Origin of the sequence: Serratia proteamaculans, assembly GCF_004684015.1 — a bacterium.
In the GTDB taxonomy this organism is placed as follows: Bacteria; Pseudomonadota; Gammaproteobacteria; order Enterobacterales; family Enterobacteriaceae; genus Serratia; species Serratia proteamaculans_F.
On sequence record NZ_SRIA01000011.1, the window covers coordinates 1 to 56,847 of the forward strand.

Annotated in this window: 55 protein-coding genes and 1 tRNA gene (1 of these 56 only partly in view); 12 read left to right on the top strand and 44 right to left on the bottom strand. The window is 54.9% G+C overall.

What is annotated here, in order from left to right:
- Nucleotides 1-11 precede the first annotated feature (11 nt).
- The 4 genes from fabF to E5C26_RS08940 form a co-directional block, all read right to left on the bottom strand.
- Nucleotides 12-1,286 (bottom strand): beta-ketoacyl-ACP synthase II, encoded by a 1,275-nt coding sequence (gene fabF / locus E5C26_RS08925; protein ID WP_135315979.1) that lies wholly within the window; start codon nt 1,284-1,286, stop codon nt 12-14.
- The gene (locus E5C26_RS08930) at nt 1,283-1,810 is read right to left on the bottom strand and encodes a winged helix-turn-helix transcriptional regulator (RefSeq protein ID WP_135315980.1); all 528 of its coding nucleotides are present in this window, start codon (nt 1,808-1,810) and stop codon (nt 1,283-1,285) included. Before E5C26_RS08930 ends, fabF begins: the two co-directional genes overlap by 4 nt.
- Before the next feature lie 116 nt (nt 1,811-1,926).
- Nucleotides 1,927-2,445 carry a bifunctional 3-hydroxydecanoyl-ACP dehydratase/trans-2-decenoyl-ACP isomerase gene (gene fabA, locus E5C26_RS08935; protein WP_037419266.1) on the bottom strand — a complete coding sequence of 173 codons (519 nt, stop codon included), beginning with the start codon at nt 2,443-2,445 and terminating at the stop codon, nt 1,927-1,929.
- Between the two features lie 68 nt (nt 2,446-2,513).
- On the bottom strand, nt 2,514-4,265 hold the full coding sequence (locus tag E5C26_RS08940; protein ID WP_206194252.1) for an AAA family ATPase: 1,752 nt from the start codon (nt 4,263-4,265) through the stop codon (nt 2,514-2,516).
- Nucleotides 4,266-4,474: 209 nt separating this feature from the next.
- Here E5C26_RS08940 and matP point away from each other — a divergent pair, with 209 nt between their 5' ends.
- Nucleotides 4,475-4,933 (top strand): macrodomain Ter protein MatP, encoded by a 459-nt coding sequence (matP, locus tag E5C26_RS08945; protein ID WP_135316038.1) that lies wholly within the window; start codon nt 4,475-4,477, stop codon nt 4,931-4,933.
- Between the two features lie 111 nt (nt 4,934-5,044).
- Here the strand turns inward: matP and ompA are convergent, their stop codons facing one another.
- The gene (ompA, locus tag E5C26_RS08950; protein ID WP_135315982.1) at nt 5,045-6,121 is read right to left on the bottom strand and encodes a porin OmpA; all 1,077 of its coding nucleotides are present in this window, start codon (nt 6,119-6,121) and stop codon (nt 5,045-5,047) included.
- Between the two features lie 358 nt (nt 6,122-6,479).
- Nucleotides 6,480-6,986, bottom strand: a complete 507-nt coding sequence (gene sulA / locus E5C26_RS08955; RefSeq protein WP_135315983.1) for an SOS-induced cell division inhibitor SulA — start codon at nt 6,984-6,986, stop codon at nt 6,480-6,482.
- Between the two features lie 232 nt (nt 6,987-7,218).
- Here sulA and E5C26_RS08960 point away from each other — a divergent pair, with 232 nt between their 5' ends.
- On the top strand, nt 7,219-7,878 hold the full coding sequence (locus tag E5C26_RS08960) for a TfoX/Sxy family DNA transformation protein (RefSeq protein WP_135315984.1): 660 nt from the start codon (nt 7,219-7,221) through the stop codon (nt 7,876-7,878).
- Here the strand turns inward: E5C26_RS08960 and yccS are convergent, their stop codons facing one another.
- A complete protein-coding gene (gene yccS / locus E5C26_RS08965; protein ID WP_135315985.1) occupies nt 7,879-10,014 on the bottom strand; it encodes a YccS family putative transporter in 2,136 nt (711 codons plus the stop codon).
- 26 nt (nt 10,015-10,040) lie between these two features.
- On the bottom strand, nt 10,041-10,493 hold the full coding sequence (locus tag E5C26_RS08970; protein ID WP_135315986.1) for a YccF domain-containing protein: 453 nt from the start codon (nt 10,491-10,493) through the stop codon (nt 10,041-10,043).
- Nucleotides 10,494-10,658: 165 nt separating this feature from the next.
- On the opposite strand from E5C26_RS08970, the gene helD reads away from it, so the two are divergent.
- Complete coding sequence (gene helD, locus E5C26_RS08975; RefSeq protein WP_135315987.1) at nt 10,659-12,713, top strand: DNA helicase IV; 2,055 nt, start codon at nt 10,659-10,661, stop codon at nt 12,711-12,713.
- A gap of 32 nt (nt 12,714-12,745) precedes the next feature.
- Here the strand turns inward: helD and E5C26_RS08980 are convergent, their stop codons facing one another.
- Together E5C26_RS08980 and E5C26_RS08985 are read right to left on the bottom strand one after the other, a co-directional pair.
- The gene (locus E5C26_RS08980; protein ID WP_135315988.1) at nt 12,746-13,204 is read right to left on the bottom strand and encodes a methylglyoxal synthase; all 459 of its coding nucleotides are present in this window, start codon (nt 13,202-13,204) and stop codon (nt 12,746-12,748) included.
- Between the two features lie 125 nt (nt 13,205-13,329).
- Nucleotides 13,330-14,001 carry a DUF2057 family protein gene (locus tag E5C26_RS08985; RefSeq protein ID WP_135315989.1) on the bottom strand — a complete coding sequence of 224 codons (672 nt, stop codon included), beginning with the start codon at nt 13,999-14,001 and terminating at the stop codon, nt 13,330-13,332.
- Nucleotides 14,002-14,260: 259 nt separating this feature from the next.
- Here E5C26_RS08985 and E5C26_RS08990 point away from each other — a divergent pair, with 259 nt between their 5' ends.
- Complete coding sequence (locus E5C26_RS08990; RefSeq protein ID WP_135315990.1) at nt 14,261-14,674, top strand: CoA-binding protein; 414 nt, start codon at nt 14,261-14,263, stop codon at nt 14,672-14,674.
- A 59-nt stretch (nt 14,675-14,733) separates the two neighbouring features.
- Here E5C26_RS08990 and hspQ read toward each other — a convergent pair whose 3' ends face one another.
- Entirely contained in the window at nt 14,734-15,051 is a 318-nt protein-coding gene (gene hspQ / locus E5C26_RS08995; protein WP_012006190.1) for a heat shock protein HspQ, read from the bottom strand.
- Nucleotides 15,052-15,112: 61 nt separating this feature from the next.
- On the bottom strand, nt 15,113-16,303 hold the full coding sequence (gene rlmI / locus E5C26_RS09000; RefSeq protein ID WP_135315991.1) for a 23S rRNA (cytosine(1962)-C(5))-methyltransferase RlmI: 1,191 nt from the start codon (nt 16,301-16,303) through the stop codon (nt 15,113-15,115).
- Between the two features lie 92 nt (nt 16,304-16,395).
- On the opposite strand from rlmI, the gene yccX reads away from it, so the two are divergent.
- Nucleotides 16,396-16,674 (top strand): acylphosphatase, encoded by a 279-nt coding sequence (gene yccX / locus E5C26_RS09005; RefSeq protein ID WP_135315992.1) that lies wholly within the window; start codon nt 16,396-16,398, stop codon nt 16,672-16,674.
- A 4-nt stretch (nt 16,675-16,678) separates the two neighbouring features.
- On the opposite strand, the gene tusE is transcribed toward yccX, so the two are convergent.
- Complete coding sequence (gene tusE, locus E5C26_RS09010) at nt 16,679-17,008, bottom strand: sulfurtransferase TusE (protein WP_012006193.1); 330 nt, start codon at nt 17,006-17,008, stop codon at nt 16,679-16,681.
- Between the two features lie 110 nt (nt 17,009-17,118).
- On the bottom strand, nt 17,119-17,778 hold the full coding sequence (gene yccA, locus E5C26_RS09015; protein WP_004942825.1) for an FtsH protease modulator YccA: 660 nt from the start codon (nt 17,776-17,778) through the stop codon (nt 17,119-17,121).
- Between the two features lie 229 nt (nt 17,779-18,007).
- Between yccA and E5C26_RS09020 the strand changes: the two genes are divergently transcribed.
- Nucleotides 18,008-18,095 (top strand) — tRNA-Ser (locus E5C26_RS09020).
- Nucleotides 18,096-18,209: 114 nt separating this feature from the next.
- On the opposite strand, the gene betT is transcribed toward E5C26_RS09020, so the two are convergent.
- Nucleotides 18,210-20,204, bottom strand: a complete 1,995-nt coding sequence (gene betT, locus E5C26_RS09025) for a choline BCCT transporter BetT (RefSeq protein WP_135315993.1) — start codon at nt 20,202-20,204, stop codon at nt 18,210-18,212.
- Nucleotides 20,205-20,660: 456 nt separating this feature from the next.
- Here betT and E5C26_RS09030 point away from each other — a divergent pair, with 456 nt between their 5' ends.
- Entirely contained in the window at nt 20,661-20,876 is a 216-nt protein-coding gene (locus tag E5C26_RS09030; protein WP_085116150.1) for a hypothetical protein, read from the top strand.
- A 105-nt stretch (nt 20,877-20,981) separates the two neighbouring features.
- Here E5C26_RS09030 and E5C26_RS09035 read toward each other — a convergent pair whose 3' ends face one another.
- The 8 genes from E5C26_RS09035 to E5C26_RS09070 form a co-directional block, all read right to left on the bottom strand.
- Nucleotides 20,982-22,391 carry a cytochrome c gene (locus E5C26_RS09035; RefSeq protein ID WP_135315994.1) on the bottom strand — a complete coding sequence of 470 codons (1,410 nt, stop codon included), beginning with the start codon at nt 22,389-22,391 and terminating at the stop codon, nt 20,982-20,984.
- Nucleotides 22,388-24,043, bottom strand: a complete 1,656-nt coding sequence (locus E5C26_RS09040) for a GMC family oxidoreductase (protein ID WP_135315995.1) — start codon at nt 24,041-24,043, stop codon at nt 22,388-22,390. Before E5C26_RS09040 ends, E5C26_RS09035 begins: the two co-directional genes overlap by 4 nt.
- A 15-nt stretch (nt 24,044-24,058) precedes the next feature.
- Nucleotides 24,059-24,619, bottom strand: coding sequence for a sugar dehydrogenase complex small subunit (locus E5C26_RS09045; RefSeq protein WP_135315996.1), 561 nt, complete (start codon nt 24,617-24,619; stop codon nt 24,059-24,061).
- A gap of 227 nt (nt 24,620-24,846) precedes the next feature.
- Nucleotides 24,847-25,644, bottom strand: coding sequence for a DNA/RNA non-specific endonuclease (locus E5C26_RS09050; RefSeq protein ID WP_135315997.1), 798 nt, complete (start codon nt 25,642-25,644; stop codon nt 24,847-24,849).
- Between the two features lie 169 nt (nt 25,645-25,813).
- Nucleotides 25,814-27,274 (bottom strand): TrkH family potassium uptake protein, encoded by a 1,461-nt coding sequence (locus tag E5C26_RS09055; RefSeq protein ID WP_135315998.1) that lies wholly within the window; start codon nt 27,272-27,274, stop codon nt 25,814-25,816.
- 137 nt (nt 27,275-27,411) lie between these two features.
- Nucleotides 27,412-27,723 carry a hypothetical protein gene (locus E5C26_RS09060; RefSeq protein WP_085116193.1) on the bottom strand — a complete coding sequence of 104 codons (312 nt, stop codon included), beginning with the start codon at nt 27,721-27,723 and terminating at the stop codon, nt 27,412-27,414.
- Between the two features lie 239 nt (nt 27,724-27,962).
- Complete coding sequence (wrbA, locus tag E5C26_RS09065) at nt 27,963-28,562, bottom strand: NAD(P)H:quinone oxidoreductase (RefSeq protein ID WP_135315999.1); 600 nt, start codon at nt 28,560-28,562, stop codon at nt 27,963-27,965.
- 76 nt (nt 28,563-28,638) lie between these two features.
- On the bottom strand, nt 28,639-29,256 hold the full coding sequence (locus tag E5C26_RS09070; protein ID WP_135316000.1) for a LysE family transporter: 618 nt from the start codon (nt 29,254-29,256) through the stop codon (nt 28,639-28,641).
- Nucleotides 29,257-29,324: 68 nt separating this feature from the next.
- On the opposite strand from E5C26_RS09070, the gene E5C26_RS09075 reads away from it, so the two are divergent.
- Nucleotides 29,325-30,248 carry a LysR family transcriptional regulator gene (locus E5C26_RS09075; protein WP_135316001.1) on the top strand — a complete coding sequence of 308 codons (924 nt, stop codon included), beginning with the start codon at nt 29,325-29,327 and terminating at the stop codon, nt 30,246-30,248.
- Here the strand turns inward: E5C26_RS09075 and E5C26_RS09080 are convergent.
- Nucleotides 30,232-30,705 carry a helix-turn-helix domain-containing protein gene (locus E5C26_RS09080; RefSeq protein ID WP_135316002.1) on the bottom strand — a complete coding sequence of 158 codons (474 nt, stop codon included), beginning with the start codon at nt 30,703-30,705 and terminating at the stop codon, nt 30,232-30,234. The two genes, E5C26_RS09075 and E5C26_RS09080, sit on opposite strands and share 17 nt — an antisense overlap.
- 130 nt (nt 30,706-30,835) lie before the next feature.
- Nucleotides 30,836-31,411 (bottom strand): helix-turn-helix domain-containing protein, encoded by a 576-nt coding sequence (locus tag E5C26_RS09085; protein WP_135316003.1) that lies wholly within the window; start codon nt 31,409-31,411, stop codon nt 30,836-30,838.
- 67 nt (nt 31,412-31,478) lie between these two features.
- Here E5C26_RS09085 and E5C26_RS09090 point away from each other — a divergent pair, with 67 nt between their 5' ends.
- A complete protein-coding gene (locus tag E5C26_RS09090) occupies nt 31,479-32,396 on the top strand; it encodes a DMT family transporter (protein ID WP_135316004.1) in 918 nt (305 codons plus the stop codon).
- A gap of 26 nt (nt 32,397-32,422) precedes the next feature.
- Here the strand turns inward: E5C26_RS09090 and rutG are convergent, their stop codons facing one another.
- Genes rutG through rutA form a run of 6 tightly spaced genes read right to left on the bottom strand, consistent with a single transcriptional unit; the run spans nt 32,423 to nt 37,451 of the window.
- Nucleotides 32,423-33,742 carry a pyrimidine utilization transport protein G gene (rutG, locus tag E5C26_RS09095; RefSeq protein ID WP_135316005.1) on the bottom strand — a complete coding sequence of 440 codons (1,320 nt, stop codon included), beginning with the start codon at nt 33,740-33,742 and terminating at the stop codon, nt 32,423-32,425.
- 56 nt (nt 33,743-33,798) lie between these two features.
- Complete coding sequence (gene rutF, locus E5C26_RS09100) at nt 33,799-34,326, bottom strand: NADH-dependent FMN reductase RutF (RefSeq protein ID WP_135316006.1); 528 nt, start codon at nt 34,324-34,326, stop codon at nt 33,799-33,801.
- Between the two features lie 15 nt (nt 34,327-34,341).
- A complete protein-coding gene (gene rutD / locus E5C26_RS09105) occupies nt 34,342-35,145 on the bottom strand; it encodes a pyrimidine utilization protein D (protein WP_135316007.1) in 804 nt (267 codons plus the stop codon).
- Between the two features lie 24 nt (nt 35,146-35,169).
- Nucleotides 35,170-35,556: a pyrimidine utilization protein C gene (gene rutC / locus E5C26_RS09110; RefSeq protein ID WP_135316008.1), complete on the bottom strand. Its 387-nt coding sequence runs from the start codon at nt 35,554-35,556 to the stop codon at nt 35,170-35,172.
- 48 nt (nt 35,557-35,604) lie between these two features.
- The gene (rutB, locus tag E5C26_RS09115; RefSeq protein WP_135316009.1) at nt 35,605-36,351 is read right to left on the bottom strand and encodes a pyrimidine utilization protein B; all 747 of its coding nucleotides are present in this window, start codon (nt 36,349-36,351) and stop codon (nt 35,605-35,607) included.
- Nucleotides 36,351-37,451, bottom strand: coding sequence for a pyrimidine utilization protein A (gene rutA / locus E5C26_RS09120; protein WP_135316010.1), 1,101 nt, complete (start codon nt 37,449-37,451; stop codon nt 36,351-36,353). Before rutA ends, rutB begins: the two co-directional genes overlap by 1 nt.
- A gap of 285 nt (nt 37,452-37,736) precedes the next feature.
- Between rutA and rutR the strand changes: the two genes are divergently transcribed.
- Nucleotides 37,737-38,411, top strand: a complete 675-nt coding sequence (gene rutR, locus E5C26_RS09125; protein ID WP_135316011.1) for an HTH-type transcriptional regulator RutR — start codon at nt 37,737-37,739, stop codon at nt 38,409-38,411.
- Between the two features lie 43 nt (nt 38,412-38,454).
- Here the strand turns inward: rutR and cycA are convergent, their stop codons facing one another.
- The 8 genes from cycA to E5C26_RS09165 all read right to left on the bottom strand — a co-directional run bounded on the left by cycA (nt 38,455) and on the right by E5C26_RS09165 (nt 48,757).
- Nucleotides 38,455-39,855 carry a D-serine/D-alanine/glycine transporter gene (gene cycA / locus E5C26_RS09130; RefSeq protein WP_135316012.1) on the bottom strand — a complete coding sequence of 467 codons (1,401 nt, stop codon included), beginning with the start codon at nt 39,853-39,855 and terminating at the stop codon, nt 38,455-38,457.
- A 661-nt stretch (nt 39,856-40,516) separates the two neighbouring features.
- A complete protein-coding gene (locus E5C26_RS09135) occupies nt 40,517-41,011 on the bottom strand; it encodes a DedA family protein (protein ID WP_135316013.1) in 495 nt (164 codons plus the stop codon).
- Nucleotides 41,012-41,106: 95 nt separating this feature from the next.
- Nucleotides 41,107-42,345: an MFS transporter gene (locus E5C26_RS09140; RefSeq protein WP_409513903.1), complete on the bottom strand. Its 1,239-nt coding sequence runs from the start codon at nt 42,343-42,345 to the stop codon at nt 41,107-41,109.
- A gap of 550 nt (nt 42,346-42,895) precedes the next feature.
- On the bottom strand, nt 42,896-43,618 hold the full coding sequence (locus E5C26_RS09145; RefSeq protein WP_135316015.1) for an enoyl-CoA hydratase-related protein: 723 nt from the start codon (nt 43,616-43,618) through the stop codon (nt 42,896-42,898).
- Nucleotides 43,611-44,783, bottom strand: coding sequence for an MFS transporter (locus E5C26_RS09150; protein ID WP_135316016.1), 1,173 nt, complete (start codon nt 44,781-44,783; stop codon nt 43,611-43,613). The genes E5C26_RS09145 and E5C26_RS09150 overlap by 8 nt, the downstream gene beginning before the upstream one ends.
- Nucleotides 44,780-45,991 (bottom strand): 5-aminolevulinate synthase, encoded by a 1,212-nt coding sequence (hemA, locus tag E5C26_RS09155; RefSeq protein ID WP_135316017.1) that lies wholly within the window; start codon nt 45,989-45,991, stop codon nt 44,780-44,782. Before hemA ends, E5C26_RS09150 begins: the two co-directional genes overlap by 4 nt.
- A gap of 15 nt (nt 45,992-46,006) precedes the next feature.
- Entirely contained in the window at nt 46,007-47,218 is a 1,212-nt protein-coding gene (locus E5C26_RS09160; protein WP_135316018.1) for an acetyl-CoA C-acyltransferase, read from the bottom strand.
- Nucleotides 47,219-47,227: 9 nt separating this feature from the next.
- Nucleotides 47,228-48,757, bottom strand: a complete 1,530-nt coding sequence (locus E5C26_RS09165; RefSeq protein ID WP_135316019.1) for a 3-hydroxyacyl-CoA dehydrogenase NAD-binding domain-containing protein — start codon at nt 48,755-48,757, stop codon at nt 47,228-47,230.
- A gap of 348 nt (nt 48,758-49,105) precedes the next feature.
- Between E5C26_RS09165 and E5C26_RS09170 the strand changes: the two genes are divergently transcribed.
- Together E5C26_RS09170 and E5C26_RS09175 are read left to right on the top strand one after the other, a co-directional pair.
- Nucleotides 49,106-49,822 (top strand): autoinducer binding domain-containing protein, encoded by a 717-nt coding sequence (locus tag E5C26_RS09170; protein WP_135316020.1) that lies wholly within the window; start codon nt 49,106-49,108, stop codon nt 49,820-49,822.
- A 177-nt stretch (nt 49,823-49,999) separates the two neighbouring features.
- Complete coding sequence (locus E5C26_RS09175; RefSeq protein ID WP_135316021.1) at nt 50,000-50,428, top strand: universal stress protein; 429 nt, start codon at nt 50,000-50,002, stop codon at nt 50,426-50,428.
- Between the two features lie 179 nt (nt 50,429-50,607).
- Here E5C26_RS09175 and E5C26_RS09180 read toward each other — a convergent pair whose 3' ends face one another.
- From E5C26_RS09180 to E5C26_RS09200, 5 genes are all read right to left on the bottom strand, one after another.
- Entirely contained in the window at nt 50,608-51,618 is a 1,011-nt protein-coding gene (locus E5C26_RS09180) for an Ldh family oxidoreductase (RefSeq protein WP_135316022.1), read from the bottom strand.
- An 11-nt stretch (nt 51,619-51,629) separates the two neighbouring features.
- Nucleotides 51,630-53,195: an APC family permease gene (locus E5C26_RS09185; RefSeq protein ID WP_135316023.1), complete on the bottom strand. Its 1,566-nt coding sequence runs from the start codon at nt 53,193-53,195 to the stop codon at nt 51,630-51,632.
- A 44-nt stretch (nt 53,196-53,239) separates the two neighbouring features.
- Complete coding sequence (locus E5C26_RS09190) at nt 53,240-54,850, bottom strand: aldehyde dehydrogenase (NADP(+)) (RefSeq protein ID WP_135316024.1); 1,611 nt, start codon at nt 54,848-54,850, stop codon at nt 53,240-53,242.
- Between the two features lie 57 nt (nt 54,851-54,907).
- On the bottom strand, nt 54,908-55,828 hold the full coding sequence (locus tag E5C26_RS09195) for a dihydrodipicolinate synthase family protein (protein ID WP_135316025.1): 921 nt from the start codon (nt 55,826-55,828) through the stop codon (nt 54,908-54,910).
- A 208-nt stretch (nt 55,829-56,036) separates the two neighbouring features.
- Nucleotides 56,037-56,847, bottom strand: the 3' portion of a protein-coding gene (locus E5C26_RS09200; RefSeq protein WP_167796633.1) for an AraC family transcriptional regulator. The gene runs 35 nt beyond the window's last position; 811 of the gene's 846 nt are visible here — the last part of the coding sequence; its start codon lies off the right edge, out of view; it ends in the stop codon at nt 56,037-56,039.

Genomic DNA, 56,847 nt, shown 5'->3' on the forward strand with positions numbered 1-56,847 from the left:
TCAAGGCAATATTACCCCTGCCAGCGTTTCAGCAAAATACTCGCATTGACACCGCCAAAACCAAAGCCGTTAGACAGCGCATAGTTGATAGCCATTGGCTCCGCTTGGTTCGCGACCAGATGCAGCTCCTCCGCTGCCGGATCCGGATTTTCCAAATTCAGCGTGGCCGGCGCAATCTGATCGCGTAACGCCAGTGCAGTAAAGATGGTTTCCAGCCCGCCAGCGGCACCGAGCAAATGGCCGGTCGCTGATTTGGTTGAGGTGACCGCTACGCTGCCGTTAGTACCGAACAGATGTTTGATGGCGTTAATCTCGCCTAAATCACCCACCGGTGTGGATGTCGCATGCGCGTTCAGGTGTTGAATCTGTTCTGGTGTAACGCCCGCCTGTTTGAGGGCAATCTTCATTGCGCGATAGGCACCGTCGCCATCTTCGGCGCCAGAGGTCATATGGTAGGCGTCTGCGCTGGTACCATAACCGACAATTTCTGCCAGTGGCGTTGCCCCACGGGCCAGTGCATGTTCCAGAGTTTCAATCACCAACATGCCGGCACCTTCCCCCATAACAAAACCGTTACGTGCGCTGTCAAAAGGCCGTGAAGCCGTTGCCGCCGCTTCTGCCGGCGTCGTGGACATGGCGCGGGCAGCCGCAAAGCCGCCAAGACTAACGGTATCGATTGCCGCTTCTGTACCGCCACACAGCGCGATATCGGCCTCATCGTTACGAATCATGCGTACGGCGTCGCCAATGGCTTGTACGCCTGCGGCGCAAGCCGTCACAGGGGCGCCAATCGGGCCCTTGAACTGGTGTTTAATCGATACATGACCCGCGGCCAGATTCACCAGGAAAGAGGGGATGGTGAAAGGCGACAGGCGTTTGGCGCCACGGCTGTCGGTAGTACGCACCGCTTGGGCGATTGCCGGGAAACCGCCAATGCCGGAAGCGACCACGGTTGCGGTGCGTTCCTGCTTGTCTTCAGTGTCTGCCACCCAACTTGCCTGACGGATAGCCTCATCGGCCGCCGCCATGGCGAGCAGGATAAAACGGTCCATTTTCTTCTGGTCTTTTGGCGCAACCGAAAGGTCGGGATCGAAGCCCGCCTCGGGATCTTGTTCCAAAGTAGGTACCTGACCACCGATTTTTACCTGCAGGTCGGCGACGATCTCTTCTGGCAGCGGACGAATGCCGGACTGGCCGTTCAGCAGACGCTGCCAGATAGCCTCTACGCCGCATCCCAGTGGCGAAACGGCGCCCATGCCGGTAATGACTATACGACGAGTGTTCATAGTGACTCCTTGGATGATTCAGGGGGGAATGCAGAAAGATTCTGCAGCATCAGGGCAGCGCGCTGACGCATGCTGTCGGTCGCCGCCGGCCCTGGCGCTAAAGTAATATTATGCAGCGCAATGGGCTGCTGAGTAATGCTGTCGATCAGTTGCACACGTATGGGTTGCCCGGTACGACGATCGACCAGTTCGGCGCTAATGCCGTCATCGGCCAAATGGGTATTGCCCCAGTGAAACAGGGCTGCAAGCACCGGGAAAAAATCTTTACCGCGCTCGGTCAGCAAATATTCATAGCGTACCGGCCGGGTTTGATAGCGTTGTTTATGCAGAATGCCGCTTTCCACCAGATACTTCAGGCGACGGGTCAATATGGTGGGGGAAAGCCCGAGGCTTTGCTGGAATTCATCAAACCGGGACAGGCCATGAAACGCATCGCGAAGTATCAGGATGCTCCACCATTCTCCGACGCGGTCCAGTGAGCGAGCTACCGGGCATGGCATGTTATCAAAACGAGTTTTTTGCATGGCATACCTCCTGGTTACTACAATTATTGTAGTTACTGTTTAGCCGCTATGGACGCAACGATTAAAAGATAACTAAAGGAAATAAACGGCGACCAGGAAGGCCGCCGTGATTGCGGTTAGAACGCCGCAGTGTCCTTGAACAGGCCCACTTTCAGATCGCTGGCGGTGTAAATGACCTGACCATCGACCAGGACTTCACCATCAGCCACACCCATAATCAGTTTACGGATGATCACACGCTTGAAGTTAATGCGGTAGGTGACTTTCTTCGCGGTTGGCAGAACCTGGCCGGTGAATTTAACTTCACCCACGCCCAGTGCACGACCTTTACCTTCGCCACCCAGCCAGCCGAGGTAGAAACCTACCAACTGCCACATGGCATCCAGACCCAGGCAGCCTGGCATCACCGGATCGCCGATAAAGTGGCAACCAAAGAACCATAGGTCCGGATTAATATCCAGTTCCGCTTCCACATAACCCTTGTTGTAGGTACCACCGTCTTCGGTCATTTTGACCACGCGGTCCATCATCAACATGTTACCTGCCGGCAATGGCGGGCCACCAGCGCCAAACAGTTCGCCACGGCCGGATGCTTCGAGGTCTTCTTTCGTATAGGAGTCGCGTTTTTCTACCATGTTCTCAGTAAACCTTATTTTATTGAAGGGCGCAGATTAGCTTACACGTGTACGCTGAACAAGTCCGATCAGCCGTGGTTGAACCAGTTGAGCCAACGAAGTGGCCATGGCCAGCGCCGGCGTTCCTGTGGATTCACCTGTGCTATCCGTTCCTGAATGGCCGCTAACAAGTTCGGTTGCTGTTCATCAGAGTAGGGGTAACCAGTGAGTAATGGCAAGGCTTCCGCAGCGCTGTTGACGGCCCACAGGTGGAATTGCCCCTCGCGCACTGCATCGACCACGTCCTGATGCAGACACAGATGGCGCACATTGGTGGCGGGCAGGATAATCCCCTGTTTGCCGGTCAAACCACGACGTTGGCAAACTTCGAAAAAGCCTTCGATCTTCTCGTTAACGCCGCCAATCGGCTGCACATTACCGAATTGGTCGACAGAACCGGTTACCGCAATCTGCTGGGTAATAGGTTGCAGTGACAGCGCACTGATCAATGCGCACAACTCAGCCAATGAGGCGCTGTCACCATCCACTTCGCCATAAGACTGCTCAAACACGATCGAAGCGGAGAAGGGCAGCGGTTGATCCAGTTCCAGTTCGGAAATCAGGAATGCCTGCATAATCATCATGCCCTTGGCATGCAGATTACCGCCAAGCTCGGCCTTGCGCTCAACGTCGGTGAATTCACCATCGCCAAGATGCACGACACAGCTGATACGGGAGGGCTCACCGAAACTGCGCGGATGGCCAGGGTATTCCAACACCGACAGGCCGTTGATCTGGCCGACGACCTCGCCTTCGGTTTCAATCAGGATTTGGCCCAGCTCAATTTCATCCTGCATCCGTTCGGCAAGATAGCTTTCACGCCACTCGCGCGCATTCAGCGCGGCTTCAAACGCTTTGGCAGTGATGCATTCTTCTTCGACGTACAGCGCGGCTTCGGAAAGTTGCTGGCCGAGCCACAGTGGGGACAGCGGCAGATTGCCCTGATCACCACTGTGACGAACTGCCTGTATCATCAATGGATACCAGGCATCGGCTGCCAGTGGCGGCAGTTGCTGTTCTTCGATGAGGCTATTGACGTAACCGCACCATTGCACCATGTCATCGATTTCGGTGAGTTGCAGATCTTCTTCATATTCACCGTAAACTGACTGCTCACTCAGCTCCGGTTCAATATCATGGAAATCGGCAAGGCCGTGACGATCACCTACCACAATCAACCGCAATTCCAGAGGCATGGCTGGAATGGTGATCGGCAATGGGCGTGTTTCATCTGGGGAAACCCAGTGGAACTGACGTTGGGTAATCATCTGCTTCAAACGCAGCCACAGTAGCGGCTGAGCCAGCAGAGAACGCGCAGACAGGATCAGTACGCCACCATTGGCCTGATGCACCAGGCCGGGCTGCAGGTTGATTTCATCATTGTGGATCCGGACGCAGCCAAACAGCTGCTCAGGTTCAACCCACTCTTGAAACACGCAGGCACCACCGGCGGCAAAGGGTTCATCACCCTGGCTGGCGGGTTCTACGCTGACCTTGCTGCCCTGGATCACATAGTGACTGCCCTTGAATGCGGTATTCTGCGGCTGCAGTTGTTCAACTGCCTGGGCGATCAGCGCCAGATACTCACGCGTTTCCTGCGCTTTCAACAACATGAAACGCGGTGGTGACTGTGGATGGCAAAACAGCGTCAGTGCGTTTTCCAGCCGAGGCTGAATAGCGGCAAAGGACACGGGGGCCAACTGCGCGGCGGTATCAAATATCGCTTGATAAGGCGTAACGTCCGGCAACAGTGATTGCCATTCAAGTCGGTTATTGGTCAAAGTGTTAGATGCAATCGTCAAAAAGGGAAAGGGCGATTATACAAGAATAACGGCAGCTTGATAGATGCAGAGTTACAGTTGATGTCAGGGAGTTTGACATCGAGCGATGACTGTGCAAAAAACAGTCTAAAACGAGGTGTAATTGCCGGGGAAATTCGGCGTAAAGCTGTTATGCTTAATAAAGTTACGCGGTCACTGAAGAGCTCATGATGAAATATCAGCAACTGGAAAATCTGGAGAGCGGTTGGAAATGGAAGTACCTGGTGAAAAAGCACCGGGAAGGGGAAGCTATTACCCGCCACATTGAAAACAGCGTTGCTCAGGAAGCCATTGACGAGCTGCTGAAGCTGGAAAATGAGCCGGTAAAAGTGCTGACGTGGATAGGCCACCATATGAATCCGGAACTGGATAACCGGATGAAGCAAACTATCCGCGCACGGCGTAAACGTCATTTTAACGCAGAACACCAACATACGCGTAAAAAATCTATCGATTTGGAGTTTCTGGTTTGGCAGCGTTTGGCCGCGCTGGCTCGTCGCCGTGGGGTGACTTTATCAGAAACAGTGGTGCAGTTAATCGAAGACGCGGAACGTAAAGAGAAGTACGCCAGCCAGATGTCATCTTTAAAACAGGATTTAAAAGCTATTCTCGGTAAAGACAAAGAGTAAACCCACCAGCCAGTCAGTTTCTGCAATGGAAGGGGCTCTTTGTTACCAATACCAATTAATTTAGCCGAAAAAAAACCCCGCATTGCGGGGTTTTTTACTAAGAGTGGTAGCTTAGCCTTGTGGCTGAGTTACAACGTCTTTGATACCTTTAACTTCGATCTCTACGCGACGATCTGGTGCCAGGCAAGCGATCTGTGCTTTGGTAGCACGGCCAGCTTTGTAGCCACAGGTGTTGCCAGTGACGGAATCAGCTTCGCCCATACCACGTGCAGAGATTTTGTCTGAAGGGATACCTTTAGATACCAGGTAATCAACAACGCTCTGTGCGCGTTTTTCAGACAGTTTCTGGTTGTACTGGTCAGAACCAACGGCGTCGGTGTAACCCAGAACTACAGCAGAACCATCTTTAGGATCCATTGCGCTCAGCTGAGTGTACAGCTGGTCAAGAGCCTGTTGGCCTTCAGCTTTCAGGGTAGATTTGTTGAAGTTGAACAGCACGTCAGACTTCAGAGTGAAACGCTTGGTTTCAACAACTGGAGCCGGAGCTGGAACTGGTGCTGGAGCAACAACATCATCCTGACCGAAACGGTAAGAAACACCCAGGCTCAGCATGGTGTTGTCTGGACGTGCGCCGACAGTACCTGCATCACCGATGTTGCTAACGAATTGGTAGTCCAGGCGAGTAGCCCAGTTTTTGGTCAGTGCGTATTCAACACCAACTGCTGCCAAAGGAGAAACGCCGGTGTCGTGGTCGCTCAGACGAGTGCCGTTACCGTAGTTAGCTTTGGAATCTGCACGCCATACCATGCCGCCCAGACGAGTGTAGATGTCCAGATCGTCCATGATTGGGTAGCTCAGTTTAGCGGCCAGTTGAACGCCCTGCGCTTTGAAAGCACCGTTGTTCACGCTGCCTTTGTAAGGCATACGGCCAAGCCAGTCATAGCCCAGCTCGAAGCCCAGGTATTGGTTCGCCTGGTAACCCAGGAACGCGCCAGCACCCAGTTGATCTTTATGGGTCGGACCATTGCCGATACCATTCTGGTAACCGTTGCCGTAGAAACCAGTGTCATGGTACTGGGACCAGCCCAGTTTAGCACCAGTGTACCAGGTATTATCTTTTGGGGCGGCTTGCGCTACGGTAGCGAAACCAGCCAGTGCCACTGCTAATGCGATAGCTGTCTTTTTCATTTTGCGCCTCGTTATCATCCAAATAGGCAATGAGCTTTAAAGCTGTTTTAAGCCCTTGGTTAAATTCCTTCGCCAAGGTTTGAGCCCTCGTTTGTTACTCTGCCAGTTTATCTGGCGTTATAGAGCAACCTTGGCGATGTAAAGTCTACAACGTGGCGCGAAAGTTACAAGTGTGATGTGATAAAGCTCTAAAAAAAAACGCAGAAATAGACATGTTTACTAACATTAACCGGCAAAAAAACGAGCATTTCAACCTTGGTTTTTGCTCGCGGAACCGCAGCCGCACTCGTTTTGTCCCTGATCCCATAAAGGTTCCCTTGCAGGGAGATGAAAATGATGGGAAAAATCCTAAATTTACTTAATGATACAAAGAAGAGTGAATTTTTAGGGTGGAACAGTGTCCGTGAATCGGGTTTATGTCACGTTGAGGACGCATAATGAACCCATAAGCGTTACCTAATTCTGCCGCACGCCTTAATTTTAGACGATCTTCTTCTGTAAGATCGGGCAGCCATCCAAGGACTACACTGTAGTTACCCGTCAGCAGCGCTTTTTCCATCGCGTCAACCGTATCCAGCGGGTTAATTTGGCTCAGCTGCACCACTTTTCCAACCGGCAAGCCGGACTGTTGTAGCCATAACTTACTCAGTTTTTGCTGTGGCGTCAGCCATAACAACCAACGTGACTGCATTCCCAGTTGTTGCAGCAGAGGTAGCAACAATTGCGCCACTGCGGGCTGATGCTCGTTGTAAACAAGTTCACTGATAAGGCCATTCTCTTTGCCGGCATCCGTGCTCTCTGCAGCATTACTCACCGCAAAAGAGGTGTGGCTGAAATGGGTTTTGTAGAGTGATTGAGTACGCATAAAGTATCCCGCCCGTAGTGTCACTGTATGTTTATACAGTACATCCAGTTGTGATTAAGATCAACCCAAATCTTCGTAGTACCTCGCATAATTGCGATCATTTTTCATACACCGGACGTTTGTGATTGGCATGACTGCCGATAGTGCGTATTTTTCTAATTACTTGTTCACGTTACTTTTATTTCATTGATGTGGGGAATGATAGAACACTAATCTACACAAGGAGAACACTATGAAAGGGACATCAAGTGGAAGGATCGTGCAGGCCAAAGCGTATTTTTACGCATTAGGCAGCATTACTACACGCTCGCAATTTGGCGGTTATGGGGTATTGGCCGACGGCGTCATGTTCGCTGTGATTGCTGAAGGGGAGTTGTATCTTCGCGCGACGGATAGCCTGGAGCCTGCTTTTCGCTCTCGCGGCATGGTCAATATGGTGTACTCCAAACGGGGGGTACCTATTACCATGCGCTATTACTGGGTCGATGAAACGCTGTGGCGCGACAGGAGGGAGCTTGTGGGGTTAGCCTGGCAGGCTATTCGTGAAGCGCGCCGGGAACTCAAGGTTAAAACGGACAACCAGGGACGGCTGAAAACCTTACCCAACATCGACATCAATATGGAACGGCTACTTTGGCGGGCAGGAATTCGTAATGTTTATGATTTGCGCCTGAATGGCGCCAAACGCAGCTATCTTCGTCTGTTGCAGCAGCAGCGCAATTTAGGATTGCGGGTACTGCTTTCTCTGGGCGGGGCTATTGCCGGTTATCATCATGAGGCTTTACCTTCGGAAATGCGCAGTGAACTGACTAATTGGTTTGAACGTACCATGTCGTTACTTAGTCACGGACATAATCCGGGAGTCCGGGGCCTGATAAAAGGCCCCAGGTGATCAAGCCGATTTGCTGATTTGGGTATTAAGTAGGGTAAGTTCCGGCAGCAGCTCAATGACCAGTCCAATTTGCTGCAACACCAACTGATCTTTGCTTTCCGGTTCCGGCGCAGCGTGCACAATACGTTCAGCCAGGCTTTCCAACGCCTGAGTGATGCGCCGGTCGTCCAGTTCTTCCTGATGCAGGGCGCCATCGACATAACAAACCGCATCATTTAACAGATCCAGCGTAGCAGGGTTGTTCAGACGCTCACGGTGTGCACCCAGCGCAGAGATATAACTCAACAGGGTGTGGTTTAAACACAACAGGCGGAAGGCGGCTTCCTGAACTTCTTTATCAGCTTTTGGATCGGCAGACATATTTGATATCACCGAAGCCAGTTCTGCATCACTGTTGTGTGCATCCCGGCGAGCGATACGATAGGGAAGGCCGTTATCTTTACCCTGATGATATTGCACCAGGATGGCATCCAGATAACGGCAGTTGGCGTCCAGCGTTTTAGTGACGACTGCCGGTAATTGGCGGAACTTCCAGTCTGGCCAGATAAAACTGACTGCCGCCCAGGCGATGGCGCATCCCAGAATCGTGTCATAAACACGGGGCGCGGCCACTTCAAAACCTTCACCCAGCAAATTAAAGCACAGCAACACCAGCAGGGTAATAAACATGGTTGCATGTGCATATTGCACAGTTCGAAAAGCGAAGAACAGAACGCCGCTGATGACGATCAGCACCATCTGGCCCTCCAGCGAGGGCACAAAATAGAGGATCGGCAGGCCGATAAGAATACCGGCCAGCGTGCCGATAATTCGAAGAGCCAGCCTGCGACGTGTGGCGTTGTAATTGGGTTGACAGACAAACAGGCTGGTTAACAGGATCCAATAACCGTGCTGCATGCCGGTAAACTGAATCAAGGCGTAGCCCACGCACAGTACCACTGACATTCGGATGGCATGTCGGAACAAGGCAGACTGAGGTGTTAGATGGCGGCTGATACGCAAGCGAATATCGCTCCAGCCAGTGAGTCGGTCATCCGATAGACTATTCTCTTCCGCCACGCCGTTGGCCAGCGCCTGTTCTGACTCAATATTTGCCAGTTGGGCGTCAATTGCGCGCAAATTTTTCAACAGGTGCCATAACGCCTTGGTCAGTTCACGGTTTTCCGGGGTGATGGTAATGCGAGTCAGAGCTTCTTCAATACGGCCAAAGGTCGGTTCGAAGCGAGGGTTGTGCTGATACTTTTGCCGCAGCAGAATCGACTGCGCCAACTGTTGGCAGGCGCGAGCCTGCATGCTGAGCAAACGCTGGAAACGAAACAGAATATCACTGTGACGAAACTGTCGACTCAGTGCCTGATATTGAACGTGGGAGGAACTGGCCCGCTCATGGATATCCTGTGCAACAAAATAATAGTGCAGGGTGCGGCGGGTTCCACGCTGGCCGCGGTCGCCCTTTAACCGCGTCAGCAATGAAACTTTGGCCTGGTTAAGCGTGGTCATCAGCGCGCTGTTGGCCATGGCAACGTCCATCCACGGCAGGTCCGCATCATGCTCGACATCCGGGTCAAACAGATTGGCCTTGGCATCCAGGTAACTTGCCAACTGATTGTAACAACGTGCCAGATTTTCCTGCAAAGGTCGGATAGGAAAGATCAGGTGGCCAATCAGCGTCAGCAGGTTGTACCACAGGGCTCCAATGATCAGCAGCGTCGGCTGTTGATACCAGGCGTCGTACATTGAGGTGCCGAGCATGGTATAGACCGCGATCAGCAAGGCACCAAACGCAATGGTGGCATAACGTTGCCCCAGGGCACCCAGCAAAATAAAACCGCAGGTCGAAGCGGTGAGGCCAAGAGCGAACAGCCACGGATAAGGGAACAGCAGTTCGATGGAGGCGGAAGCTACAAAAAAACACACCAGCGTGATCAACAGATTGCGCAGCCTGCCAGCCAGGCGATCATCCAGGTCGGTCAACGCCGCTGCCACCACCCCCAGAGTCAGGGGAATGGTGAGTTTGGGAATGGCTAGCCACCAGGGTACGGCGGCTGCGCCAGCCAGCGCAATGAAGATGCGCAGATCATAAAGCAGATTGCTGTTGTAGGCATAACGGCGTATTGCTGGTGCAAAAGAGAGCACGAAAAACTCCTCAGGCGGAGAAAAAATTAACGCTGCTGATACTGACGTCGGGCATTTTCAGTTCTGGCCTGTTGCGCCATTTCAACAGATACCACACGGCGCCCAACTGGCCACAGAGCAATGGCGGCGATTTTGAAATTGGCTATGCCCACCGGGATGCCGATAATCGTTACACACTGCACAATCCCGGCGGTAATATGCGACAGGCACAGCCACCAGCCGAACAGGATCAGCCAGATAATGTTCAGCAGTGAACCGCTGGCGGAAAGCAGTGCATTGCTTTTTTCCGGGTACAATTCATTAACGTGAATCGCTTCGTTACCGAAAGGCAGTAACGATAACTTGGTGATTTCCCAGCAGGAGCGGGTTAACGGCAGGGTGATGATCAGCACCACGCTAAACACCGTTGCGACCAGCCAGCCGAGGGTGGTGAAAAAGCCGCCTAAGACAAAATTAAGAATATTCAGTACAGTACGCATAGTCGTCATTCTGCTCTAATGATGGTCAAACCGCGATGCGGTGCGTTTGCTATCAAAACGCAAAATCTATTCTACCCTTTTTTTAGCGCTAGAGTGCCACTGCTTATCGCAGGTAAACTGGCAGATATCCGTTATTTAATCTCAACATAGTCATGGCGCGACGATATGGAACTTAAAGCGACATCGCTGGGGAAACACCTGGCTCAGCATCCTTATAACCGTGTGCGGTTGCTGCACGCCGGTGTCGAGGTGAGCGGTGAAAAGCATGAATATCTTATTCCTTTCAATCAGTTGATTCATGTCAGATGCAAGCGGGGCATCGTCTGGGGCGAACTGGAGTTTGAGCTGCCGGATGAGAAAGTGGTGCGCCTGCATGGGACCGAATGGCAGGAAACCCAACGCTTCTATCATTATCTCCAGCAGGCCTGGCAACAGTGGAGCGCTGAAATGAGCGAGGTCAGCGCTGGCGTGTTGCAACAACAGGTTGAACATATCCAGCGTATTGAGCAGCAGGATAAGTGGTTTAAAAAATCCGAACTGGGCAAGTTGCAGCAACAAATCCGCGAGTCTTTCGGCGCCTTACCCATGCCGGTGGCGCGATTGGAGCAATTCGACAATTGTCGGGATGATTATCTGCTTTGTCAGCAATGGCTGCAGCAGGGGTTACACAGTGTAGGGCTGCGTAATCAGCAGTGGACCGAACGTATGCTGGAGAGTTACCACGACTTCTTCCAGAACATCGAAACCTCCCCCCTGAACGACTCACAAAGCCGCGCAGTAGTTAATGGCGAAGATTCAGTATTGGTACTGGCCGGGGCCGGCAGTGGGAAAACCTCGGTGCTGGTGGCGCGAGCCGGTTGGCTGCTGCGTCGTCAGGAGGCTGAACCGGGGCAAATCCTGTTGCTGGCGTTCGGTCGGCAGGCAGCGGAAGAGATGAACGAGCGCATTCAGGAGCGCCTGGGCAGCGTGGCTATTCAGGCCAAAACTTTCCACGCGTTGGCGCTGCAGATTATCCAGCAGGGCAACCGCAAGGTTCCGGCTATCAGTAAGCTGGAAACTGACAGCAAAGCTCGGCGAGCTTTGTTGATCGCCCATTGGCAGCAGCAGTGCGCAGAGAAAAAAGCACAGGCCAAGGGGTGGCGTCAATGGTTGCTCGAAGAACTGGAATGGGAAGTGCCGGAAGGTGATTTTTGGCAGGATAAACGCCTGGCAGAACGGCTGGCCGGCCGACTGGAGCGTTGGCTGGGGTTGATGCGGATGCACGGCGGTAGCCAGGCGGAAATGATTGAACAGGCGGATGAAGAGGTCCGTGACCTGTTTTCAAAACGTATCCGGCTGATGGCACCTTTGCTCAAGGCCTGGAAAGGCGCATTGAAAGAGGAAGGGGCCGTAGACTTCTCCGGTCTGATCCATCAGGCGGTCAATATTCTGGAGAAAGGGCGTTTTGTCAGCCCATGGAAACATATCCTGGTGGATGAATTTCAGGATATCTCACCACAACGGGCGCAACTGTTGGCGGCGCTACGGAAACAAAACAAGCAGACTTGCCTGTTTGCCGTGGGTGACGACTGGCAGGCCATTTATCGCTTCAGTGGTGCTGAACTGACGTTGACCACCGCATTTGCCGAGAACTTTGGCGAAGGGGCTCAATGTGCACTCGACACCACTTACCGTTTCAATGAGCGCATCGGTGAGGTGGCGAACCGGTTTGTACAGCAGAACCCGCACCAGTTGAAAAAACCGCTGAACAGCCTGAGTAAAGGCAACAAGAAATCAGTGGTCCTGCTTGCGCATGAACAGCTTGAAAATTTGTTGGATAAGCTGAGTGGCTTTGCCAAGCCCGAGGAGCGGATCCTGGTGCTGGCACGCTACCATCATTTGAAGCCGCAAGTGTTGTCAAAAGCGGCAACCCGCTGGCCCAAGTTGACCATCGAGTTTATGACCATCCACGCCAGCAAAGGGCAGCAGGCCGAGTATGTGATTATCGCCGGTTTGCACCAGGGTAACGACGGGTTCCCTGCGGTTGCGCGTGAGTCGATATTAGAAGACGTTCTATTACCGCAGCCTGAAGATTTCCCGGATGCCGAGGAGCGGCGGCTGCTGTATGTGGCGCTCACTCGCGCCAAGCATCAGGTGTGGTTATTACAGGATCGCGAGCGCCCGTCGGTGTTCGTTGAACAACTGCAGGATCTCGGCGTGCCGATACAGAAGAAGCCCTAAACCCAAGGCCTGGGGAAACCAGGCCTTGATAGTTACTTCAGACGATCCTGCAAGTAGCGTTGGTAGTCAGGGATGGCGATTTCCACTTCGCTTTTGAACAGTGGTGAGTCAATCAGGAAGTCTGCGGTGGAGCGGTTGGTGGCTACGGGGATATTCCATACGGTTGCCAGACGCAGCAGGGCTTTCACATCCGGATCGTGGGGTACCGCGTTCAATGGATCCCAGAAGAAGATCAGCATATCGATTTTGCCTTCGGCAATCAGTGCCCCCACCTGCTGGTCGCCCCCCATAGGTCCGCTTAGCATGCTATGTACCGGAATGCCGCTGGCTTGCTGGATCAGGTTGCCGGTGGTTCCGGTGGCATAAAGTTGGTGTTGTTCCAGCACGGACTTGTTTTCTTCAACCCAAGCCAACAGGGCTTGTTTACGGTGATCGTGAGCCACCAGCGCAATGTGCTTGCGTGCGGCGATAGTGCGGGTGGTAAATTCCATCTGGATTTCCTTCGCTAATCAGGTGATATGCGACAGATTACTGAAACTGTTTTTCACTGCCTAGCGTTTACACCTGAAAATGCGAAGAAAGCGCGCCTTTAAATAAAAGGCGTCATCAATCTTGCTTAACGCACTGGCTGTTTATTTGCCCAATGAAGAAAACGCTTTTGCGTTTCTTTGTCTGCCTGCTGGAACCAATATTGCAGCATCTGTTCGGAAACGTTTTCACCTTTCAGTGTCACCGTGGGTGAGTTTAACGCTGCGCTCGCCAGCGGTGAGCTGGGCGTAGTGGTGCGAACATGAATGAACGCCGGTACAGAAGCCGGGTGTTTCTGACTGTTGTAATCTGCCATCAGCTTTTCCAGATCGATACTAAGCGTGATGTCATCGGGGCGTAATACGTCGTGTTTCATGGCCAATGCATTGCCGTTCTTATCAATCACCTGATAATTGAACGTTTTATCAAATCGCTGACCATCCCGGACATTCTCAATGCGTGGCAGCTCAATGGCTACAGAACTGACATTCTGTGTATTGAAGGTGGCGACCAGAGGTGGTGAAGTATAGACAGTTTGTTCGTTTTGCCCTGAGCGTACAGACTTGGCCACTTTAAACAGTAATTGATGTTGCCCGCCATCCAGCTCCAGGCTGTCGGCACCTTTTAACAACGAACCTGTCATTTTCTTGCCGTCGACCACCAGCAGGTCGATGTCAGGGGAGAGTTTCAGGGTCGTAGCCACGGCAGGCATGCTGATACCGATGCTAAGCAGCCCCGCAACCATCAGACCAAATTTCATTGTTATCTCCTTATAAGTGCATCGTTATTAGTGTCGAACACGCCACAGGTTGTGTCAAAGTTTTTCAGCATCATGGTTTTATTTACAAATGTACATATTTATATTTATTTTGACACTATTTTGCCCCGCAGATGCTGGCAGTGACAGCATCTGACCGCAAAAGTTGCCGGGAGTTTCAGTGACTCTGGGTTTAGCCGATTTAAGGTCAGTGGGTTACACTCGAAATAGGGAAATCCCCGTCGAAAATTGGGAGCGGAAAATGCAAGACAACGATATTGCCGACCTGCTGCAACAGGTGAAAACCATTGCACTGGTGGGAGCCAGTGATAATCCGGCACGGCCGAGTTTTGGCGTGATGGCCTATCTGCTTGCCCAGGGATACAAGGTTACGCCGGTCAGCCCAAAACTGACGGGGCAAACTTTGCTGGGTCAGCAGGCCTATGCCACGTTGAAAGATATTCCGCATCCGGTGGATATGGTGGACGTGTTCCGTAATTCAGAAGCGGCGTATGGGGTGGCACAAGAGGCGATAGCGATAGGAGCCAAGGCTCTGTGGCTGCAAATCGGTGTCATCAATGAACAGGCCGCGGCATTGGCAAACGAGGCGGGGCTGAAGGTGGTGATGGATCGCTGCCCTAAAATCGAAATTCCGCGTCTGGGGCTGGAGCGCTGAAAAAGAGAAGGCCTGGCATTGTGCCAGGCCTTCGTCGTTTGTTTCTCAGGCCTGACGCATCAGTTGCGCAGGCGTGGGGCTTGCAGCTGGTGACGGATAGACTCCGCCAATTCGTCCAGCGAGGGTTGTTCAGGATGAGCTTCCTGGGCTTCCCCATCCAACTGTGCTTCCGCCAGGTAAGTATGCACCGGTTGGCCTTCTTCGTCTTCCATCACCACGTGGTACCAAGGGGCGAAGCGTAGATCGGTATTCGCTGCTATTTCATCAGCTTTAGGCTGTTCCATAGAGTATTCAGGGTCGATATCAATCACCACCCCCAAGTACCCCAGCAGCTTATGCCGAACCTGTTGTCCGATACCGAATTTGCTGGCAATCATGATGACCTCCTGAGAAACAGTGCCTTGCTCTCTATATGAGGGCAAAACAGCGTATTTCAAGTTACATCACCCGACACGCAAACCCTTTCAAATACAGCCCTTCAGGATAGGTCGCGATAACCGGGTGATCGGCAGCCTGACGATACTGCTCTATAAATTGTACATCACGCCCGGCATCTACAGCGGCATCGGCTAAAATTTTCTGGAATAAATCGGTTGGCATCAGACCGGAACAAGAGAAGCTAAGCAAAATGCCGCCTGGGTTCAGCAACTGCAGCGCCAACATGTTGATATCTTTGTAACCGCGGCAAGCACCGGCCAGTTGGTTCTTGTTTTCGACGAACTTCGGCGGATCCATAATGATCAGGTCGAATTTTTCCCCCTGGGTGCGATAAGCGCGTAACAGTTGGAACACGTCATCGCGGACAAATTCGGCTTTGCTCAGGTCTAACTGGTTCAGCTCGACATTCTGTTTGGCAATATCAAGCGCAGCTTGCGATGTATCAACGCTGATCACTTGAGTACAACCGCCCATCAGGGCTGATACGGCGAAGGCACCGGTATAGGAGAAGCAGTTAAGCACGCGGCGGCCGACGGAATAGTTACGTGCGGCCAGACGGCTGTCGCGCTGGTCGAGGTAAAAACCGGTCTTATGGCCTTGCTGAATATCCACCAGCAGCTTCATGCCATGTTCGGTGATAGGCAGCAAAGCAGGGGGCAGATCGCCCACAACCTGGCCCTGGGCTAACGGCAAGCCTTCTTTCTTGCGTACTGCTACGTCGGAGCGGTCGTAAATGGCACATTCCGGGTAACAATGCTGCAAAGCGGTAATCAACGCGGCACGTTGATATTCGGCCCCGGCGGACAACAACTGCAACACCAGGAAGTTCTGGAAGCGATCGATGGTGATGCCCGGCATACCGTCGGATTCGCCGGCGATCAGGCGGTAACCGTCCAGCCCATCGCGTTTGGCAACCCAATCACGCCAGCTTTGTGCCTGTTGTAAACGGCGGATGAAGAATTCGATGTTAATCTCTTCGTCCGGCTGGAAGGTCCAGACGCGGGCGCGGATTTGCGACTCCGGTGAGTAGGCACCGCGTGCCAGCCATTTGCCCTGGGCGTCGTGAATATCGATGGTTTCGCCAGAATGGGCTTTACCTTCAACACGTTGAACAGCGCCGGAGAACACCCATGGGTGGCGACGGAGTAAGGACTTTTCACGTCCTTTGGCGAGAAACAGGCGTACGGTCATAATTAAGAATGCTGCCAGCTAGATAAAATGAGTGACATCGCCGTGCAGACGCACAGGCAATACCATAAACGAAAGTCGATAAGGAGCCGATTATGACACAAGTTTGCATTGCTGCGTATGTCTATGGCGTAGTGCAAGGGGTGGGGTTTCGTTACAACACTCAGCATCAGGCGACGGCATTGGGGTTAAGCGGCTACGCGCGAAATCTTGATGACGGCAGCGTTGAAGTACTGGCCTGCGGCGAACAACCGCAGGTGGACAAGCTGGTGGAATGGCTGAAAAATGGCGGCCCGCGCAGTGCCCGGGTCGATCGCGTGCTGGTGGAGCCGCGAGGCACGGCTGATTATCAGGGCTTCAGCATTCGCTACTAGCGTTTCAGATACATTTTACCGGTTTTGGCAGGCCGGCTATCTTGGTTGCCTGCTTGGCCGGGCCTTTGGGGAATAAACGGTAGAGATAACGGCTGTTGCCTTTCTCTTCGCCGTACTTCTGCGCCATGGCTTTGACCAGCATGCGGATCGCCGGTGAAGTATTAAATTCCAGATAAAAGCCGCGCACGAAACGCACCACTTCCCAATGCGCTTCGGTCAGCGTTATCTCTTCCTGTGCGGCCAGCAGGGGGGCCAGGGCCTCATGCCAATCGGCGCTGTTTTTCAGGTAACCCTGTGCGTCAGTTTCAATGACCTGACCTTGATACTCCAACATACTGCCTCGGTAATGGGTAATTCAGAACGGCGGTCAGTTTAGCAAACTTTTGTCGCTGCAAAAACAAAGCCCCGCTGAAGCGGGGCTTGGGGTAATTCTCAGGTGTTAAATCAGTTGCTGCGCGCGAAGCCCAGAATGCTCAACAGGCTGATGAACATGTTGTACAGCGATACATACAGGCTAACGGTAGCGCGGATGTAGTTGGTTTCGCCGCCGTGGATAATGTTGCTGGTTTCCCACAGGATGGCACCGGCGGAGAACAGAATAAACAGCGCGCTAATGGCCAGATGCAGGGCAGGGATCTGCAGGAACAGGTTGGCGATGACGGCAACCAGCAGCACCACAAAACCGGCCATCATCATTCCGGACAGGAACGACATATCTTTGCGGGTGGTCAGCACATAGGCTGAACAGCAGAAGAACACCACTGCGGTACCGCCCAGGGCCAGCATGATCAGGTCACCGGCGCCGGTATTAATGAACGAACTGAGGATTGGCCCCAGGGCGTAGCCCATAAAACCGGTCAGTGCGAAGGCCGCCAGAATACCGGCTGGGCTATTCGCCAATTTATGGGTCAGGAACATCAGCCCGTAGAAACCGACCAACATCAGCAACAGGCCCGGTGCCGGCAGCCCCAGCATGGTGCTGGCGGTAGCGGTAAGTGCCGAGAATGCCAGCGTCAAAGAAAGCAGGAAGTAAGTGTTACGCAGAACCTTATGCGTACTCAGTAACGAGTCGCGTGAGGAGGATGAGACGACAATGCGGTCCATAATGATCTCTCTTAGTCAGGTCATCACAAAATTAGTGACGATGATAGGCAGCGCAAGCGTTTGATTAAAGTTTGTTTACCAATCTTTACCCTTAGTTATCATTGTTGCAACCTGGAGCCGGAGTTGGCGCTTTATTCAACGCTTACTCGCCAAGTGCTGTTTTTTCGCGCGGTTGAACAGTTAGAGGCTTTACAAGCGGATCGGCTATGTTTATAGTTCGGCTCGTTGCGGAGGGGTGGCCGAGTGGCTGAAGGCAACGGTCTTGAAAACCGTCGACGGGAAACCGTTCCAGAGTTCGAATCTCTGCTCCTCCGCCATAAATTATGACCCCGTGCTCTTATGAGCGCGGGGTTTTTTGTTATGTGCGGAAAATGGCTTGACCAAGCCTAAAAAAAACCGCCCCGGATGGGGCGGCAGAGTAGCGAAGGGAACTAGCGAACCAAATGCAGAAAGTGCAGGTGTTTCTCGTACTGGTCGAGAATATCGTGAATGACCTGTTCTTGCGTCCAGCCCATCACATCGTAGTCCTGGCCGCCTTCTTTCAGGTGTACTTCACCCCGATAGTATTTATGTTCCTCATCACGCTCCTCGTCTTTCAATCCGGCCAGAGCAAAAGCCGGTTGAATGTAAGCACGCAAACGCACCTCATAGACAAAGTTCAGGTCTTCACCCAAATCGACTTCGAAACGGATGCGATCGTCCTGCGAATCGTCAATCGAGGAAGTGGTGTTTTGCTTGGCTAACTCAGCCTCCACCAGTGCCATGGCTGGCTGAACCACCTCACTAACAAACCGTTTTACCTGAGAACGTTTCGGGAAGTAGGCGATATTGCGTAAGCGTCGTTGCCATGAGATCGGGTTGCGTGCGGCCGTCGGTGCAATAGTGGTCATCACCTGGCTGTCACGCTTATAGGCGTCGATACGCAAGGCTTTTAACAGCCCGTAGATAGACACCAGCAAGATCATCGAGAACGGCAGGGCACTGGCGATGGTCACGGTTTGCAGCGCGCTCAGCCCACCGGCGAGCAGCAAGGCAATGGCGACCAGGCCCATCATGCCGGCCCAGAAAATTCGTTGCCAGACCGGGGTTTGATCGGAACCGCCAGAAGCCAGCGTATCGACCACCATCGCCCCGGAGTCTGCCGAGGTAACAAAGAACACCACCACCATCGCCATGGCGATAAATGACAGAATACTGGAGAACGGGAAGTGTTCCAGGAAGTTGAACAATGCCAGCGCTACGTCGTTTTGCACGGTATTGGCCAAATCGCGCGCGCCGTCGACCATGATCAGGTTAATGGCGCTGTTGCCGAATACGGTCATCCACAATAGCGTAAAGCCTGCCGGAACGAACAGTACGCCGGTAACGAATTCGCGGATGGTACGTCCGCGTGAAACACGGGCGATAAACATGCCGACGAAAGGCGACCATGACAACCACCAGCCCCAATACAGCAGGGTCCAACCGCCAAGCCAGTTACTGGATTTCGGCTCATAGGCATACAGGTTAAAAGTCTTGCTGACGATGTCAGAGAGATAACCGCCGGTATTTTCGACAAAGGATTTTAACAACAGCACGGTCGGGCCGAGCGCAGCCACCAACACCAGCAGCAACACCGCCAGGCCGAGGTTCAATTCGGACAGAATGCGGATGCCTTTATCCAATCCGGAAACCACTGACAGCGTAGCCAATCCGGTGATCACCACGATCAGAACCACCTGCACCGTTGTGTTGATCGGCAAACCAAACAGGTGGTTAAGGCCGGCATTAACCTGCAACACGCCGTAGCCCAGCGAGGTTGCGACACCGAACACAGTACCTATCACCGCAAAAATATCTACCGCGTGGCCAATCGGCCCATAGATGCGATCGCCGATAATTGGGTACAACGCGGAACGCAGCGTCAACGGCAGGCCGTGGCGATAGCTGAAGAAGGCCAGAATCAGCGCCACGATGGCGTAAATCGCCCAGGCATGCAGGCCCCAGTGGAAGAAGGTTAGACGCATGGCTTGTTTAGCCGCTTCCACTGTTTCCGGCGTGCCGACTGGAGGGGAAAGGTAATGCATTACGGGTTCGGCAACGCCAAAGAACATCAGGCCAATGCCCATCCCGGCGGAAAACAGCATGGCGAACCACGAAACGTAGCTAAAGTCTGGCTGGGCGTGATCCGGCCCGAGCTTGATATTGCCGTAACGCGACAAGCCCAGATAGGTCACGCTCATCAGGATCAGGGCGACTGCCAGAATGTAAAACCAACTGGCGTTAGTGAAAATACCCTGTTGCAACGCTTTGAATTTGCGATCGGCCAATTCAGGATACAGAGTGGCAAAGGCCACCAGGACGATGATTAAAGCGGCAGAGATAAAAAATACCGGAGGATTGATATGGCTACGACGTGCCACGGTTTCAGTGTCGTTTTGGCTCATAGAATACCTTCTAGCTAGTCCGTTAGGAAATGGGGGTTAATCCGTTAAAACAGCTCCATAAAAAGTGGGCGAGACAGGCTGCCCGAGAAATCTAACCCGGTGAGTATAGCGAAAAAACGCTGCCAATGACATTTTTTGGTTGAAATGGCTATTTTAAACGATTTTGTTAGATGTTTTAGCTATATGGAAACCACGCTTGCGCGAAAGAGTAATTGACTCTTTTCGAAGGAAAAACTGGACGGTCATATCGGCAAGATGCGCAGCGGACAAACAGAGTCTTTGATGTGAATAGGGAAAAGACAAAGTATGGGTCGCGGTGAGGTAGAGCAGTTCACGATAGAAACGGCTATAACAGCGGCCCTGAGCCAGGGGATACGTCGTTGTCGCTTGATCGGGGCAATGCACAGGGTAAAATAGGCCCACGCGATCGCGCTTAACTCTTTCATGGAGATAGAGATGACCTGGTATCAAATAGCGTTGTGGACCATGATCTTTCTGAAGTCCGGTGCATTTCTGGTTTTCGTTTGGTGGTGGATGTTCAAGCGTGCAACCAAACCTTATGTTCGTCCGCAAGATGTTGTCATTGATGAAACGCCGGATGATGACAATCTGACCATGGAAGAAGTCATGAAAAAACACGGCATCACCCGTGTGGAAAATCAAACCCAGTAAAAGCCTCCCACGCTCAATCCCTCGGGATGATGCAGAACTATCCCTGTGCGACTTGCGGCTACGCTTGCAGGCCAGGGGTAGCTCCCCAGCCTGCAGTCCGCTTATTTAACGTCGTTTTCTCCCCAACAGCCACGCCAATATGATCAACATCAGGACCGCAATGCCAATAGCCGGGGCCATATAAGGTTGCAGGCGGGCCAGCAACGGTATCGGGCCGCCTTGGCGCAATACGGCGACGTCCACGGCACTGACCTTAACCGCCGGATTGCCATACTGCTGCAAAACATAATTGCTGATAGCCGCGATCTGCTGGTCGTTCAACGGATTTACATACGACTGCGGGCCAAAGTTCGGCATCAGCACATGGGTATCGCCAACCCTTCGTTCAACGCCGAACAGTATCGCCGAGATCAGGTTAGCCGGGTTACTGGCACCGGTGGCGGTATTATTGAACAGCGAAGGATAAGCCTGGTTTTTGCTGCCGCTGCCGTCCGGCTGGTGACAACTGGCGCAATTACCGCTGAACAGTGCGGCACCGTCGGTCAGGGTGTTATTGGCATTGGCAGGGTGCAAACCACGCAACTGAGGTTCAACGCTCGATGGCTTGCCATAGCTGTCGGCCGCCTGGCTATCATTGACGTCCCTGATGGGAGTAGTACTTTTCAGATAAACGGCGATGGACGATAAGTCCTCATCGGAAAAATACTGCAGGCTGTTTTCGATAGCCTCTGCCATGCCGCCTGCTGCCTGGTTTTTGCCGGTCACCTGGCCGGTTTTCAAATACTGCACCAATTGCTGCTGGCTCCAGCCGCCGATGCCGCTAACCGGGTCTGAAGTGATGTTGGGCGCATACCAACTGCCGACCATACCGCCCGCCAGTGCCTGACTATTGTCTTCCGCCATCAGCAGGTTACGTGGGGTGTGGCAGGTATCGCAGTGCCCAGGACCATTGACCAGATAAGCCCCTCGGTTCCATTGTTCGCTCTTGCTGGCGTCAGGCGCAAAGCGGCCCTCTTTCAGAAACAGCAGGTTCCAGGCGGCCATACTAAAGCGCAGATTGAACGGGAACGGCAGGTCGGTCAGCGTATTCTTCTGATCGACAGCTTTCACGCCGTGCATGAAATAGGCATACAGCGCCTTGATGTCCTCGTCGCTCAAGCGGGTGTAAGAGGTGTAGGGCATAGCAGGGTAGAGGTGGGTGCCATCGGCACGGATGCCGTCCCTGACCGCACGGGAAAACTGCTCTTCGCTATAGCTGCCAATGCCCTCGGTGCTGGACGGAGTGATATTGGTGGCGTAAATCACCCCCATGGGTGAGCTGATACCGTAGCCACCGGCAAACGGCGTACCTCCCTCGGGTTTGGTATGGCATGCCTGGCAGTCGGCGGCAATGGCAAGCTGTTCGCCTTTTTTAATCAATGCCGCGCCGTTCAAATCGCTATCGTCTGCCGCCTGTGCGGCACTACCGCCGAGTAACAGCAGCGACAACAGCGTCAGTCTTAGCTGTTTTTTCATGATTTCACCGCCAGCTGGCGCGCAATGTCATCGGCGGCCTTGATACCCAATGCGGCCATGGTCAGGGTACTGTTCACTACGCTGGCGGAGGGAATGGCACCGCCGCCCGGCAACCAAAGGTTGGCGTGGTCATGAGCACGGCAATTGCCGTCGACCACCGAGTCTTTGGGGCTGCTACCCATGATGGTGCCGCCCATAATATGGTTATTGGCGTTCAGGCTGGTGGTGATGTTGAATTCATCGGCATCAAACAGTTGGCCGATGTGCTCCAGCTGTTTATGTGCGGCCTCTGCGCCTTTACGCACGTAGTCGCCGACGTCGTAGTGGATGTCCGGGCAAGGCAGGCCATGAGCATCTTTACGGGTTTTACTCAGGGTCAGGCGATTGTTGGGGTCTGGTAACGGTTCCAGACTGATGGATAAATCGACGCCATAGGCGGCGCGCCGACGGATTTCGGCGTCCAACTCTTTGCCGACCAGGCCTTTTTCCAACGCTTTCTGGGTAGCAGGCACCACCCGGTTGATATTGTTGAGGATCATTTTGTTGGCCGAGTAGTCCTTACGAAACTCACCGTCACGCGGGCCAACCAGACAGCTGCTTTGCGCCGGACCACGGCCCAGCCACAGAGGTTCTTTCGCCAGGAAAGTGCAGTGAAAACCTGAATGGTCCATCATGTTGCGGCCCACCTGATCGGAAGCGTTGGCGATGCCGTTCGGATTGCGCTCATTGGCGGCCATCAACAACAGGCGGGGGGTTTCTATGCCGTTACAGGCTAAAGCAAAAGCCTTGGCCGTGGCCTGGTGTGACTGCTTTTTGTTGTCCAGCCAATGGACTGCCGTCACCTGATTTTGCTCATCGGTGTCAATCTTGTAGACCACCGCTTCTGCCAGCACCACCGCACCTTTCATTTCGGCACGTTCAATATGATGAATGCCGTTGTACATGGCACCTATCGGGCAAATGGGTTGGCAGTTGTTGTTACCACAGCAGGTCGGACGGCCTTTCCACGGGTGGATGCTGCGCCCCTGTGGAATAGGGACCGAGCGATAACCATGCGGGTTAACCACCTCGGCAAAGCGGATGTCGCCGTGGGCCCAGGGCACCATATCCATCGGGTAGGGCTTGCTGCGTTCAACCGGAGACTGCTGCTGTGGATCGTTAGGGCCGGCCACGCCAATTTCTTCTTCGGCCCGGCAATAGTAAGGTTCCAGCTCGTCATAGGAAATCGGCCAGTCGCGGCCGACGCCGTACAGGGTTTTCATTTGAAAATCACTGGGCAGGTGGCGCCAGCAGGAGGCGGCCCAGTGCCAGGTGGTGCCGCCGACGGTACGCAGATAACCCTGCTTGAAACTGCCGGCGCTCGGGCCGCTTAGCGCCACATAGTTGTTTTCCGGGAAATAGAGCGGTGCGGTGGCGAATTCAGATTGGGGATAAAGCCCCTGGTAATCTGAACCGGCACGGTTGTCAAAAGGCATATTGCGCCAGTTTTCCACCGCCTGGCCGCGCTCGATGCGCAGGCCCGCTTCCAGCACCAGAACAGAATAACCCTGGCTGACCAATTGATCGGCCATCATGCCGCCGACGATGCCGGAGCCCACGATCACAATATCGGCCGATGCGTTGCCATCGGCGGTAAATACAGGTTTTTTCATCAGGAAGCTCTCAGATCACAGGGAAACATTGACGGCAGGCGGGGCGGCGGTCCACCACAGCGGTCCATTGCCGCAGTAGGTGGGTACGATTAGCGCGTCGCTGGCGGGGCGATACATCAACGCGTCTTTGTAGGCGATCAGCTGTGCCGTTTGGCCATGGCCGACGGTGCCGGTATACCAGGCGGTAATGATCGCGGTGACCACATCCTGCAAGCCGGCCTGAATGGCCTGTTGTTGCAACTGCTGGGCACTCTGTCCCGGTTGCAGCAGGCCACCGAGTTGCTCAACCTGTGTAGCGAATTGGGCATTGTGGTTATGCAGAGCCGTAAAAATACGTGCCGACATCCCCTGATCGATATCGTCATGTTCCGTCAACGTCTGGGAGATTTTGAAGAATCGTGCAAATTGCAGCGGATTGGCCGAGGCGGTCCGCTGTTCAGCCAGACTGAGGAAAGGATAACTGAGCAGCGAGCTTGCCAGCAGGGTTGAGGCCAGTCCCAGCAGCACTTCGCGTCGACTGAAACCGGTTCCATTTTTGGCTGGGAGCCCACCATCGTCTGATAACAAATTTTCCATGTGTTTTTCTCACAACAGGTGTTAGTGCCGAATAAGGCAAAAGGGAGCGGGTAAAGAGGGATAAAAAATAGTCAACAATGGAATAACTCCATTGCTTATGGTTTTATTTCTAATAATTTGGCGGGATATTAACTTGGCGATAACTTTCCGGCAATAAACTTGCTTAGGTATCCTGACAAAACAGCACGTAAAGAATAAAAAACCCGCCGCAGCGGGTTTCGGGGGAATTAGCTCTTGCAACCCATCAGTTCCGGCAGCACGCCCGGTTTGGCCTTCAGCGACGCCTGCACGTCTTCCGGCAGGCCCGCCCAGATAATCAGCCCAGTGCGCTTCTCAATTTCGTTAACTGTAACGCGGTACTGACAGAAATCGGCGTTTTTTGGAGTGTTTTGATCAAACAGAAACGCCGCATAGTGATTCACTTCCGGGCTGTTATTGATAAAAATCACCTTCCAGTAAGCGCTGGGAATGGTATGCGCTTTTTGGGTGCCCGGCAGTTTACCCATATTGCGCTCATACAGCGGACCGGTCACGGTATACACCGAACTGATGTCTGCCCGGTCAATCAGCTTGCGTTCCTGATCTTCCAACCGTGCCCAGGAACCCTGATTCAGGTCGGCCATCTGCGGGGTGATGTTGGAAAGGTAGTTCAGCGATTCCCAGTCAGAAACGCCGGCCAGCGAGGCCAACGGTGCCTGATGCCCACGGTCGACCTTCAGCGCTGCGTTGGCACCGGTGTAATCCGCCGGGATCAGCGTATCCGCTGGGTTCAGCGCCGGATCGGTCTTCCAGTTGCGCGTTTTGCCACTGGCTGGCGTGTCCTTGGTGATGTGATAAGCCACCCAGTTGGCGAACTTGGTGGTGCTGTTGTTGTTCAGCGTATAGGCGTGGCGAACGATCGACACATTGCTGCTGCCGCCGGTTGGGCAACCGACCGCACAGTTGTCGATGGACTCCAGCGTCTCGGCGGAGGCCTGAGCGGCAAACAGCAGGGCGGCCAGAGCTAACATCTTGTTAAAACGCATATTCATATCCTCAATAAGTTAAAACAATGCTGTATGTATTTACAGTAAAAATAACTTATCGCAATGAAACGAATACAACAATGCAACACATTCACGTTACGAATGTGTCAGCGTTGGTACAGCAAAGTTGAGGAAAAACAGGCTACACGGTGACAGGGCCGCGAAGATATCAAAAACGCCAAAAAGCGCGTGAGCACAAAATCAGCATAGGGTAAATCTCAAGACGGCCAAGCAGCATCGCCGAGCACATCAGCCATTTGGCCGCATCGCTGAGTGTACCGAACCCGGCGGCGGTTTCGCCAAAGCCCAATCCCATATTATTGATACAGGCGGCGACGGTCGCGAAGGAGGTGACCAGGTCATAGCCCATCAGGTTCAGCACCCAGACGAAGAAACAGCTGAAGAAGACATACAGAAAGAAGAAGCTCCAGACCGAACGCAACACGCGATCCTGAATCGGCGCGTTGCCAACCTTGATGGTGAAAATGGCGTTGGGATGAACCAGTTGGTTAATCTCATGCCGACTCTGCTTGTACATGATCAGAAAACGCAGTGCCTTGATACCGCCACAGGTCGAACCGACACAACCCCCGAAAAAGCTCGCCGCCAACAGCAGCATAATGGTGTGAGAGGGCATTTTGGCATAGTCAGCGGTGGCCAGCCCATTGTCGGTCATCATGGAACTGGTGAGGAAAAAACCGTGTACGAAGGAGTCTTTGGCCCCGTACATGCCAGAACGGTACAGTTCGAAGCAAACAATCGCCACGATAATCGACAGCACCAGCAGGAAAAAGCGCAGCTCCGGGTTGTTAAACAGCGGCTTCAGGCTGCGTCGTCCAACGACGACGAAATACAAAGTGAAGTTCACCGCCGCCAGAATAGAGAAGATCCCGCCGACCATTTCCACCGCCGAGCTATCGTAATAACCCAGGCTCTCATTGCGGGTGGAAAACCCGCCGAGCGAAACGGTGGAAATCCCATGGCAGAGGGCATCAAACCACGGCATGCCCGCAATGCGGAAGGCCACCGTACAGGCCAGTCCCAGGCCGAGATAAATCAGCCACAGGTTTTTCGAGGTGTCGGCCAGCCGTGGGGTCAGGCGTTCTTCTTTGAACGGTCCGGGCATTTCCGATTGATAAAGCTTGGCACCACCGATGCCGAGCAAGGGCAGTACCGCGACGGCCAATACAATGACACCGAGGCCGCCGATAAAATTGAGCTGGGAGCGGTAATAGAGGAAAGATTTGGGCAGGCCGGAGACATCATTGAGCACCGAAGCGCCGGTAGTGGTGATGCCGGATACGCCCTCGAACATCGCGTCAGTCAGGCTGATGTTTAGCGTGTCGTCCATCCATAACGGCAGGGCGCTGACCATCGAAAACAGCAGCCAGAACAGCACAATGATTAAAAAACCGTCCTGCGTGCGCAGTTGCACCTTGGCCTGACGGGTGCTAAACCAGCCCAAACCGCCGAGAGAACCGGCAATGACCAACGTATAGAAGAAAGAAAAAACGCTTTTTTCTTTGTACAACAACGCCACCAACAGGGGGGGAATCATTGACAGGCTGTAAAGGAAAACTAAAAAACTGCAAAGATGAATAACGACCAGGATCTGCTTATTCTTGACCATACTTGCGCCCGGGTTGCCTGTCGGCAATGAGTCAATTTATTCTTTAAGTATATAAAGAATAAGGCAGACGATATAAAAAAAGCGTAAAAATTCATATCGTCTGTGAAAGTTGGCACGTTTTTTAACCGTGCTGGCGATTATTCCAACAGGTTATTGACCGTGCGACGCACGTATTGCGTCATCTGCGCCAGATCCTCGGGTGACACTGGACCTCCACCGGCATGGACTACCTGCTGTTCAATCTGGGCAATTTCCTGCTCGACCTTATTGGCAATCTGTACCTTGACGATTTTATCCACCGACGAGAGCAAAACCTTCAGCACCACTTTCAGCGCCACATTCTCGCAGAACGAATCGTAGTGATGAACCGCAGGCGGCGCCGCGGGTGGTTCGGGGGCGCGTGGGGCCATAGCCTTGAAACTGTCTACATTTTCAATAATAAGATCCAGGTCCCTTATTAGTTCATCAAAATCTTTAGACACTGACTTATTTCCCTTCGCTATGCGCAAAAACAGAACGCCCGTCATCAGGGCACAGGGTGCTGATTGACGGGCAGAACGAATTTCGACCGTGACGTTCAGGTAGTGAATGGCAGGCTGAGCGGCATTTTAACCTTGCTGCGGGTTGGCAACAAGATGGGGCCGAAGGAATCAACGACCCCGCAGTGCAGGTAACAGAAGGTTATCGCTTAACTTTTCAGCTTGGCGGTGATTTTCGCCACGTGTTCGCCCTGATAGCGGGCAATGGTCAGTTCTTCCTGGCTCGGCTGGCGTGAGCCGTCCCCCCCGGCGATGGTGGTTGCGCCATAAGGCGTGCCGCCGCGCGTTTGGGAGACGTCAAACAGTTCCGGAGTGGCGTAACCGATCGGCACAATAATAAAGCCATGGTGCGCCAGGGTGGTCCAGGTGGAGGTAATGGTATGTTCCTGCCCGCCACCGGTACCGGTGGAGGAGAAGACGCTACCCACCTTGCCGTACAGCGCGCCAGAAGCCCACAGTCCGCCGGTTTGATCGAGGAAGGTGCGCATTTGCCCGGCCATGTTGCCAAAGCGGGTTGGGGTGCCAAAGATAATGCCGTCGTAATCGGCCAATTCCTGTGGGCTGGCCACCGGTGCTTTTTGATCTTGTTTACCGCCGGCTTTGGCAAAGGCTTCTGCCGGTATGGTTTCCGGCACCCGTTTCAGGGTGACTTCAACGCCACTGACCCGGCGAGCGCCTTCGGCCACCGCCTCCGCCAGGGTTTCAATATGTCCGTACATTGAGTAATAAAGGACCAAAATTTTCGCCATGTTCCATTCTCCGCTCTGGTGATTGAAAGAAATGCCCCCTAAGCATAGAAGTGAATGCTGAACTTATCCTTGCGGTTTATTTTATTCCGCTCATTGCCAATAGTGCGCCGAAGGCGATCAGCAAACCGCCGAAGGCGCTGTCGATAGCTTTGCGCAGGCGCATCAGGCGGGCATTGATACCGGGTGCGGAAAATAACAGTGCGACAGCGGTGAACCAGAGAATATGGGCGAGAGAAATAAACATCCCATAGCCTATCTGTACGCTGAGCGGCGTTTGCGGGTTAACCACTTGCATAAACAGGCTGACGATAAAAATAGTGGTTTTGGGATTGAGCACATTGGTCAAAAAGCCGGTTTTCAAGGCGGCGATATCGCTGACGGCAGCAGGCGTGCAGGAAGAAGACGCCTCGCTGGCACCGGCATTGCGCAGCATGCTGACGCCAAGATAAATCAGGTAGGCGGCGCCGATGGATTTCAGCAAGGTGAATAACCACAGCGATTGCTGGATCAAAACACCGACCCCAATCAGCGTATAACTGACGTGGATTAGTACGCCGGCCCCAATGCCAACGGCGGTCAACACCCCGGCGCGACGGGAGAGCAACAGGCTGTTGCGCGACACCATGGCGAAGTCTGGCCCAGGACTGATAACGGCGAGTAAAGTGATGGTGACGACAGCGAGGAGTTCAGTCATAGTGATCCTGTTAATAAATCAGAAGAGAGTCGCTGATTTATAAGGGGAATGGCGGACGGTGACAAACGATGAAAACTGACCATATTGGTGAGAATAACTCACGCAAATTTAACCGCCCTCTGTCGTTGGGGGGCTTAAGATGTTTTGAGGCCGCAGCACGTCTGGAAAGCTTTACTCAGGCGGCGAACAGCCTGAGTCTGACCCACGGTGCAGTTAGCCGTGCTGTCAGGGGGCTGGAGGATGAACTCGGTGTGGCATTGTTTGAACGCCGCCATCGGCGGGTGTACCTGACGGCGGCCGGTCGTACGCTATTGCAGGCGTCACAACAGGCGTTCGGCATCCTGGAACACACCGCGCAAACGCTACGGCAACAAGTGCAGGATGCGCCGCTGGTGCTGTCCTGCGAGCCGACACTGTTGATGCGCTGGCTGATACCTCGTCTGCCATCATTTCAGTCGGCGCATCCGGACATCAACTTGCAACTGGTGGCGGGGGGCGGGTCATTTTCGTTTCGCGACGGCATTAGTGCGGCTATTCGTCGAAATGATTTTGACTGGGGCGATAACCTGCACAGCGTGGCGTTGTTCAATGAGCGGGTCGGCCCCGTGTGCAAACCTGAAATGCTGCGGCGTTTTGTCACCGTCAGTGAGGGTCCACCGCAGTTAAGTCATGACGCGGTATTGCTGCATTCCGCCACCCGGCCCGATGCCTGGCGGCAATGGGCACAAGGGCAGGGCGTGATGCTGGAGGGGCAGCCGGAACAATGTTTCGACCATTTTTATTTCAGTTTGCAGGCGGCGGTCGCTGGGATAGGTATTGCTATTGGCCCGTGGCAGCAGGTGCGTGACGACGTTGCCAGCGGGGTGCTGTGTGCCCCCTTTGGCTTCTCGCCGGACGGCAGTGGTTACTGTTTACTGGCACCGCAAGCCATCCTGCCGGGCAGCTCGCTGGCCCGGTTGGCGGACTGGTTGCAACTTATGGCATGCGTTTGAGTTTTTCTGCCAGGCGTTGCTGTTGCCAGCGACTGAAGACATCACGCAACAGCAGGGTACGTGTGGCACGCATGACAATCGCGATGCACATACCGCCAATCGCCCACAGCGACCACAGATATTGCGGATGAGTAAACCAGTTAATGGCAAACAGCATCAGCCCGATGCAGGCAAACCGCACCGCCATGCTCAGCAGCTTGGTTTCCGCCTCTACCTGCCGGCGAATGGCCTGTTCGGCCTGATTGTTGTTCTCACGGTTTTCCTGCTGCGTCGGCTGATAAAGATCGCTGACCTGTAGTCCCAGAGCGGCGGCAATGGCGGTCAAGGTTTCCAGACTGGCCTGCTCGCCATTTTCAATACGTTGAACCGTGCGGGTACTGAGGCCGGCAATGGTGGCCAATTGCTCTTGTGACCAGCCCTTTTCAAGTCGCAATTGCCTGATGCGGTAGGTTTGCATGCTGTTCTCCAAAATGAACGTTCACTGAGCTCAAGTGTAGGGGCTGCCACCCTCGGCCGCCACGACAGTAGCATGACATGGGGACGACAGTGGGGTGACAGCCCGCTGAAAATGCGGGCTGACGTGGCGACTAGAAGGTGACGTTGCGGATAAAACGTAATGGCAGTTCGCTGCGGTTGGCGTAGGCATAGTGCTGATCGCTGTTGAACACCTGGGTTTGTCCGGCCTCCAGCGTCAGGGTTTGTTGTTCCAGTACCAGCGTCAGGCTACCGGCGATCACGTAGATAATTTCGCTCCAGCCTTCGGCATCCGGCACCGAATCGTAGTGCTCGCCCGGCATCAGCGTCCATTCCCACAGTTCAACCCGCTGGCGCGCAGGCACGCTGGCGGCGAACAGCGCCTGGCTTGCCGGTTGTACTCCTTGCCAGGCCAATTCACCCACCAAATGGCTGCCGCGCGCTTCAGGCGCCTGGATCAGGTCGGTGAAGGCGATATTCAGGGCGTCGGCCAGCTTGTCCAGCACCGCCAAACTGACGTTCCGGTCACCGGCCTCAATACCGGCCAGCATGCGGCGGCTGACGTCGGATTTTTCTGCCAACGCCACCTGGCTAAGCCCCGCCTGCTGGCGATAACCGCGCAGGTTGCTGCTCAGGTATTGCAGTACCTTGGGAGCTTCATGTTTACCGTTGTTCACTGTATTGCCCATCCGCAGGCTTTGCCTCATACTGGCAGGATCTGTGCATTATATTGCACCCAGCAGGAAGGGCAAGCCGGTGTCCGCAGTAAAAAAATCCTTTATTTCCACGTACATTCCCAAGATAAAGCGACAGGAAGCGGTGCTGATTTTCATCACCATGATCTGGGGCGGCACCTTTTTGGCGGTGCATCTTGCCATGCAGGTCAGCGGGCCGTTCTTTTTCGTTGGCTTGCGCTTCGCTGCGGCTACGTTGGTGTTGATGTTGTTCTCCCTGCGCAGTTTGCGCGGGCTGACCTGGTATGAGCTGAAAGCGGGCGTATTTATCGGCGTTGCCATTATGTTCGGTTACGGTCTGCAAACCGTGGGGCTGCAAACCATCAGCAGCAGTCAGTCGGCGTTTATTACCGCCATGTATGTGCCAATGGTGCCGCTGCTGCAGTGGCTGGTACTGGGACGTTTCCCCGGTGTGATGGCCTGGGTCGGTGTGTTACTGGCATTCACCGGCCTGATGCTGCTGGCCGCGCCGAGCAGTGCCGACATGACGTTCAGCATTGGCGAGATACTGACATTGGTTGGCACCTTGGGCATGGCCGCCGAGATCATTTTGATCGGTGCCTATGCGGGCAAAGTGAACGTTAAGCGGGTGACGGTGGTGCAATTGGCGACCGCCTCGGTAGCCTCATTCCTGATGATGGTGCCGACCGGTGAGTCGGTACCGCCGTATAGCAGCTACTTGTTGTACAGCGCGATTGGCCTGGGGCTCGCCAGTGCCATCATTCAAGTGACGATGAACTGGGCGCAACGCAGCGTTTCCCCTACGCGTGCCACGGTCATCTATGCCGGTGAGCCGGTCTGGGCCGGGTTGGTCGGGCGTATTGCCGGCGAACGTTTGCCCGGTGTCGCCCTGTTGGGGTGCGCACTGATCGTGCTGGGGGTGCTGGTCAGCGAACTGCGCATTCGCCGCAAAGGCAAAGTGGCACCGCTGGCCGAATAAGGCCCGTTGCCGGGCCAGGGTATTAATTAACGTACGGCACTGTCTGCCAGTGGCAGCGCTTTACGCCGGCGCAGCAGGGCATTAAGGATAATGGCGCCGAAAGTGGCCGTGCCTATCCCACCCATGGTGAAGTTGCCAATAGTCAGTGCAAAATCGCCTGCACCCAGTACCAGGGTGACGGCAACCATAATCAGGTTGCCGTTATCGCCCAGGTCTACTTTGTTTTGTACCCAGATGCGTGCACCTGCGACGGCGATCAGACCGAACACCACCACCGAGGCACCGCCCAAAACCGGGCCGGGAATGGTGTGGATCAGCGCGCCGAACTTCGGTGAAAACCCCAGCACAATGGCTACCAACGCCGCCGCGACAAACACCAGCGTAGAGTAAATTTTGGTCACCGACATCACGCCGATATTCTCGGCATAGGTGGTCACCCCGGTACCGCCCACCGAACCGGAGAGCATAGTCGCCAGTCCGTCCCCGACGAAGGCACGGCCGATATAGGGGTCGAGATCGCGACCGGTCATGCCCGCCACCGCTTTGACATGCCCGAGGTTTTCCGCCACCAGAATGATTGCCACCGGGGCGATCAGCAACATGGCGTGCAGGTGAAACACCGGCGTGGTGAACTGTGGCAGGCCGAACCAGGCTGCCTGGCTTAGTGCGCTGTAATCTACCGGTTTGCCAAGCCCAAAGCCGTTGGTGGCTATCACGTAGATTAAATAGGCGGCGATCAACCCCACCAGGATCAACAGCCGCTGTATCATTCCGCGGGTGAATACCGCGACCGAGCCAATACACAAAATAGTGACGACCGCCATCCAACTGTCAAAGTTGGAAGCTGAAACGCTGCGCACCGCGATCGGTGCCAGGTTAAGGCCAATCGCCATCACCACCGCACCGGTCACCACCGGCGGCATCAGGCGTTCGATCCAACGGGTCCCCACGCTCATCACCACCAGGCCGATCAGCAGGTACACCAGGCCGCAGGCGATAATGCCGCCAAGCGCCAGCGCAATATTCGGGTTAGCGCCCTGGCTACCGTAGCCGGTCAGAGTGATCACCAGCCCGACAAACGCCGCGCTGGAACCGAGATAGCTGGGTACCCGGCCGCCAACCACCAGAAAAAACAACAGCGTGCCGATGCCGGACATCAGAATGGCCAGATTGGCGTCAAAACCCATCAGCAGTGGCATCAGTACCGTGGCACCAAACATCGCCACCGCATGTTGCAACCCCATCACCAGCGTTTGCGCCAGCGAAAGCCGTTCATCGGGCGCGACAATCGAACCGTCCAGACTGCCTTGTTTCATGCGCCATTGGGGAAACCAGGTATTCGCCATCGTTATCTCCAAAATTTCAGGATGCAGGTGAATGTGTTTGAGCGGGTATGCGCCGATCATTGTTTCAACAGCGAGTGGTAGCGCCGGTCGAAATAGGCCAGACCGTGGCTGTCGTCATTACGCGTTAGCGCCACTGCCTGGCAGAACAAAATGTCGTGGGTGCCGACGCTGACAATCTGGCTGATCTGGCAGTCGAACGAGACCACCGCCCCGTGCAAAATGGGGGCGCCGGTCGCCAGCGTAGACCAGCGTGCTGCGGAGAAACGCAGGTCCATCGGGGTTTTACCGCCGAACAGATTCGACAGCGACTCATGCTCCGCCGCCAGCGTATTGACGCACAGCGTCTGATTTTGCTTGAACACCGAATAGACCGATGCGGAGCGGTTAAGACACACCAACAAGGTTGGTGGCGTGTCGGTGACGCTGCAGACTGCCGAAGCGGTAAAACCGGCCCGGCCGGCAGGACCATCGGTAGTGATGATATTGACCGCCGAACCCAGGCGTGCCATGGCGTCGCGGAAATCCTGTTTTTCTACATATGGCGGCTGTAGTGGTGTGTCGGCGAGCAGTGTCTGGCTTTGCATGGTGTGTCTCCGGGGTTAGGGTACCAGGCCGGTTTTGGCGTTTTGTGTTTTCAACAGCCAACCCAGCAGGATGCGGTTAAAGTGCTCGGAGTTGGTCACGCTCATGGCATGACCCCCGTAGGCCATCTCTGCCAGTTCGCCGTTCGGCAGGCTGGCCGCCAATTGATGCGAGCAGTGGTAGGGCACCAGCAAATCGTCGCGGGAGCACAGCGCCAGGGTCGGCGTGGTGATGTCCGCCAAATGTGGACGGAAATCGGTGTTCATCAAGGCATGCAGGCGGCGCAGCAGGTTTTCGGTACCCTGAAAATGTGCGGTCTGATGCTGCAACTCTTCATCCAGCAAACTCTGGTGCTGCGACAGCCAGTCGGCGGGGAACAGGAACAGCGGTTGGGCACGCACGTAGGCTTCCACGCCGCTGTTGAGCAGCAGATCCTGACGTACTTTAAAGCAGCGCTGGGTCTGGCTGTCCAGCGCCGACCAGCCGTTAACCACCACCAGCTTTTCGACCAGTTGCGGATACGTGAGCGCCAGTTGCAGGCCAATCATGCCGCCGAGTGCATGGCCGACAAAGTAACAGCGTTCTACATTAAGTGAGCGCAGCAACTGCGCCACTTCATCGGCCATATCGGCCATGCTGTAGCCGTCCGGCACGCTGCCTTTGCTGTGTGCGGTACCGAAGTGGTCGTAAACCACCACCCGGAAATGCTCACTTAGTGCGTTAATCTGTGGTTGCCAAAAACTGCCTGCGCCACCCAAACCGGCAGATAACACCAGCGTGGGTGCCAACGGCGTGTCTTTTCCCAAAATCTCAAAATACATGCTCAGTCCTCAGCGGATAATGACTCAGCGGCCCAGATGGGCCACGGTGGCAATTTCAATCAGGGCGTCCGGCTTTACCAATCCGCATTGAATGCAGTAGCGTGCCGGTTTGTCGCCGGGGAAATACTCGGCATACACCTGATTGATGGCGGCATAGTTTTGCCAGTCGGTGAGGAATATCGAGTTAAAGGTCACGTCGTCCATGTTGCCACCGGCAGTTTCAATCACGCTTTTGATGGTCTCCAGCACGTGACGGGTTTGCGCCGCCGCGTCACCGACGTGTACCACGTTATTGTCTTTATCGAATGCCAGCGTGCCCGAGACGTAAACCACGCCATCGGCCAGGGTGCCGGGCACGAAAGGAGCCAGCGGTTTGCCGGTGCCCGGCGGGGTAATAATGGTTTTTGGCATAGTGGTGCTCCTGGAGAAAATTAAATTTTGGTTAAAGGTGAGCAAAACTCATGCCGTCTGGCTGAGTGGGGCGGTGAGCACATCGCAGAAACTGTCGACGTCCGACACCCAGCCAAAGAAGGTTTCGATATTGTACAGCGCCGCCTGCTGGGCGAACGGCGGGCCGGCCTGGTGAGTGGCGTCGGCCAGCACGATGCCGAAATACTCGAGGAAAAAGCCATCACGCAGCGTGGATTCCACACAGACGTTGGTGGCAATGCCGGTAAACACCAGGTGATGAATGCCGTAAGAGCGCAGCAGGCTGTCGAGCTGAGTGTTGAAAAAGCCGCTGTAGCGCGGTTTCGGGATCAGAATATCGCCGGGCTGCGGTTGCAGTTCGTCCACCAGATCGTAATCCCAGTCGCCCTTGGCCAGCAGCTTGCCCATCAGTTCCGGGCGTTTACGCATGGTTTTCAGCGCGTTGGATTTATGCCAGTTGGGGGAGCCCTGGCCACCGGCTTCGACGTACTGGTTGTCCCAGCCGTTTTGGAAAAAAATCACCTTGATACCGGCGGCACGGGCAGCGCTGATGGCACGTTTGATGTTGGCGATCACCGGGGCGGTGGCCGAGACATCAAACCCGGCCAGATCCAGATAGCCGCCCTGCGAAGCATAGGCATTTTGCATATCGACCACGATCAAGGCGGTTTCCTGCGGCGCAAAGGCGATAGCCTCCGGCCGGGCGGGCAGGGTGAGGGTAACCCCGGCCTGCGGTGACTGGCGGCGCACTACCGGTTGGTTTTCAACAATTTTCATTATGCTACCTCGCGGCTTGCGGCAGTCTGTGGGCAAACGTCGGCGCGGCTTTTCATCAGTGGCTGGATGCGCTCGCCGAAGTCTTCCACCCCTGTGACGAAATCATCGAAGGTCAGCAGCACACCTTCGGTACCGGGCACGGTGGCGATTTCATCCATCATGCGCGCCACGTTGGCGTAGGAGCCGACCAGCGTGCCCATATTGATGTTGACGGCGGAGGTGGGATCCGCCATCTGGCGTACGTTGGTGTCGGCACCGGATTTGGTGTCCTTGCCGCTTTGCTCGGTCAGCCAGGCCAGGGCTTCGGTATCGGCCCCTGCTTTATAGCTTTCCCACTTGGCGCGGGCGGCCTCGTCGGTTTCATCGGCAATGACCATAAACAGCACGTAGCAGGCCACGCTGCGGCCTTCGCTATCCGCCGCGATTTTTAAGCGTGCAGCGGTTGGCGCAAAGGCGGTCGGCGTGTTGACGCCCTTGCCGAAGCAGAAGTTGTAATCGGCATATTTGGCCGAGAAGGCCATGCCCGCGTCACTTTGCCCGGCGCAGATCACCTTGATATCCGCCTGTGGCTGCGGGCTGACGCGGCAGTCGTCCATCTGGAAGAACTCGCCTTTGAAATCGGATTTACCGGTGCCCCACAGATCGCGCAACACATTGACGTACTCCGCCAGATAGTCGTATCGACGGCCGAAGTAATCGTCGCCCGGCCACATGCCCATCTGCTCGTATTCTGGCTTCTGCCAGCCGGTCACCACATTCAGGCCAAAACGCCCATTGGAAATGGAGTCAATAGTGGAGGCCATGCGGGCGACAATTGCTGGTGGCATGGTCAACGTAGCCGCCGTGGCGTAGATCTTGATGCGTGAGGTGACGGCGGCCAGCCCGGCCATCAGGGTGAAGGACTCCAGGTTGTGGTCCCAGAATTCGGTTTTGCCCCCGAAACCGCGCAGTTTGATCATCGACAGAGCGAAATCGAAGTTGTAGTGCTCGGCCTTCTGCACGATGGTTTTGTTGAGTTCAAACGTCGGTTGGTACTGCGGGGCATTGCTGGAAATCAGCCAGCCGTTGTTGCCGATCGGGATAAATACGCCAATTTTCATTTGAACACCTCGGTTGCTAGTGAAACGGATCATGCGTCGCCTGAATGTTTTCTGCGGGCGGCGCTGGATACGGAGGCTTTTGCAAAGGCGGTGCCAGTTTTTAAAATGGATTATTTATCAATGGATTGTTTTTATTTCGCGATTTTCATGTTGAGTGAGTGGTCTAAAACAGACCATTTGGTCAAAACGGCATGCACAAAAAACAGGCGTAACTGCTCATTAAAGGTGCAGAAAATCACTCGGAAGGGGTAGGTAAAAGCGTGGGTTTCACCCAATGGCTTTGTTATGCTGGCCAAAATCAGGTTGTGCCAAGGAGCTGTAGTGAAGCCACAAGCCGTTAAACCCCCTACGCGCCGCTCGCGTGCGGTGGCCGCAAAACGTAGCGCTATCCTGGATGCGGCACTGGAGTTTTTCTCGCTGTACGGTATTCATGGCACCAGTCTGGACCAGGTGGCAGAACGTGCCGACGTGTCCAAAACCAATCTGCTGTATTACTTCCCTTCCAAAGAAGAACTGTATCTGGCGGTGCTGAAAGATATTCTCGACGTCTGGCTGGCGCCATTGAAGGCGCTGCGCGCCGATCAGGAACCCTTGCAGGCGATCCGCGAATATATCCGACTAAAACTTGAGGTATCCCGCCATCATCCGCAGGCATCACGGCTGTTTTGTCTGGAGATGATCCAGGGCGCCCCCTTGTTGAAACAAGAGCTGCAGGGCGGGTTGAAGGCGCTGGTGGACGAGAAGTCCGGGATAATTGAGCGCTGGATCGCCGCAGGCCATATCGCGGCGGTCGAGCCGCACCACCTGATCTTTATGTTGTGGGCAACCACTCAGCACTACGCCGATTTTTGGGTGCAGGTGGAGGCGGTGACCGGCAAAACCCTGGACGATGAGGCGTTTTTTCAGCAGACGGTGGAGAACGTGCAGCGGGTGATTATCGAGGGGATTCGGCCGCGCTAAGCGGATGAGAGCAGGGGGATAGCGAACTATCCCCCGAGGAATGTTAAGCGGTTTTCTTTTTGCGCAGGAACACGTAGGACAGACCGAGCACCACAAACCACAGCGGCGTGACGATCAGCGCCTGGCGGGTGTCTTCGCGCAGCGTCAGCAGCACCAACACAAAGGCGAAGAACGCCATACAAACCCAGCACATCAACTTGCCGGCCGGCATCTTGTAGACCGACTTCTGGTGCAGCGCCGGGCGCTGTTTACGGTAAACCAGATACGAACACAGGATGATGGTCCAGACAAACATAAACAGGATCGCCGAGACGGTGGTCACCAGTGTGAAGACCGTCATCACGTTCGGGATCAGGTAAATCAGGACTACCCCACCCAGCAGGCAGATACAAGAGAAGGTCAGGCCGTTAGCCGGTACCGCCCGCTTGGACAAATTGGCGAACGACTTGGGCGCATCGCCTTCCTGTGCCAGACCGAACAACATGCGGCTGGTGGAAAACACCCCGCTGTTGGCGGAAGAGGCGGCGGAGGTCAGCACCACAAAGTTGATCACGCTGGCCGCCGCAGGCAGGCCAATCAGCACGAACAGTTCGACGAACGGGCTCTTGTCGGCGACCACGGAACTCCATGGCGTGACCGACATAATCACAATCAGCGCGAACACGTAGAACATGATGATGCGGATAGGAATCGAGTTAATCGCGCGCGGTAGCACTTTTTCCGGGTCTTTGGTTTCAGCCGCGGTGGTGCCCACCAGTTCAATGCCGACAAAGGCGAACACCGCAATCTGGAAACCGGCGAAGAAGCCGCTGATGCCTTTCGGGAACATGCCGCCGTCGTTCCACAGGTGTGAGAACGACGCGACGGTGCCGGTAGGCGACTGGAACTGCATGGCGATCATCACCAGCCCGGCGATGATCAGCCCGACAATGGCGACGATTTTGATCATCGCGAACCAGAACTCCATCTCACCAAACATCTTCACCGTCGCCAGGTTCAGGCCCAGCAACAGCAGAATACACAATAACGAAGCGATCCACTGTGACAGTCCGGGGAACCAGAACTGTGCGTAGGCGGTGATCGCCACCACGTCGGCAATACCGGTGACCACCCAGCAGAACCAGTAGGTCCAGCCGGTAAAGAAGCCGGCCCAGGGGCCGAGCAGGTCGGCGGCGAAATCGCTGAAGGATTTATATTCCAGATTGGAGAGCAGCAGCTCGCCCATGGCGCGCATCACGAAGAACAGCATAAAGCCGATGATCATATACACGAAGATGATCGAAGGCCCGGCCAGGCTGATGGTTTTGCCGGAACCCATAAACAGACCTGTACCGATAGCGCCACCAATGGCAATCAGTTGAATATGTCGGTTAGTTAGGTTTCGCCGTAGATGATCTTCTGATTCTGGCGCGGCCTCTGCGGCTATTTTAGAGTGATCTACCATCTGATGATGTCCTGTTTTACCTGTCATGAGTGAAATAGCGAGCTCTGAAGTGGCTCTTTTTTATACGATTATCCGGTTATCCCGGCTTTAGTAAGGTAGTGCAATAACGCCACCTTTGTGCAACATGTTTACAACATTTATGCGAGGGATAAAAGTCGATTGTTCTTTACACAGCGGAGGCAAATCGGACGTCTTGGGGGCGGAAGATTACTCTGGCTCTTGACAGATTAATAGCCCTAATGCGGCTTATCTTATTGATAAAACAGAGGGTTAAAAAATCCGCATGAGAAAAACTAATGGGTGTAAGCGTTTGACCTTCGGGGGACGAGATGAATAAGTCAACGGGTAGGGCCGCAGGCAAGATGATGAGCATTCTGGGTGTTATACCAATTGATTACAGAGTTGCATTCATCATTACTTATCAATAAAATCAATGTGTTATTATTTTTCTCTCTGCGCGTTTTTTTAAGAATAATACTTAATTGAGACTCGCCCCACAAAAATGGCATCCTCCCTGCGTGAATATTCAGTTAAGTGATCTGACGCAAGTTGGAGGTATCTACGCACCTTTTATCTCGAACCATACCTCCCATTTCCTGCAAAATTGATAATGGGACTTCGATTGAATTGACCGCATTTTCCAGGCCATATTACTGCCGGTTCAAAACACTCGGCTAACCAACATCAAGGCCAGCGCCCAAATGCCAGCGGACAACGCACTGGCGCCATAAACCTGCCTGAGCGGCAGGGCAATCATGCCGGCGACCAAGGGCACGGTGTAGCGCATCACCGCCAAGAAACGTGAGATAAACAGCAGCGGCAGGCCTTTCTTCTGTAGCGCGGTTTTTGCATGGTGCAGGGGAGCCTGGAATCTGACCGGTAACTTTTTGAGTGAGCCGCCGTGGCAGAACAGCGCACCGCAATGGAAGGACAAGATAGAGCCGAGCAGGGCACCCAGGGTAATTGCCGCCCAGACATGGGCGTCGGGGAGCACGGTTTTACCGGCGACGATGCCCAGCATCAAGGTGACGGAAGCCGGTGGCAGCAGCGAGGAAATGAAAATCACTGACTTGCCCAGCGCAAATAAAAAGATGATCAACCACAGAAATTCAGGTTCCGGGCTGTATTTGGCGATAATGGTGGTGAATGTCTCCATGGAGGCCCTCAGAATCGATGTCCGAGGACCAGTGTCCCATTCACCGCCTCAATAGAAGCTAAATTGAATGGGCTTCAGTCGCCTGTCGTCCAGGTTTATCCGTTAGCCCGAACCTCGCGTACCGCGCTGTTTGCAGCCCAACCTTTGAGTGCCAAAATTAGTGCGGCGCAAAGCAAAGAGAAAATGGCCAGTACGATAAGCCCGGCATGCGGACTGTTAAACCAAAGATCTGCTTCGGTGCGGATTAACGGTGCCAGGAAACTGAACAGTGCGCCCAACGTAGTACAAAAGCCGATGCCGGCGGCCAGTGCTGGGCCTGAGAGGATCTGTGCCGGAAAAGTCCAGAATATCGGTTGTACGGCCAGGAAACTGACGGCGCAGAAACACAGTGCGACAATGGCGATTATCGGACTGGCGTAGGAGGAAATAACCAACCCCAGAGCGGCAATCACCATGCAACCAACGGCAATGGGCAAGCGGCGGGAGGTTTTGCGATCGGCATAACGGGGGATGTAATAGACCCCAAAGGCAGAAACGGCCCAGGGAATAGCCGCGACCAGCGAGGCCTTAAAGCCGATATTGGTGCCCATCAACGAAGCAATCTGTGACGGCAGGAAAAACAACAGGCCATACACCCCGATCTGGATGGTGCCGTAAATAAAGGCCAGGTGCCAGACTTTGGTATTCTTCAGCGCTTGTTTCACACTGCTTGCCTCGGTGCTTTTTTGCTCAATGGCCAGTTGGGTGACCAAAGCCTGTTTTTCTTCGGGGGCCAGGTAACGTGCCTTGCTTGGGTTATCGTCAAGATAGAAATAGGTAAATATTCCCAGCGCGACGGCCGGCAAACCCTCCAATACAAACATCCAGAACCAGCCCGGTTGGCCCAGTATCCCATGCATTTCGAGTAGCGCCCCGGAAATAGGTGAACCGAGCGTTAACGCCGCCGGAACACCGAGCACAAAAATCCCGATGACCGATGCCCGTACCTTGTTGGGAAAATAAATAGAAGCAAGCAGCAGGATCCCAGGGTAGAAGCCGGCTTCGGCCAGTCCCAGCAGGAACCGCAAGGCAATAAATTGCATTTCATTGGTGACAAAACCGGTACAGGCGGAAAGCGCCCCCCAGACTGCCGTAGTGGCGCTGAGCCAGACTTTTGCCCCCAGTCGGTTCATCAGCAGGTTGGCTGGAATACCAAAGATGGCGTAAGCCGCGAAAAAAATCCCCGCCCCCAAGGCAAAGGCGGATTGTGACAAGGCGATATCCACCGACATGGCATCTTTGGCAAAACCTACGTTCACCCGGTCGATAAAGGCGATGAAATACAGAGAGAACATCAGAGGAACCAATCTGCGCCAGGTTTTATGGATGGCTGTATTAAGCACGGGGTTGGTGTGGGTCGTATTATTCACTGGGCTAAACCTCTCACGGGTTGAACGACTTTGGCTGACGGAAGGCCGACATCTTTGCTACATCCACGGCCACTGCGGATAAATCACGGTCGGTTCTCAGGGTGTTGCTTAAAGGTTCAAAGGCCTAATGGTCAGGCCATTGAGGGCGAAAAAATGAGACGAAACATAGCCGATACCCGCTGCAGTTATGCAAACTCAGCGGTGGCATACATTTGGTTTACATTCAATTAACCAGAAAGTCACACGATGCCAGGGGCGATTCAAGCACCGTGATTGATATCTGTGCGCGTAATCACTGAATGCCTGGCGATGAGTGACTGTCGCGATCCCTTCCTGTTTATGCAGCCATTTGATTCGTTGAAGAGCTAAGCGGGCAAAAAAAAGCCCCGCAGAGCGGGGTTAATGGCTTCTCAAACACTGTCTTGTAGTGATTAAAAATTAGACTGCGAATGATTGCCATTCACTCAGAATGTTCTTAAAAGGATTTTACCGCGGCCTGGCGCACCCGTTCCACCCAACTTTGCTGGTAGGTAAAGGAAGGGGCTTCATGCCGGTTTAAACCTTGGTGGACGATGGCTTTCACCGCCTGAGTTGCCAGCGGATTTTTTTGTGCAATCTGCCGGGCGACAGTTAGCGCCTCCTCGCGTGCGCTGCCCTCACTGATGCGGGAAATGGCCCCCTGTTGCCAGGCTTCCTGCGCGCTGATGACTCGGCCGGTCAGCAACCAGTCGAGAGCGATGTAGGGTGAAATGCGCGCCGGCAACCGTGAACATCCTCCTTGTGCGGCAATCAATCCCAACCCGCTTTCCGGGAAACTGAACTGTGCGCGGTGGTTGGCGACGATCAGATCGCAGGCCAGCGCCAGCTCGAAACCACCGCCGAAGGCGATGCCATCCACGGCGGCAATAATCACCTTGGTAAGCTGGGCATGAACCAGGCCGGCAAATCCCCCCGGTTCGACCACCGGCAGTTCGCCCCGCTGGAAGGCCTTAATGTCCATGCCGGCGGAAAACACCTGCGGCAGGCCGGTCAGCACTATCACCCGAACGGCATCATCCTGTTCGGCCCGTTGCAGATAACCCTGGATCAGCTGCGCCATCGCCAGATTGATGGCGTTCTTTTTTTCCGGCCGGTTCAGGACGATCACCGCAATGCCGTCATTTTGCTCATACAGCACCGGGAGCGGCAGGTCACTCATTGGCTTTTTCTCCCTGGAAGAACACCAACGTCAGCAGCAGGGCGATGGCCCCCAGCGGCAGCGAAAACAGGGGGAGATAAAAGGCCGGCAGCGCATACAGCGTCAGGCCACCCAGCATACCGCCCGCCGCGATACCGGCATACAGCACCGAACTGTTGAGTGAAACGGTCAGCGCGCCAAAGCGTTTGGACAGCGACAACAGGTGGTGCTGGATTGGCACCAGATACATCCAGCCGGTAATGCCCCATACCAGAAAGATCGCCAGTACCCACCAGGGGGAACTGACGTAAAAGGCCAGCAGGAACAGCGAAACGGTTTGTACCGATACCGAAAACAACAGCACAAACTTGCTGCCGAAGGTATCGGTCAACAGGCCGGAAACGAAGTTACCGATGACGGCGCCAATACCGAACACCAGCAACGCGATCGGTAAAATAGCCTCCGGGCCAAACTGGGTGTTTTTCAGCAATACGCTCACATAGCTGTAAACGATATGCTCGGAGCAGACGGCGAAAAAGGTGATCAACAAGGTGGTCAGTACCGCTTTTTGTCGCAGCGGATCAAGCCGCTCTTTCAGCGTGTGTTTACCCGGTGCCGCGATGGTGCTCAGCGCCAGCGAAAGCCCCAGCAGTGAAACCGCCCCCAACAGGGCGATCAGTAAAAAGATTTCCCGCCAACCGATCAACTTTGCCAGGAAGGTGCCGAAGGGAATACCGAGGGCAATAGCCAAGGTCATGCCGCCGTAAACGATAGATATCGCTAACCCGCGACGCTTTTCTGCGACCAGCCCAACCGCAGCCGCCGCGGCCTGCGGCGTATAGCAAGCTGCGCCCAGCGCCGCCAGCACCCGCCCGGCAGACATTTGCAAAAAACTGTCGGCATAGGCGCACAGCAGATTACCGGCGATAAATAACACCAGGGCCAACTGCAAAATATGTTTGCGATTGAGGTTACCCAGCAGCCAGGCGGTCAGCGGGGCAAACAGCATATAGGCCAGGGCAAATACCGAGATTAACTGCCCCGCTTGCGCGGGGCTGACGGCAAAGGTGCCGGAAATCTCGTCGAGGATACCGGCGACAATAAACGCGTCAGTCCCGATGGCAAAGGTGCCGGTCGCCATCAGACACAGCGTAAGAAAATGGCCGTTATAGTCCGTCAACTTCATCCTGCTCTCCGTAACTGATTGGCGTCCCAGATTTTGCTTAACGCCGCCAGGAAATATTCCACGTCCTCATGAGTATGAGCAGAGGTCGGCGTAACGCGCAAACGCTCACTACCGGCCGGTACCGTCGGGGCGTTTACCGGCTGCACGTAAATATCGTACTCATCGAGCAGTTGTTTGCTGATGTGCTTGTTGCGGTGTGGATCGCCGACCAGTACCGGCAGAATGTGACTGTCCTGCGAGACCAGTGGAATACCGGCTTCGCGCAGGCCGGATTTCAAGTGGTCGATAATCGCCAGCAGGTGCTTGCGCTGGTTGTCATGCTCCAGGTTGTATTTGAAGCTGGCCAGCGCGGCCGCCACTACAGGAGCCGGGGAAGAAGTGCTGAAGACAAACGCCGGCGACCAGCTACGCACCGCTTCAACCACTACGCGGGGGGCGGCGATGTAGCCACCGGCAGCCCCGTAAGATTTGCCAAAGCCGCCCTGAATAATGGTTATCTTGTCCAACAGGCCAAGTTGCTCGGCATAGCCTAACCCACGATGACCGTAAACGCCGGCGGAGTGGATCTCGTCCAGGTAGGTCAGCGCCTGATATTGCTCAGCCAGTTCCACAATTTGTGCCAGCGGCGCAAAGTCACCGTCCATTGAATACAGCGACTCGAAGGCGATCAGCTTGGGCCGATGCGGGTCGGCGGCCTGCAGCAGTTCGGCCAGATGGGCCACGTCATTGTGGCGGAAGATTTTTTTCTCCGCCTTGCTGTAACGGATACCGTAAATCATCGAGGCGTGGTTCAACTCATCGGAAAACACAATCAGATCGGGAATGGCATCGCACAGGGTGGACAAGGTGGCGTCATTGGCACCGAATCCGGTGGTGAACAGCAGCGCCGACTCTTTGCCGTAGGCACTGGCTAACAGGGTTTCCAGCTCAGTGTGATAGACCGAAGTGCCGGAAATGCTGCGTGCGCCGCAGGTGCCCAGCCCGACGCGGTTCACCGCTTCGGTGGTGGCCAGGATAACTTTAGGGTGATGGCTCATGGCCAGATAGTCATTGGAGCACCAGACGTTCAGACGGCGTTCACCGTTCTGGCCATGGCTGGTGGCCCAGGGTTTATCCAGTACGCTGCGTTCCAGATTGAGGAACTCCCGGAAGCGGCCCTGTTTTTTGGTTTCGGCCAGTTTTTCTTCAAGAATGTTCAATACGCTCATACGGAATTCCTTGCATTAGAGGGCTTTAATGACCAATGAAACACCCTGGCCGACACCGACACACATTGTCACCAGCGCATGATTTAATTGTCGGGTATGCAGCTCCAGCGCGCTGGAAAGCACCAGTCGTGCGCCGGACATACCCAGCGGATGCCCGAGGGCGATGGCTCCGCCGTTGGGATTGATCCGTGTATCCTTGAAGTCGATACGCCAGCTTTGTAGTGTCGCCAACACCTGGGCGGCAAACGCCTCATTAATTTCAATCACGTCAAAATCGTTCAGGGTAAAGCCGGTTCGCGCCAGCAGCCGATCGGTGGCGGCGATCGGCCCGATCCCCATCAACGATGGGGCGACGCCAGCGCTGGCGCTGTCACCGATTTCCGCCAGTGGCTGCAGCGACTGGCGTTTCACATAGCGGCCGCTGGCCAGCAACAGCACCGCAGCGCCGTCATTGATGCCGGAGGCGTTACCGGCGGTGACCGAGCCGTCGGCGGTAAATACTGGTTTCAGCGCCTGTAATTTTTGCAGCGTGGTCTGACGCGGGGACTCATCCTGTCCGAAGGTTTTGCGGGTTTTACGGTCGGCCTGCACCTCAAGCGGGGTTATCTCTTTAGCCAGACGGCCATTGTCGATCGCCCGCCAGGCCTTCTGCTGCGAGGCCAGGGCAAAAGCATCCTGATCTTCACGGGATATCCGGTACTGTTGCGCGACGTTCTCCGCCGTAATGCCCAGCGGATCGCTGCCATAGCGCTGTGCCAACTGCGGATTGATAAAGCGCCAGCCCAGGGTGGTATCGTAGAGTTTGACGCCCTTGTCGAAAGGCGTTTCACTTTTGCCCATCACGTAGGGCGCGCGGCTCATGCTTTCCACACCACCGGCCAAGACCAGATCGCTGAGGCCACTTTTTATTTTTGCGCTGGCGTAGATCACCGCATCCAGCCCGGAGGCGCACAGCCGGTTAAGGGTAATCGCCGGCACGCCCAGATCCAGGCCGGACAGCAGGGCTGCCATCCGGGCTACGTTACGGTTGTCCTCACCGGCCTGATTGGCGCAGCCAAGGATCACTTCATCAATATCCGGTTCGGTTTCAGGGTACCGTTGCAGCAGCGCGCGGATAATCGAGGCTGCCATATCGTCCGGGCGGGTTAATGCCAGGCTACCGCCATAGGCGCCAATGGCCGTGCGCGTGCCGTCGATCAGATAGACTCCATCGTCTTTAATCGTCATGGTTATTCCTTAGGGCGCGACGGCCAGCTCTGGCCGGGGGGTATTGAGCAAAGAGTAGTGCGGGTAATAACGGGCGGAATGCAGCAGTTGCGCCATATTGTCCAGCGTCGACTTCACGTTTTTTTGCCCAAGCTGTGCCAGCCAGCTAAAGATGCCATCGGCATAGTTAACCCCGGCCACCGCGGCGGTATCGATATCCGCCCGGCTGCAAACCCCGCTCTCCACCATAATCACTGACTCATTGATCAGGCTGCTCAGGACGCGGGCGACAATCAGGCCCGGGGAGTCTTTAATAAACTCCACCTGTGGGATCAACGTTTGCAGCAGCGTCAGAAATAGCGCTTTATTGGCCGTGCTGGCGTCCTGGCTGTGGGCAGCCACCAGATAGGCGGTATCTGCGTAATTGAGCGCGGCGTCGATCACGAAGGTATCGAGTTCGGTCAATTCAGCCAGCAGATTGGCCGTGCGACCATCGGTGATTTTGACGGCCATGGCGTCATTTACCTGGATAAAGCGGCCCAGCTTTGGCCGTTCCGGCTGGCGATTAATCTGCAGCCCTGGCCAGAGCGCTAAAGCGCGCTGTTGCAACAGGTCGAACAGGCTATGTTCACCATAAAAATGCAGTGAGGTCAGCGTACCGCTGCCTGCATCGGCGGTGCTGGGCTCGACGGAAGAGGGGGTAAAAAAGGATTGGCCGTTTTTCTTCCCCAGCAGCCCGGCATCCACCAGCGAACGTTGCAAATGGCCGGGGGTATAGCGGGGGTCGTACTGCATGTCCTGCCAAATCTGGCTGCTGACCTGATAGTTAATATCCTGGCCGATAAAATCGGTCAGCTCCAAAGGCCCCATGCGAAAGTGGCCACCGGCCTTGAGCGCACGGTCGATCTGCGGTGCCAGCGCCACGTTCTCTTCCAACAGCCGGAACCCTTCCAGATAAAAAGGTCGCGCCATCCGGTTGACGATAAAGCCCGGTGTGGCTTTGCAGACCACAAACTGTTTGCCAATCGCCGTCACCAGCTGCTGACAACGCAGGCTGGTGGCCCGGCTGGTAAAGTAGGACGGAATAATTTCGATCAGTTTCATCAGCGGGGCCGGATTAAAGAAGTGCAGGCCGATAAAACGGGCGTTATTTTCGACGCCTGCCGCCAGCTTATTCAACGACAGTGAGGAGGTATTGGTGGCGATAATCGCCTCTTTTTTCACCGTGGCTGCAATCGCCGAGAGGATCTCATGTTTGGTCGGTTCATGTTCCGCGATAGTTTCAAGCACCAAATCGCTGTCGGCGATAGCGTCGAAAACGGGAGAGAAAACCAGATTGGCCAATATCTCGCCTTTTTTCTGTGGGCTTATTTTTCCACTGTTTAATTTCTTGTCCAGGTCACGGAGAATATAGTCCCTGGCCTGATTAAGATTATTACCGCTACGATTATAAAGTAGGGTTCGTATGCCGTTTTGCGCCAGAAGATAGGCTATACCTCTGCCCATGGTTCCGGCACCAATAACAGCGACCGAATGGATTGCCGAATTATTCTCTGCCATAAAAATCCCCGTGAATATTTTTCTGCCATGCGAAACTCGCAAATGCTTATTATTTATTTGGCTTTTAAAAGCACCCGATGCCTATGGCGAAGGTAATGGGCATAGCTGCCAGTGTCTAACGGTAGAAGTGACAGGTTTACAATAAATCGGCTTTATGTTACTCGCGTAATTTTCGCTATTAATACCATTTAAAGACGTTGTTTATTAATATCCAGGGGGGACATAGCTGTTTTTGATATAGGTATGGTACTTTTTATACTATGAAACGGCTGTTGCCGCTCCAGCCCCTCCACTATAGTTAATCTTACTTATCGATAACCCGGTGCGGCCTTCTGGAGAACCTGTTTTATGGACACCCACCTTCAGCCTTTAATGGATGCCTTACTGATCAGTCTGCCAGACCGCGAGGTTTTTTTAAGCCAACTGGCACCTTGTGCCCAGGCGCTGGGTTTTGAATACTTTTCTTATACGGTTTTTTCCTGCTACCCGGCCAGCCGCCCCAAAATGCTGATAGAGGGCAATTTCCCCGAATCCTATCTGGAGGGCTACCGCAAGTTGCGGGTCTACCTGCAGGATCCGGTGATTGAGCAGGCCCATCACTCCACGCTGCAATTTTATTGGGATGAACATTTCTACCAGGACAAGCCAGAGCTGTGGTGGCGTATGGCCCAGTTTGGTATCCGCGAAGGCTGGTCGCAGTCGGTCAAGGATTGTTCTGGCCGACTCGGCATCCTCACCTTTGCCGGAAAAAGTATTCCCGTTCAGTCGCCGCAGGCCAGCGCGCGTCACGAAACCTTCTTTCTGTGGTTGGCGCAGATTGTTCATAAAACGCTGCGTGAAGCATTAATATCGATAAACGACGAGGCGATCAAAGATGTGCTGACGCTGCGTGAGAAGGATATTTTGCGCTGGTGCAGCGAAGGCAAAACCTCGGAAGAAACTGCTCTGCTAATGGGGCTGAGTGAGCGGACGGTGAACTTCCACATTGGTAATTCGATTAAAAAGCTTTCGGTGGCCAATAAAACCGCCGCTACGGCGAAAGCGGTGTATTTACAGCTTATTTAACCACGTTTGAAATAGTTAATCGGCTAGCCGTTGGAAATGTGATGTTTATATTTTGTTAAATAAGGAATTATCCTGGTCAGTATTTACCGCCGATCACAAAAGCGCGAGAAAGCAGTTCACCCTTATCCTTCCCGGCAGTAACCTGTAGGCACCAAGGTTGCATAGAAGGGATGTGATATGTACAAGACCATATTAGTGCCGATAGATATTGAAGAAGATCTGTTGACCGAGCATGCGCTGGAGCATGTTGAGTACCTGGCGAAAATCTCCGGGGCCAAAGTGCATTTCTTCCATGCATTGCCGGATGCGTCGGCATTTGTTACCGCTTATTCTTTCGGTATCAAGGAGTTTGAGAATCAGGCGGAAGTGAAGGCGGTAGATAAGCTCAAAAAAATCATGTCGGAAGTCGATATTCCGCTGGATCGTCTGGATTACACCATCAGCTTTGGTTCGCCGCGCGATGAGGTCCTGCAGCTGGCGGAGGAAATCAAGGCCGATCTGATCATCATCGGCTCACGTCGACCGAGTGTTAAAACCTACCTGCTGGGTTCCAATGCGGCGGCCATTGTGCGCCACGCCAATATCTCGGTGATGGTGGTCAGGTAATCTTTTTAAATCAGGCCCGCCTCAGGCTAATGACAAAAGCTCGTTATTAGGGAGAGCGTGCCGAAGGGGTCGTAGCAGCTTTAGCTGCCGGAGCGCCCCTCGGTGCGCTAGGCCCGGGTATCTCAGTCTAAACAATCAAAACCAAGCCCGCAGTTTATTATTGCGGGCTTGGTTCGTTATCAGCAGAGCGCCACAATCTCGTCATACAGCGTCTGCGGCAAGCTAATGCCGTGCTGCTCACTGTACTGTCGGCGCTCAAAACGCCGTTCCCCCGGAATACGTGCCCCTTGCTCGCTCATATCCGCGAATAAGGTTTCTGCCCTGGCCAAATGCGCCGCTTTGTCCGCCCCCAGAAAACGATCGGGATCCATCGCAATAATCAGCTCACCGCCGTAAGGTGAGGAACCGGTCTGGCCATCGTAAGCCAGCGACTCCTTACTGGTCATATCGCCAATCAACGGCCCGGCGATCAGCTCCACCATCGCCGCCAGCGCCGACCCCTTATGCCCGCCAAAGGTCAGCATCGCCCCCTGCAACACGCTGGCCGCGTCGGTGGAAGGTTGCCCTTGTTGATCGATGCCCCAACCCGGCGGCAATGGTGTACCGGCACGGCGATGCAGCTCGATTTCACCGCGTGCCGCCGCACTGGTGGCCATGTCGAAAATAAAGGGCGGTCGCTGTGGACGCGGCCAGCCGAAGGCAATCGGATTGGTACCAAACAGCGGCCGGGTTCCTCCTGCCGGCGTGACCCAGGCATGGCTGGGGGTACAGGCCAGTGCCACCAACCCCTGATCGGTCAAGGGTTCGATATCGGCCCATAGCGCCGAGTAATGTACGCAGTGGTTAATCGCCAGCGCGGCGATGCCGTTAGTGCGTACCTTATCGATAAACGCCGGTAGCGCGGTACGGTAGGCCAGCAGCGAAAAAGCGTCGTGGGCATCTACCCGCAAGATGGCCGGGGCTTGATCGACCAGCGTCGGGAGTGCATCGGCGGATACCTTGCCAGCCAGCAGCGAGCGCACGCAGCCAAGCACCCGGTACAGTCCGTGCGAGGCGCAGCCGTCGCGTTCACCGGCCGTCACATTTTGCGCAACGGCATCGGCATGTTCGTCACTGAAACCGTTGCTGCGTAGTGCGCGCAATGCTAGTTCATAGGCTTCTTTCAGCGTCAGATTCTGGGTTTGCGTCATCAATATCTCCTTTACTCTTCCTCATCACCGGCAAAATTCGCCTGTGGTAAACAGGTATAGGCGCCCCAGTAGTAGATCGCCAATGCAATGACCGCCACGGTGAGGGTGTCCCACGGGGGGCCAATGGCATTGATGCCACCAAAACTGCCGAGATAGGACGCGACAATAATCAGTGCATAGAAGGCTATCAGCCACAGCGACGACCAAATCTGTTGCTTCAGACTCACGGCGTGGGTCGGCACCTTGTTTTTGAACAGGATATAGACCACGAACATCAGGATCTGCAGACCCAGCAGCCAGGAAACGGTATCCCAGCCGGACCAATAGACAATCAGCGCCGAAATGATAAATGACACCGGACCGAGCACGCAGAAACCGCGCACGAAGAAGGGACGCGGCAGATCCGGTGCATTGCGGCGCAGACCGGCAGCCGTCACCGGCGCAATGGCATAGCTCAGCACCAGCGCGGCGGACACCACGCCGATCAGTTTCTCCCAGGAAGGGAAAGGCAGCGTCCAGAAGATTGACAGTGCAAAGGTCAGCCACAGCGCGGGACGTGGAATGCCGGACTCACCGTCGACGCGGGTAAAGATTTTAAAGAAGGTACCGGCACGAGCCCAGCCGTATACCACGCGCGGCGTGGCGTTCATGTAAATATTGCCGGTGCCGCTCGGTGAGATAATGGCATCGCTCACCACCAAAAACGCCAGCCAGCCCATCCCCAGGGTGATGGCGATATCACGGTAAGGCAGTGAAAATTGCTGACTAATACCGGCCCAGCCGCCGCTCAGCATCTCACTGGGAATACTGCCGAGGAAGGCCACCTGCAGCAGCACATAAATGATGGTGGACAGCACCACCGACAGGATCAACGCGATAGGAATGGTGCGCTGCGGATTTTGCACCTCGCTGGCGACCGAGATAATCGGCGTCAGCCCCAAATAGGCGAAGATAATCCCCCCGGCGGAAATGGCCGCTTCCACTCCGGCGGAGCCAAAGGGCGCAAACCCCTGGCTGTGCAGGTTTTCGGGTTTGAAGAAGCTGAACAGCACCACAATCACCAACAGTGGTACCACGAATTTAATCACGCTGATCAGATTGTTGGATTTGGCAAAAGTTTTGACGCTGTAGTAATTCAGGGCGAAGAAAAAGCACAGCAGCAGGAGCTGGACCAGCCAGCCGATGAGCGTCGGGTTACCGGAGCCGGGCTGGCTCAGAAAGGGAAACCAGGCGGCGGCATACTGGCGAGCCGCGACGATCTCAATCGATATCAGGCTGGAGAAGGCGATCAGGGTAATAAACCCCAGCAGATAACCCATCAGTTCGCCGTGGGAAAATACCGGGTAGCGGATAATGCCGCCGGCACGGGGCAGTGCCGCACCCAGCTCACAGTAGACAATGCCCAGCAGCAACACGGCCAAACCGCCGATCAGCCAGGAGTAGATGCCGGCGGGACCGGCAATCGAGGAGACGTGACTGGCGGCGAACAGCCAGCCGGAACCAAAAATTGCGCCCAGGCCGATAAACGTCAAATCGGTGAGCGTAAGCTGCTTCTTGAATTTGCCTTGGGTTGTCATGGGTTTACCCTTTTGTTATTAGGTGGCATGCAGATGCGGCCGGGCTAGTTGTTGGCAGGTGAGTGGATCGGATCTCGGGTGTAAATACCGTTCACCAGCCGTAGCAGGCCCAGTGGATTACTGTCTTGTAACGCTGGCGGCAACAATGCGGCCGGGTAATTTTGCAAACAAACCGGGCGCAGGAAGCGTTCGATCGCCAGGGTACCGACCGAGGTACCGCGTGCATCGCTGGTCGCAGGATAAGGGCCGCCGTGAACCATCGCATCGCACACTTCGACTCCGGTCGGGTAGCCATTGAACAGCACCCGACCGGCCTTGCGGGTCAGCAATTGCGCCAGTGGTGCGGCATCGTCCAGATCCTCTGGGTCGGTCAGCAGCGTGGCGGTCAGCTGCCCTTGCAGGCTATCGAGTACGGCGGTCAACTGCTGGTGATTGTCCACTGTCACCAGAATGGCGACCGGGCCAAACACTTCCTCCTGCAGCAAGGGATTGCCGCCGAGCAGTAAATGACTATCGGCCTGATACAGTTGCGGCGCGGCCAAATAGGGCTGTTCCTCGCGGCTGCCGGCCAGATGGCGAATGCCAATCTGCTGCTCCAGCGCCGCCAGACCACGGCGATAATGTGCCAGCGTGCCGGCGTTCAGCATCGGTTGTGAGGCTGCGGCGTTCACCAGCTCGGTTAATTCACGGGTAAACTGGCTGAATGCTTCGCCGCGTTGGCCGATGATCAACCCCGGCTTGGTGCAGAACTGGCCGCAGCCCAGCGTGAATGAGGCCAGCAGGTCGCGTGCGATCTGCTGACCACGCTTGTCTAAAGCCTGCGGCATGATGATCAGCGGGTTAATGCTCGACATCTCGGCAAAGACCGGGATCGGCTGCGGACGGCGCATCGCCAGATCGAACAAGGCTCTGCCGCCGCGCAGCGAGCCGGTAAAGCCCACCGCCTGGATCGCCGGGTGCTGTACCAACTCCGCACCAATGCGCTCGCCGTAAATCATGTTGAACACTCCGGCCGGGATCTGCTGCTGCTCTCTGGCCCGTTCAATCGCCTGTGCGGTCAGTTCGGCGGTGATCATATGGCCACCGTGCGCCTTGAATACCACCGGGCAGCCCGCGGCCAGAGCGGCGGCGGTGTCACCGCCGGCGGTGGAGAAAGCCAACGGAAAATTGCTGGCACCAAACACGGCGACCGGGCCGAGGGCAGTGCGGTATTGGCGCAGATCCGGACGCGGCAGTGGCGTGCGCTGCGGCAAGGCGCAGTCTATGCGCACCCCGTGCACATCACCACGCCGCAACAGGTTGGCAAATAACCGCATTTGGCCGCTGGTTCTGGCGCGTTCGCCGCTCAGGCGAGCCAATGGCAGGGCGGTTTCCTGCATGGCAAAGTTGAAGAATTCTTCATCCAGCGCATCCAACTGTTCGGCAATTGCCTCAAGAAAGTCGGCCCGACGTTCGGCGCTGAGCTGTGAATAGGCGGTGAATGCCTGTGCGGCGGCATCGGCGGCGGCGGCGGTTTCAGCGAGACTGGCCGAGAAAAAACGGTGGCCGGTCGGCTGGCCGTTATCGGCACGCAGGCTGACCAGTTCGGCCTCACCGCTGGCGCGGCGTTGGCCGCCGATAAACTGTTGACCACGGATGGTATAAGCGTTGGACATGGGTTCCCCCGATTGGCTGATGTTCAGGCCCGGCAGGCGGCCGGGCGAGAGTGGCAATTACAGGCCGACGTCCGGCAATTCAGGGCGGTTTGCCAGCGCTTTTTTAACCACGGCGGTGACTTCGGCCAGAGTATCGCCTTGTAACGGCAGACGCGGCGGGCGAGTGATTGAACTGCCACGGCCGACCAACTCTTCACACAGCTTGATGCACTGCACCAGATCCGGACGCGCGTCCAGATGCAGCAACGGCATAAACCAGCTATACAGCGCCAGCGCTTCCTCAAAGCGTTTTTGCTTCGCCAGGCGGAACAGCGTTTCCCCCTCACGCGGGAAGGCGTTGGACATGCCGGAGATCCAGCCTTCGGCACCGACGGCGATACTTTCCAGCACCACGTCATCGAGCCCGGCGAACAGCACAAAGCGATCGCCGACTTCGTTACGCAGGTCGATAAAGCGGCGGGTGTCGCCGGAGGAGTCTTTGAAACAGACAATGTTTTCGCAATCGACCAAGGACGTCAGGATGTCGGGCGTCACGTCGTTTTTGTAAATTGGCGGGTTGTTGTAGACCATGATCGGCAGATCGGTGGCACCGGCGACGCTGCGAAAGTGGGCGGCAGTTTCGTGGGGTTTGGCGGAGTAGACCAGCGCGGGCATCACCATGATGCCGTCGACGCCGACCTTTTGCGCTTCACGCGCCATGTCACGCGCAAAGGCAGTGGTGAATTCGGCAATACCGGCAATCACCGGTACCTTGCCTTGGGCCGCATCGCGTGCCACTTCAATCACCGACAATTTTTCCTGAACGGTCATCGAGGTGTTTTCGCCCACGGTGCCACACACCACCAGGCCAGAAACGCCGTCTTTGACCAGGTTTTTGATCACCGTATGGGTGGCATCGAGATCCAGAGAGAAATCGCTACGAAACTGAGTGCTGACCGCCGGGAACACGCCGCTCCAGCTAATGGCTTTATGGCTCATAGTGTTTGTCCTGTCGTCCAAGTTTGTTAATCAATGGTGAATTATTGGTAAAATCCAATCACAGATTGACCTGTATTGTCCGCAGGGGCTTGACGGTTTTCTCCGAATGCCATGACGAAATTGGCACAGTGGCGCAGAGTATCAGGCAAGCAAAAAACGGGCCGTCAAAGCGCCGAAAATAAACTGTTTGATCAAATAAATCAGTGGGTTATGACGTGATGCTAATGCGGAAGTCACGCGGCGTGGAGCCGGTCATGGCTTTGAATTGGCGGCTGAATGCGCTGTGATCGGTGTAGCCGCATTGCAGGGCGATGTCGGTTATGGGTAAATCGCCGGCCAGCAGTTCGGTGGCTTTTTCCAGCCGCACCTTGTGGATCATCTGGCGTGGCGTGAGATGGAAAATACGTTTGCAGTAGCGCTCTATCTGCGCCACGGAAAGGGCGGTGAGGGCGGTTAATTCTTCGAGGGCAATCGGTCGGGCATAGTGTTGACGGATATAGACGTCGATCGCCGCCAGCCGCTGATAGGCAGGATGGTTGGCTTTGGCCTCCTGCAGATCGTGCGAGATGCCCGCCATACCGATGATCTTGCCCTGAATGTCATAGAGCGCCAGTTTTTGTGTCAGGCACCAACCGGTCTCTCGCCCGCTGTACAGGTGCATTTCCAGTTGGTCCTGAATCAATGCTCCCTGCTGCAGTACCCGCAGATCCTGTTCGGTATAACCCGAGCCAAGCTGGGTTGGGAACACCTCCGCCGAGGTTTTGCCCAGCAGTGGTGTGACGGTTTTAAAACCGCAGCGCTTGGCCAGCGTCAGGTTGGCCAGCAGGTAACGCGCTTGCAGGTCCTTGATAAAAAACACCACGTTAGGAATAGCATTGAGCAGCGGTGCGATCAGCGCCAGAGAGTTGAGCAGATCGTGCAGAGTATTCGGACGCTGTTGTGCCAGGCCATCGCACCAGCGTGACAGTTGTTCAACGGCAAAAATGTCTTCTTCCGGTGCCTCGATAACCGGTCGGGAA

Excerpts from the sequence above, each read along its gene's own strand:
- fabF (WP_135315979.1), bottom strand. The coding sequence starts at position 1,286 with ATGAACACTCGTCGTATAGTCATTACCGGCATGGGCGCCGTTTCGCCA.
- E5C26_RS08930 (WP_135315980.1), bottom strand. The coding sequence starts at position 1,810 with ATGCAAAAAACTCGTTTTGATAACATGCCATGCCCGGTAGCTCGCTCA.
- fabA (WP_037419266.1), bottom strand. The coding sequence starts at position 2,445 with ATGGTAGAAAAACGCGACTCCTATACGAAAGAAGACCTCGAAGCATCC.
- matP (WP_135316038.1), top strand. The coding sequence starts at position 4,475 with ATGAAATATCAGCAACTGGAAAATCTGGAGAGCGGTTGGAAATGGAAG.
- ompA (WP_135315982.1), bottom strand. The coding sequence starts at position 6,121 with ATGAAAAAGACAGCTATCGCATTAGCAGTGGCACTGGCTGGTTTCGCT.
- sulA (WP_135315983.1), bottom strand. The coding sequence starts at position 6,986 with ATGCGTACTCAATCACTCTACAAAACCCATTTCAGCCACACCTCTTTT.
- E5C26_RS08960 (WP_135315984.1), top strand. The coding sequence starts at position 7,219 with ATGAAAGGGACATCAAGTGGAAGGATCGTGCAGGCCAAAGCGTATTTT.
- E5C26_RS08970 (WP_135315986.1), bottom strand. The coding sequence starts at position 10,493 with ATGCGTACTGTACTGAATATTCTTAATTTTGTCTTAGGCGGCTTTTTC.
- helD (WP_135315987.1), top strand. The coding sequence starts at position 10,659 with ATGGAACTTAAAGCGACATCGCTGGGGAAACACCTGGCTCAGCATCCT.
- E5C26_RS08980 (WP_135315988.1), bottom strand. The coding sequence starts at position 13,204 with ATGGAATTTACCACCCGCACTATCGCCGCACGCAAGCACATTGCGCTG.
- E5C26_RS08985 (WP_135315989.1), bottom strand. The coding sequence starts at position 14,001 with ATGAAATTTGGTCTGATGGTTGCGGGGCTGCTTAGCATCGGTATCAGC.
- E5C26_RS08990 (WP_135315990.1), top strand. The coding sequence starts at position 14,261 with ATGCAAGACAACGATATTGCCGACCTGCTGCAACAGGTGAAAACCATT.
- hspQ (WP_012006190.1), bottom strand. The coding sequence starts at position 15,051 with ATGATTGCCAGCAAATTCGGTATCGGACAACAGGTTCGGCATAAGCTG.
- rlmI (WP_135315991.1), bottom strand. The coding sequence starts at position 16,303 with ATGACCGTACGCCTGTTTCTCGCCAAAGGACGTGAAAAGTCCTTACTC.
- yccX (WP_135315992.1), top strand. The coding sequence starts at position 16,396 with ATGACACAAGTTTGCATTGCTGCGTATGTCTATGGCGTAGTGCAAGGG.
- tusE (WP_012006193.1), bottom strand. The coding sequence starts at position 17,008 with ATGTTGGAGTATCAAGGTCAGGTCATTGAAACTGACGCACAGGGTTAC.
- yccA (WP_004942825.1), bottom strand. The coding sequence starts at position 17,778 with ATGGACCGCATTGTCGTCTCATCCTCCTCACGCGACTCGTTACTGAGT.
- betT (WP_135315993.1), bottom strand. The coding sequence starts at position 20,204 with ATGAGCCAAAACGACACTGAAACCGTGGCACGTCGTAGCCATATCAAT.
- E5C26_RS09030 (WP_085116150.1), top strand. The coding sequence starts at position 20,661 with ATGACCTGGTATCAAATAGCGTTGTGGACCATGATCTTTCTGAAGTCC.
- E5C26_RS09035 (WP_135315994.1), bottom strand. The coding sequence starts at position 22,391 with ATGAAAAAACAGCTAAGACTGACGCTGTTGTCGCTGCTGTTACTCGGC.
- E5C26_RS09040 (WP_135315995.1), bottom strand. The coding sequence starts at position 24,043 with ATGAAAAAACCTGTATTTACCGCCGATGGCAACGCATCGGCCGATATT.
- E5C26_RS09045 (WP_135315996.1), bottom strand. The coding sequence starts at position 24,619 with ATGGAAAATTTGTTATCAGACGATGGTGGGCTCCCAGCCAAAAATGGA.
- E5C26_RS09050 (WP_135315997.1), bottom strand. The coding sequence starts at position 25,644 with ATGCGTTTTAACAAGATGTTAGCTCTGGCCGCCCTGCTGTTTGCCGCT.
- E5C26_RS09055 (WP_135315998.1), bottom strand. The coding sequence starts at position 27,274 with ATGGTCAAGAATAAGCAGATCCTGGTCGTTATTCATCTTTGCAGTTTT.
- wrbA (WP_135315999.1), bottom strand. The coding sequence starts at position 28,562 with ATGGCGAAAATTTTGGTCCTTTATTACTCAATGTACGGACATATTGAA.
- E5C26_RS09070 (WP_135316000.1), bottom strand. The coding sequence starts at position 29,256 with ATGACTGAACTCCTCGCTGTCGTCACCATCACTTTACTCGCCGTTATC.
- E5C26_RS09075 (WP_135316001.1), top strand. The coding sequence starts at position 29,325 with ATGAAAACTGACCATATTGGTGAGAATAACTCACGCAAATTTAACCGC.
- E5C26_RS09080 (WP_135316002.1), bottom strand. The coding sequence starts at position 30,705 with ATGCAAACCTACCGCATCAGGCAATTGCGACTTGAAAAGGGCTGGTCA.
- E5C26_RS09085 (WP_135316003.1), bottom strand. The coding sequence starts at position 31,411 with ATGGGCAATACAGTGAACAACGGTAAACATGAAGCTCCCAAGGTACTG.
- rutG (WP_135316005.1), bottom strand. The coding sequence starts at position 33,742 with ATGGCGAATACCTGGTTTCCCCAATGGCGCATGAAACAAGGCAGTCTG.
- rutF (WP_135316006.1), bottom strand. The coding sequence starts at position 34,326 with ATGCAAAGCCAGACACTGCTCGCCGACACACCACTACAGCCGCCATAT.
- rutD (WP_135316007.1), bottom strand. The coding sequence starts at position 35,145 with ATGTATTTTGAGATTTTGGGAAAAGACACGCCGTTGGCACCCACGCTG.
- rutC (WP_135316008.1), bottom strand. The coding sequence starts at position 35,556 with ATGCCAAAAACCATTATTACCCCGCCGGGCACCGGCAAACCGCTGGCT.
- rutB (WP_135316009.1), bottom strand. The coding sequence starts at position 36,351 with ATGAAAATTGTTGAAAACCAACCGGTAGTGCGCCGCCAGTCACCGCAG.
- rutA (WP_135316010.1), bottom strand. The coding sequence starts at position 37,451 with ATGAAAATTGGCGTATTTATCCCGATCGGCAACAACGGCTGGCTGATT.
- rutR (WP_135316011.1), top strand. The coding sequence starts at position 37,737 with ATGCTGGCCAAAATCAGGTTGTGCCAAGGAGCTGTAGTGAAGCCACAA.
- cycA (WP_135316012.1), bottom strand. The coding sequence starts at position 39,855 with ATGGTAGATCACTCTAAAATAGCCGCAGAGGCCGCGCCAGAATCAGAA.
- E5C26_RS09135 (WP_135316013.1), bottom strand. The coding sequence starts at position 41,011 with ATGGAGACATTCACCACCATTATCGCCAAATACAGCCCGGAACCTGAA.
- E5C26_RS09140 (WP_409513903.1), bottom strand. The coding sequence starts at position 42,345 with ATGTTCTCTCTGTATTTCATCGCCTTTATCGACCGGGTGAACGTAGGT.
- E5C26_RS09145 (WP_135316015.1), bottom strand. The coding sequence starts at position 43,618 with ATGAGTGACCTGCCGCTCCCGGTGCTGTATGAGCAAAATGACGGCATT.
- E5C26_RS09150 (WP_135316016.1), bottom strand. The coding sequence starts at position 44,783 with ATGAAGTTGACGGACTATAACGGCCATTTTCTTACGCTGTGTCTGATG.
- hemA (WP_135316017.1), bottom strand. The coding sequence starts at position 45,991 with ATGAGCGTATTGAACATTCTTGAAGAAAAACTGGCCGAAACCAAAAAA.
- E5C26_RS09160 (WP_135316018.1), bottom strand. The coding sequence starts at position 47,218 with ATGACGATTAAAGACGATGGAGTCTATCTGATCGACGGCACGCGCACG.
- E5C26_RS09165 (WP_135316019.1), bottom strand. The coding sequence starts at position 48,757 with ATGGCAGAGAATAATTCGGCAATCCATTCGGTCGCTGTTATTGGTGCC.
- E5C26_RS09170 (WP_135316020.1), top strand. The coding sequence starts at position 49,106 with ATGGACACCCACCTTCAGCCTTTAATGGATGCCTTACTGATCAGTCTG.
- E5C26_RS09175 (WP_135316021.1), top strand. The coding sequence starts at position 50,000 with ATGTACAAGACCATATTAGTGCCGATAGATATTGAAGAAGATCTGTTG.
- E5C26_RS09180 (WP_135316022.1), bottom strand. The coding sequence starts at position 51,618 with ATGACGCAAACCCAGAATCTGACGCTGAAAGAAGCCTATGAACTAGCA.
- E5C26_RS09185 (WP_135316023.1), bottom strand. The coding sequence starts at position 53,195 with ATGACAACCCAAGGCAAATTCAAGAAGCAGCTTACGCTCACCGATTTG.
- E5C26_RS09190 (WP_135316024.1), bottom strand. The coding sequence starts at position 54,850 with ATGTCCAACGCTTATACCATCCGTGGTCAACAGTTTATCGGCGGCCAA.
- E5C26_RS09195 (WP_135316025.1), bottom strand. The coding sequence starts at position 55,828 with ATGAGCCATAAAGCCATTAGCTGGAGCGGCGTGTTCCCGGCGGTCAGC.